General features: G+C 56.3%; 49 protein-coding genes and 1 pseudogene (1 of these 50 only partly in view). 9 read left to right on the top strand and 41 right to left on the bottom strand.

Features of this window, described 5'->3' with window-relative positions:
* Positions 1 to 161, top strand: partial view of a UvrD-helicase domain-containing protein gene (locus F1381_RS14625; protein ID WP_246188038.1) — the 3' end only. The gene continues 2,152 nt to the left of window position 1, outside the view; 161 of the gene's 2,313 nt are visible here — the last part of the coding sequence; the start codon falls outside the window, past its left edge; its stop codon occupies positions 159 to 161.
* A 92-nt stretch (positions 162 to 253) separates the two neighbouring features.
* Here F1381_RS14625 and F1381_RS14620 read toward each other — a convergent pair whose 3' ends face one another.
* The 9 genes from F1381_RS14620 to F1381_RS14580 all read right to left on the bottom strand — a co-directional run bounded on the left by F1381_RS14620 (position 254) and on the right by F1381_RS14580 (position 9,523).
* On the bottom strand, positions 254 to 490 hold the full coding sequence (locus tag F1381_RS14620; protein ID WP_151735776.1) for a DUF6953 family protein: 237 nt from the start codon (positions 488 to 490) through the stop codon (positions 254 to 256).
* A 112-nt stretch (positions 491 to 602) separates the two neighbouring features.
* Positions 603 to 1,382 (bottom strand): ABC transporter permease, encoded by a 780-nt coding sequence (locus tag F1381_RS14615; protein WP_151735590.1) that lies wholly within the window; start codon positions 1,380 to 1,382, stop codon positions 603 to 605.
* A gap of 10 nt (positions 1,383 to 1,392) precedes the next feature.
* Positions 1,393 to 2,172 carry an ABC transporter ATP-binding protein gene (locus F1381_RS14610; RefSeq protein WP_151735589.1) on the bottom strand — a complete coding sequence of 260 codons (780 nt, stop codon included), beginning with the start codon at positions 2,170 to 2,172 and terminating at the stop codon, positions 1,393 to 1,395.
* 93 nt (positions 2,173 to 2,265) lie between these two features.
* A complete protein-coding gene (locus F1381_RS14605; protein ID WP_425495277.1) occupies positions 2,266 to 3,297 on the bottom strand; it encodes an ABC transporter substrate-binding protein in 1,032 nt (343 codons plus the stop codon).
* A gap of 32 nt (positions 3,298 to 3,329) precedes the next feature.
* Complete coding sequence (locus F1381_RS14600) at positions 3,330 to 4,781, bottom strand: aryl-sulfate sulfotransferase (RefSeq protein WP_151735587.1); 1,452 nt, start codon at positions 4,779 to 4,781, stop codon at positions 3,330 to 3,332.
* 563 nt (positions 4,782 to 5,344) lie between these two features.
* Positions 5,345 to 5,887: a MarR family winged helix-turn-helix transcriptional regulator gene (locus F1381_RS14595; RefSeq protein ID WP_151735775.1), complete on the bottom strand. Its 543-nt coding sequence runs from the start codon at positions 5,885 to 5,887 to the stop codon at positions 5,345 to 5,347.
* A 257-nt stretch (positions 5,888 to 6,144) separates the two neighbouring features.
* Entirely contained in the window at positions 6,145 to 7,263 is a 1,119-nt protein-coding gene (locus F1381_RS14590; protein ID WP_151735586.1) for a PD40 domain-containing protein, read from the bottom strand.
* A gap of 101 nt (positions 7,264 to 7,364) precedes the next feature.
* Positions 7,365 to 8,831, bottom strand: coding sequence for a sensor histidine kinase (locus tag F1381_RS14585; protein ID WP_151735585.1), 1,467 nt, complete (start codon positions 8,829 to 8,831; stop codon positions 7,365 to 7,367).
* On the bottom strand, positions 8,828 to 9,523 hold the full coding sequence (locus F1381_RS14580) for a response regulator transcription factor (protein ID WP_151735584.1): 696 nt from the start codon (positions 9,521 to 9,523) through the stop codon (positions 8,828 to 8,830). Before F1381_RS14580 ends, F1381_RS14585 begins: the two co-directional genes overlap by 4 nt.
* A gap of 317 nt (positions 9,524 to 9,840) precedes the next feature.
* On the opposite strand from F1381_RS14580, the gene F1381_RS14575 reads away from it, so the two are divergent.
* Positions 9,841 to 10,233, top strand: coding sequence for an SHOCT domain-containing protein (locus F1381_RS14575; RefSeq protein WP_151735583.1), 393 nt, complete (start codon positions 9,841 to 9,843; stop codon positions 10,231 to 10,233).
* 78 nt (positions 10,234 to 10,311) lie between these two features.
* Here the strand turns inward: F1381_RS14575 and F1381_RS14570 are convergent, their stop codons facing one another.
* The 11 genes from F1381_RS14570 to F1381_RS14520 all read right to left on the bottom strand — a co-directional run bounded on the left by F1381_RS14570 (position 10,312) and on the right by F1381_RS14520 (position 20,819).
* Positions 10,312 to 11,562 carry an alkyl sulfatase dimerization domain-containing protein gene (locus F1381_RS14570; protein ID WP_187355361.1) on the bottom strand — a complete coding sequence of 417 codons (1,251 nt, stop codon included), beginning with the start codon at positions 11,560 to 11,562 and terminating at the stop codon, positions 10,312 to 10,314.
* Positions 11,563 to 11,647: 85 nt separating this feature from the next.
* Complete coding sequence (locus tag F1381_RS14565; RefSeq protein WP_151735581.1) at positions 11,648 to 12,655, bottom strand: aliphatic sulfonate ABC transporter substrate-binding protein; 1,008 nt, start codon at positions 12,653 to 12,655, stop codon at positions 11,648 to 11,650.
* A 233-nt stretch (positions 12,656 to 12,888) separates the two neighbouring features.
* Positions 12,889 to 13,899, bottom strand: coding sequence for an AI-2E family transporter (locus F1381_RS14560; RefSeq protein WP_151735580.1), 1,011 nt, complete (start codon positions 13,897 to 13,899; stop codon positions 12,889 to 12,891).
* 203 nt (positions 13,900 to 14,102) lie between these two features.
* Positions 14,103 to 14,534, bottom strand: a complete 432-nt coding sequence (locus F1381_RS14555) for a hypothetical protein (RefSeq protein WP_151735579.1) — start codon at positions 14,532 to 14,534, stop codon at positions 14,103 to 14,105.
* Between the two features lie 59 nt (positions 14,535 to 14,593).
* The gene (locus tag F1381_RS14550; RefSeq protein ID WP_281349917.1) at positions 14,594 to 15,514 is read right to left on the bottom strand and encodes an ABC transporter ATP-binding protein; all 921 of its coding nucleotides are present in this window, start codon (positions 15,512 to 15,514) and stop codon (positions 14,594 to 14,596) included.
* Positions 15,511 to 16,524, bottom strand: coding sequence for an ABC transporter ATP-binding protein (locus tag F1381_RS14545; RefSeq protein WP_151735578.1), 1,014 nt, complete (start codon positions 16,522 to 16,524; stop codon positions 15,511 to 15,513). The genes F1381_RS14550 and F1381_RS14545 overlap by 4 nt, the downstream gene beginning before the upstream one ends.
* Positions 16,525 to 16,536: 12 nt before the next feature.
* Positions 16,537 to 17,382 carry an ABC transporter permease gene (locus tag F1381_RS14540; protein WP_151735577.1) on the bottom strand — a complete coding sequence of 282 codons (846 nt, stop codon included), beginning with the start codon at positions 17,380 to 17,382 and terminating at the stop codon, positions 16,537 to 16,539.
* A gap of 4 nt (positions 17,383 to 17,386) precedes the next feature.
* Positions 17,387 to 18,337, bottom strand: a complete 951-nt coding sequence (locus F1381_RS14535; protein ID WP_151735576.1) for an ABC transporter permease — start codon at positions 18,335 to 18,337, stop codon at positions 17,387 to 17,389.
* An 84-nt stretch (positions 18,338 to 18,421) separates the two neighbouring features.
* Positions 18,422 to 20,038: an ABC transporter substrate-binding protein gene (locus F1381_RS14530; protein WP_151735575.1), complete on the bottom strand. Its 1,617-nt coding sequence runs from the start codon at positions 20,036 to 20,038 to the stop codon at positions 18,422 to 18,424.
* Between the two features lie 122 nt (positions 20,039 to 20,160).
* Complete coding sequence (locus F1381_RS14525) at positions 20,161 to 20,604, bottom strand: peptidylprolyl isomerase (RefSeq protein WP_151735574.1); 444 nt, start codon at positions 20,602 to 20,604, stop codon at positions 20,161 to 20,163.
* Positions 20,601 to 20,819 carry a hypothetical protein gene (locus F1381_RS14520; protein ID WP_151735573.1) on the bottom strand — a complete coding sequence of 73 codons (219 nt, stop codon included), beginning with the start codon at positions 20,817 to 20,819 and terminating at the stop codon, positions 20,601 to 20,603. Before F1381_RS14520 ends, F1381_RS14525 begins: the two co-directional genes overlap by 4 nt.
* Before the next feature lie 223 nt (positions 20,820 to 21,042).
* Between F1381_RS14520 and F1381_RS28875 the strand changes: the two genes are divergently transcribed.
* Positions 21,043 to 22,830 (top strand): glycosyltransferase family 2 protein, encoded by a 1,788-nt coding sequence (locus tag F1381_RS28875; protein WP_246188036.1) that lies wholly within the window; start codon positions 21,043 to 21,045, stop codon positions 22,828 to 22,830.
* Between the two features lie 158 nt (positions 22,831 to 22,988).
* Here F1381_RS28875 and F1381_RS14510 read toward each other — a convergent pair whose 3' ends face one another.
* The 6 genes from F1381_RS14510 to F1381_RS14485 form a co-directional block, all read right to left on the bottom strand.
* On the bottom strand, positions 22,989 to 23,903 hold the full coding sequence (locus tag F1381_RS14510; RefSeq protein WP_151735572.1) for a sensor histidine kinase: 915 nt from the start codon (positions 23,901 to 23,903) through the stop codon (positions 22,989 to 22,991).
* 18 nt (positions 23,904 to 23,921) lie between these two features.
* Positions 23,922 to 24,683, bottom strand: coding sequence for an ABC transporter permease (locus tag F1381_RS14505; protein WP_151735571.1), 762 nt, complete (start codon positions 24,681 to 24,683; stop codon positions 23,922 to 23,924).
* Positions 24,676 to 25,599 carry an ABC transporter ATP-binding protein gene (locus F1381_RS14500; protein WP_151735570.1) on the bottom strand — a complete coding sequence of 308 codons (924 nt, stop codon included), beginning with the start codon at positions 25,597 to 25,599 and terminating at the stop codon, positions 24,676 to 24,678. Before F1381_RS14500 ends, F1381_RS14505 begins: the two co-directional genes overlap by 8 nt.
* An 83-nt stretch (positions 25,600 to 25,682) precedes the next feature.
* Entirely contained in the window at positions 25,683 to 26,375 is a 693-nt protein-coding gene (locus F1381_RS14495) for a response regulator transcription factor (RefSeq protein ID WP_151735569.1), read from the bottom strand.
* A 348-nt stretch (positions 26,376 to 26,723) separates the two neighbouring features.
* The gene (locus F1381_RS14490) at positions 26,724 to 27,191 is read right to left on the bottom strand and encodes an Hsp20/alpha crystallin family protein (protein ID WP_151735568.1); all 468 of its coding nucleotides are present in this window, start codon (positions 27,189 to 27,191) and stop codon (positions 26,724 to 26,726) included.
* Between the two features lie 177 nt (positions 27,192 to 27,368).
* Complete coding sequence (locus F1381_RS14485; protein ID WP_187355360.1) at positions 27,369 to 27,929, bottom strand: GNAT family N-acetyltransferase; 561 nt, start codon at positions 27,927 to 27,929, stop codon at positions 27,369 to 27,371.
* A 176-nt stretch (positions 27,930 to 28,105) separates the two neighbouring features.
* Between F1381_RS14485 and F1381_RS14480 the strand changes: the two genes are divergently transcribed.
* Positions 28,106 to 28,552 (top strand): hypothetical protein, encoded by a 447-nt coding sequence (locus F1381_RS14480; RefSeq protein ID WP_187355359.1) that lies wholly within the window; start codon positions 28,106 to 28,108, stop codon positions 28,550 to 28,552.
* A 176-nt stretch (positions 28,553 to 28,728) separates the two neighbouring features.
* Here the strand turns inward: F1381_RS14480 and F1381_RS14470 are convergent, their stop codons facing one another.
* A complete protein-coding gene (locus F1381_RS14470; protein WP_151735565.1) occupies positions 28,729 to 29,688 on the bottom strand; it encodes a helix-turn-helix transcriptional regulator in 960 nt (319 codons plus the stop codon).
* Positions 29,689 to 29,812: 124 nt separating this feature from the next.
* On the opposite strand from F1381_RS14470, the gene F1381_RS14465 reads away from it, so the two are divergent.
* The gene (locus tag F1381_RS14465) at positions 29,813 to 30,238 is read left to right on the top strand and encodes a VOC family protein (RefSeq protein ID WP_151735564.1); all 426 of its coding nucleotides are present in this window, start codon (positions 29,813 to 29,815) and stop codon (positions 30,236 to 30,238) included.
* Between the two features lie 140 nt (positions 30,239 to 30,378).
* Here F1381_RS14465 and F1381_RS14460 read toward each other — a convergent pair whose 3' ends face one another.
* Together F1381_RS14460 and F1381_RS14455 are read right to left on the bottom strand one after the other, a co-directional pair.
* Complete coding sequence (locus F1381_RS14460) at positions 30,379 to 30,885, bottom strand: hypothetical protein (RefSeq protein ID WP_151735563.1); 507 nt, start codon at positions 30,883 to 30,885, stop codon at positions 30,379 to 30,381.
* A gap of 113 nt (positions 30,886 to 30,998) precedes the next feature.
* Complete coding sequence (locus F1381_RS14455) at positions 30,999 to 32,705, bottom strand: stalk domain-containing protein (RefSeq protein ID WP_187355358.1); 1,707 nt, start codon at positions 32,703 to 32,705, stop codon at positions 30,999 to 31,001.
* A gap of 166 nt (positions 32,706 to 32,871) precedes the next feature.
* On the opposite strand from F1381_RS14455, the gene F1381_RS14450 reads away from it, so the two are divergent.
* Entirely contained in the window at positions 32,872 to 33,609 is a 738-nt protein-coding gene (locus F1381_RS14450) for a helix-turn-helix domain-containing protein (RefSeq protein ID WP_151735561.1), read from the top strand.
* A gap of 199 nt (positions 33,610 to 33,808) precedes the next feature.
* Here F1381_RS14450 and F1381_RS14445 read toward each other — a convergent pair whose 3' ends face one another.
* The 3 genes from F1381_RS14445 to F1381_RS14435 are packed head-to-tail and all read right to left on the bottom strand — an operon-like array spanning position 33,809 to position 35,818.
* On the bottom strand, positions 33,809 to 34,714 hold the full coding sequence (locus F1381_RS14445; RefSeq protein ID WP_151735560.1) for a DNA-3-methyladenine glycosylase family protein: 906 nt from the start codon (positions 34,712 to 34,714) through the stop codon (positions 33,809 to 33,811).
* Complete coding sequence (locus F1381_RS14440; protein WP_151735559.1) at positions 34,695 to 35,249, bottom strand: methylated-DNA--[protein]-cysteine S-methyltransferase; 555 nt, start codon at positions 35,247 to 35,249, stop codon at positions 34,695 to 34,697. The genes F1381_RS14445 and F1381_RS14440 overlap by 20 nt, the downstream gene beginning before the upstream one ends.
* On the bottom strand, positions 35,246 to 35,818 hold the full coding sequence (locus tag F1381_RS14435) for a bifunctional transcriptional activator/DNA repair enzyme AdaA (RefSeq protein WP_151735558.1): 573 nt from the start codon (positions 35,816 to 35,818) through the stop codon (positions 35,246 to 35,248). Before F1381_RS14435 ends, F1381_RS14440 begins: the two co-directional genes overlap by 4 nt.
* A gap of 193 nt (positions 35,819 to 36,011) precedes the next feature.
* Here F1381_RS14435 and F1381_RS14430 point away from each other — a divergent pair, with 193 nt between their 5' ends.
* Both F1381_RS14430 and F1381_RS14425 read left to right on the top strand, forming a co-directional pair.
* Positions 36,012 to 37,661 (top strand): SWIM zinc finger family protein, encoded by a 1,650-nt coding sequence (locus F1381_RS14430; protein WP_187355357.1) that lies wholly within the window; start codon positions 36,012 to 36,014, stop codon positions 37,659 to 37,661.
* A complete protein-coding gene (locus F1381_RS14425) occupies positions 37,658 to 40,654 on the top strand; it encodes a DEAD/DEAH box helicase (protein ID WP_151735556.1) in 2,997 nt (998 codons plus the stop codon). Before F1381_RS14430 ends, F1381_RS14425 begins: the two co-directional genes overlap by 4 nt.
* Before the next feature lie 123 nt (positions 40,655 to 40,777).
* Here F1381_RS14425 and F1381_RS14420 read toward each other — a convergent pair whose 3' ends face one another.
* A complete protein-coding gene (locus tag F1381_RS14420) occupies positions 40,778 to 41,572 on the bottom strand; it encodes a hypothetical protein (protein WP_151735555.1) in 795 nt (264 codons plus the stop codon).
* Positions 41,573 to 42,103: 531 nt separating this feature from the next.
* Between F1381_RS14420 and hflX the strand changes: the two genes are divergently transcribed.
* Complete coding sequence (gene hflX / locus F1381_RS14415; RefSeq protein ID WP_151735554.1) at positions 42,104 to 43,393, top strand: GTPase HflX; 1,290 nt, start codon at positions 42,104 to 42,106, stop codon at positions 43,391 to 43,393.
* A gap of 98 nt (positions 43,394 to 43,491) precedes the next feature.
* On the opposite strand, the gene F1381_RS14410 is transcribed toward hflX, so the two are convergent.
* The 8 genes and pseudogenes from F1381_RS14410 to F1381_RS28870 form a co-directional block, all read right to left on the bottom strand.
* A complete protein-coding gene (locus tag F1381_RS14410; protein WP_151735553.1) occupies positions 43,492 to 45,210 on the bottom strand; it encodes a hypothetical protein in 1,719 nt (572 codons plus the stop codon).
* A 38-nt stretch (positions 45,211 to 45,248) separates the two neighbouring features.
* Positions 45,249 to 46,301 (bottom strand): glycoside hydrolase family 88 protein, encoded by a 1,053-nt coding sequence (locus F1381_RS14405; RefSeq protein ID WP_246188035.1) that lies wholly within the window; start codon positions 46,299 to 46,301, stop codon positions 45,249 to 45,251.
* Positions 46,282 to 48,012: a glycoside hydrolase family 3 protein gene (locus F1381_RS14400; RefSeq protein WP_151735552.1), complete on the bottom strand. Its 1,731-nt coding sequence runs from the start codon at positions 48,010 to 48,012 to the stop codon at positions 46,282 to 46,284. Before F1381_RS14400 ends, F1381_RS14405 begins: the two co-directional genes overlap by 20 nt.
* Before the next feature lie 805 nt (positions 48,013 to 48,817).
* On the bottom strand, positions 48,818 to 52,321 hold the full coding sequence (locus F1381_RS14395; protein WP_151735551.1) for a carbohydrate-binding domain-containing protein: 3,504 nt from the start codon (positions 52,319 to 52,321) through the stop codon (positions 48,818 to 48,820).
* Positions 52,322 to 52,476: 155 nt separating this feature from the next.
* Entirely contained in the window at positions 52,477 to 54,042 is a 1,566-nt protein-coding gene (locus F1381_RS14390) for an ABC transporter substrate-binding protein (RefSeq protein WP_151735550.1), read from the bottom strand.
* Between the two features lie 55 nt (positions 54,043 to 54,097).
* Positions 54,098 to 54,991, bottom strand: coding sequence for a carbohydrate ABC transporter permease (locus tag F1381_RS14385; RefSeq protein ID WP_151735549.1), 894 nt, complete (start codon positions 54,989 to 54,991; stop codon positions 54,098 to 54,100).
* 32 nt (positions 54,992 to 55,023) lie between these two features.
* The gene (locus F1381_RS14380; RefSeq protein WP_151735548.1) at positions 55,024 to 56,010 is read right to left on the bottom strand and encodes an ABC transporter permease; all 987 of its coding nucleotides are present in this window, start codon (positions 56,008 to 56,010) and stop codon (positions 55,024 to 55,026) included.
* Between the two features lie 293 nt (positions 56,011 to 56,303).
* Positions 56,304 to 57,671 (bottom strand): annotated as a pseudogene (locus F1381_RS28870) (collagen-like protein); the annotation flags it as partial.

The following is a 57,671-nucleotide window of genomic DNA, read 5'->3' as shown; positions in this document are numbered from 1 at the left end:
CGGTTAAGACCCACTCCGTCAACATCTGGAAATGTACTGCCAGCGCCTGCAAAGGCTGGACGCGGCGGAAAGCGGACGGCTCCGAGGAACAGCTGTCCGCCAAAGCCTGTCCGCTCTGCAAGGCGGCTATGGAAAAAGGCACCCGCGAGGTGCCGGTATAGAAGCTGGAAGCCCTTATTTTACGGAACTCCAACGGGTATATCCCGATAAAACAAAAAAGTGACCTTTGCCTTTAGAGCAAGGGTCACTTTTGTTAGGTCCAGGCCCACATGAACAAGTCGCGGTCCCAGGCAATTCTGCCGCCGTGCAGCTTGCGGAACGCCTTCTTCACTTCTTTATCCAGCGATTCATTGCCGTTCTCGTTGCGAAACACAAATTGCTCGCCGAAATTCGCCTTCACATATTCAATCGCGGCGGCCTGGTACAGATTGCCGGTGAACTTGATTTCCTTAACCATCCATTCCGCAACTTCCTGCGCCGTTGCTTCCATAAAGGTACTGCCCCTTTCCAGGATCATGCTGTAATTCTTCTTTATTATAGCATGTATCCCCATTGCAGCGGACGGCGCCCGTGTTACGCATGACTTACCGGAGTTACCAGCTTTACCGTCTCCGCGGTGCAGAAGTTACCACGCCGTAACGGTACAGCACCTTGCGGCCGAACCAGCCAAAGAGGCGGTCGGTGAAGAAGCCCATGAACCCGAGGCAGAACAGTCCGACGAAGATCCAGTCCGTGCGGAAGAACAGCCGCGAATTCCAGATCAGGTAGCCCACACCTTCGTTCGAGGCAATCATTTCCGCGCCGATAATCGCCATGTAGGAAGTACCCATGGCCAGCCGTATCCCGGTAAAAATATACGGCGTGGTGGCCGGCACAATTACATGCAGCAGAATCTGCCACTCCCCTGCCCCCATGCTGCGGGCCGAGCGGATTTTATCCTCCTCCACTGCAAGCACGCCGGTCAGCGTGTTCAGCACCACGATAAAGAAGGTCGCGTACATAATCAGCGCGATCTTCGACTGCTCACCGATGCCGAACCAGACCAGAAACAGTGTGATGAAGGCAATCGGCGGAATGAAGCGGATAAAGTTCAGGAACGGTTCGGCAAAGATGCGGATGATCTGAACCTTGCCGATCGCAAGCCCTACGGGGATCGCCAGCAGGCTGCCCAGCACCCAGCCGATCAGCACGCGGTAAAAGCTGATCCCGATATACTGCATCAGGGTTCCGTCCGCGATCAGCTCCTGTCCGCCCTTAATCGTCGCCCAAGGACCGGGAACCACATCGGGTCCGTACACCAGGGCGCCGAGCTGCCAGATGACCAGCGCACCGAGCCATAGCAGCGAGACGGAGACCCCTTTTTTCTCCAGCCATTTCATCATGGTCCCCACCCTACTCCTCTTCAAAATGAGCCTGAATCCGGTTGTACAGCGAATAGAACTCCGGCGCCGCCACGTCACGCGGATAAGGCAAGGTATTATCATAGATATCCGTAATGTTGGAGGAAGGGCCTACAGACATAATCCCGATCCGCTCGCCGAGCAGCAGCGCCTCCTGAATATCATGGGTTACGAAAATGACGGTCTTGTGCGTCTCGCGCCAGATATTAACCAGCTCCTTCTGCATCGTCCGGCGGGTCATCGCATCCAGCGCGCCGAACGGCTCATCCATCAGCAGGATCGCCGGATCGTTGGCCAGCACCCGGGCGAGCTGGACGCGCTGCTTCATTCCGCCCGACAGCTCCTTCGGAAACTTCGCTTCATGTCCGCTTAGTCCGACCAGCCGGATGTAACGGTCGGAGATTTCCCGGCGCTCGGCCTTTGGCGTCTTCTTCATCCGCAAGCCGAACTCGACATTCTCCCGCACGGTCAGCCACGGAAAAAGCGAGGAATCCGCCTGCTGGAAGACGACCGCCCGGTCGCTGCCGGGCCGCTGCACCTCGACATTGTCGACCCGCAGATTGCCGCCCGATTTGGAGACAAATCCGGCAATCATATTCAGCAGTGTCGATTTGCCGCAGCCGCTCGGGCCAAGCAGCACGAAGAATTCGCCGCCCTTGATCACCAGATTCACATCTTTGATAATGTAGTGGACATCCCCGGCCGTATGCTCATTGTAGCTCTTGCGGAGCTGTTCGATATGGATGGTATTCTGCTGTGCAGGCAATGACATGTCAGGCACCTCCTGAGTATTGGATTCCCGCGCCGCCGGGAGCACCGGGCGCAAGGCTCAAGGCCCGGGCATCAGTGCTCCCATTCCGCGTGGTTATGGCTTTACGTAAGTCACTTTATCCGGCAGCACGCCTTGGAGCGGCTCCAGGTTCAATTTACTGGCCAGATCAAAATCCTTCTCGATGATTCCGGTATCGACCATGTACTTCTTCTGCCCCGCAAGGCTGTCGTAAGCCGCCTGGGTAAATCCGACGATCCATGGATTGATCGGCAGGTCCTTCAGCGTATTCTCCTTCGGCTGCTTCACTTCTTCATACATCAGGTCCGCCACTTCCTCCGGGTGCTCCTGGACATAAGCTGCAGCCTCATCCACCGCCGCCAGGAACCCGCCGACCGCATCGGGGTTGGCCTTAATGAACTCGTCGCCGGCCACAATACCCATCCCCAGACGGACTGAGGTTTTCGACATATCACTGAGTTCATGCACGCCTTCAAGTGCAGCCAGCTTGTCAAACAGCGCCGAGCCGGTGAACCAGGCAGCGTCAATATCACCCTGCTTCAGCGCAATATAGGCTTCATCAAAACCGCCCTGCCCGGTAAGTGTGACATCGCTCAGTGCAACACCCTGCTCCTTCAAATACACATCCCACAGATAAGGGACAAAGGTACCGCGCGAAAAGCTCAAATTCTTGCCTTTTAAGTCAGCTCCTGACTGAATATCTTCCCTTACAAAGAGCTTCCAGCCGGCGGCAGCCTGATCCGTCGCCTGGCCGGCGGAGGCAATAATGGAATAGTCGCCCTTGGACACGGCATTCAGCACCGGAAAGTCAGCGCCGAAGGCGATATCCACCTGTTTGATGAAGAGGGCGTTCACCCCTTCAGCCGGAGTGGCGAAGTTGTTAATTTCGGCATCGATGCCGTGATTCTTAAAGAAGCCTTTCGCCTTGGCCACCCGAAATACCGGATTCGAGTTGATGTCGGCAATTCGAATCTTTATGGTCTCCCCCTTGCTTCCCGCTGTGGAATCCGAAGCTGCCGCGTCGCCTTTGGAGCTGCAGCCGGAGAGAACGACGGTAAGCGAGAGAGATAAGAGCAGGATCGCGGAGCTTAACCAGGATTTCTTCACCATTACACACCTCTTCGTTTATATAATTCAGGCTATGAGTTCTGCAGGGCCTCTTCGTCCGAGGTGGCGACGCAGGCGGCACCCGCAACGAACGGCAAGGTCTGCGCTACTTCGACGACGGAATCGGAGCCTTTCGGCGCAGCGCCCGGCACACGGAAATTCGTTACATCAATCGGGTCAATCGCCGTCTCCTGCGGCTTCTCCAGCTGCGGTACCCAGGAATAGGGTACGCGGTAAGAGCGGTACACCATGTTGGTATTCCGGCGGTCCTTAAACGGCGAGACATATTCCCAGACAATTTCGTACTCGGCTGTCACCTCGAACAATCGGCCGTTTGAGCCTTCTGTAATCAGTGTGTTCCCGTTCGGCAGGCGCTGGGCCGAGCTGATGTACGGGCTATAGAATTTATAAGAATCCGTCGGCACCGAGAAGCCCGCTTCGGCCGAGGTATATTGCCAGACGATTTCAAGCGTAACGGGATCAATCTCCAGAATCCGGGAGTGGTCGCGCACCGCATTCTTCTGGCCGAACGGCGATTGCGGATTCGGCAGACCGTAGCCGCCCCAGCCGCCGTTGTCGAATACAAGCAGGTTGCCTTCGCCGGGCAGACCCTGCGGAATGATATGGGCGTGATGCTGCCCGATAATCCAGCCGATATGCCGGAGTTCCGGCAAGGAATAGTCCGGGCCGAGCCGCCAGACAATATTGCCGGTTTGTCTATCGGTAATGGCGATGATGTTCGCCTCCCGGGCGTCCCAAATGATATTATCCGGGTGAAAGCGTTCGTCTCCGGCATCATAGAACCGGTTGGGACCGACATAAGAGGCGGAATTGATATGCAGCCAGTCGCCTACGCCGCCGCCGAGATGACCGAAGGAGCGGGTGTTGGGATCGCGGAACAGCACGTTGCGCGCAGCTTCGTCGAAGCCCAGTTCGGCAAAATGGTCGCTGGCCGCCCATTCCCACACAATGTTCCCCTCCCAGTCCACTTCCAGAATCGTATCGTCCAGCAGCTCCTTATTGGAGATCTCCTCGTTGCGGACGTTCTTGTGAGCCAGAATCAGCGTCTTACCGCTGCCGATCTTCGGCGCGAGCCCCGGCGCGTAATAGCCGACCGGATTGCCCTCGCGCTGGTAATCGTGATGCTGCCGGGCGTACCACAGCGGCTCATAGCCGGGGTCCTCGATATATTCGTAGCTGTTGTATCTCCAGACCACATTGCCGTCCCAGTCGACCTGCACCAGATCGACGTTGTCCTGGATGCCGAACTTAGGATGTCTTACACCTGTGCTGCCAAGCACATAGCCGCCGGGCAGAATCTTGGCCGGAAAGCCGACCAGGCCTTTCCACAGGTGAACCTCCTTGCCGTTCATGTCGATGAGCACGACGCCTTCCTCACCCGCCTGAAACACCGTATAGCCGCTCCACGCCTTGGCCGGGTTATAGACCGTTGCTCCTGTCGGGTAAATAGTTGAGTGTCCCATGATTATCTCTCCTTAAAGTTTTTTGTAATGAGTTAACATCCTGATTGGGCTTCGCAAAAAACTGGCTTCGGAAGCTTACGCTTAGTTTTGTTTAGTGAGTAGTCCTCCTGCGTTGCTTCAAACAAAACTGGCTGTGGAAGCATACGCTTAGTTTTTTGTAATGAGTTAGCTTCCTGATTGGGCTTCGCAAAAAACTAACTTCGGAAGCATACGCTTAGTTTTTTGTAATGAGTTACTTCCTGATTGGGCTTCGCAAAAAACTGGCTGTGGAAGCACCCGCTTAGTTTTGTTTAGTGAACAGGCTGCTTGCATACAGTCCATGAATTAGTGGAAAAACCTTCCTATATTTCTCAGATTCCTTGTCGCTCCGTAAACTAAAGGTAAAATCTACCTCTAATCTTGAGGATAACGCCCAATTCCGCCTTATCTTCAAGATTAGTGGCCTGAAATGCCACTAATCTCAAGAAAACAGCTTGTTTTGCGGATTTAGAGGCAGAAAATGCCCTTATTTCCGTCATCGCCTAACTGGCAGGGTGCCCTGGCCTGCGCCGCGGACAGTACAGCTAATAGCTCAAATACTTGCTGGTATTCGTTGGCTTCTGTTCAAGGGCGGCCGGAGCGGAGCCTAGCGCCTGCGCATGCTCCTTCGCCAGTGTCAGCAGCTCATCCGAGAATCCCTCCAGATTCGCGATAATCCGCTCAAAGTAGCGGCTCTGCTGCTCCAGCTCTTCCGCCGTAAAGCCCTCGAACAGAAGCGTAATACATCGTTCACCGATGCCGGCGTAGCGGTTATGCAGCTGCCGGCCCTTGGCCGTGATGTCGAGGAGCACGGTACGCCGGTCGTCCTCCTTGCGCCGGCGGATCGTGTACCCTCCGGCATCCAGCTTGTCACTAATCGCCGTTATGGCGCCGGAAGTGAAATCCAGCTGCTCAGCGAGATCGCCGAGCCGCTGTTCGCCCTCGCGGATGATTTTGTGCAGAATCAGCATGCCCGGCAGTGTAATGCCCTCGATGCTGATACGGTCACGCTCCTTGACGAATCTCCGCACCATTTTGCGGAAGAGGTAATCGGCTTCCTCCAGTTGCTCCCACTGCTCGCTGTTCATGGTTCCCCGGCTTTCTCCGCTTCGGCCCAGCAAAAAAGGCCCCCGGCACACTCCTCCCAAGGGGAGAAGCAGCGGGAGCCTTTGGCGGTCCAATCGGCTCAAATAATATTTCACTGTTCATTTAATTAGTGGTGAAAGATTGATTGGTGTTATCATAAACCCCTTTAAACCCACCTGTCAAGTATGATTTTAAAAAATGCCGTCACCTCCACTAAAAAAGCCCCTGCCATACCGGGCAAGGGCTGCTGCGGACCGTATTAATTCAACCTGATTACGTAGCTCACAAAAGTATTGGCCCCTTCCTGCATCACCGTCGATGAAGCAAGCAGCGCGTTGCCCGAAGGGCTCCAGCGGAGCTGGTTGGAGATTCCAATATCTGCCAGGACCGGCGTCTGCTCACCCGACTCCACTTCAGTAATGAAGACGCCGCTGGGATCTGATCCTGAATTCTCCGGGATTAGCGAATAGGCAAGCTTGCTGCCGTCAGGCGACCAGCTGGCGCCGAATACCTGCTGGCCCGAAGCCAGCCTGGCCTGCTCGTTGCCGGCCGCATCGCACAGCGTCAGCACCATCTCGCCCGGACGGGTGCGTTCCACCAGCGCCAGCCTGCTGCCGTCGGGTGAAGGAATGACCCAGACCACGCTTTTTTTCAGCACCGCTGTCTCCTTCGATCCGGTATTGTAGACGCTAAGCTGCATATCTTCGCCGGTGACATAGTAGAGCGTATCCCCGGATTGCACCACCTCATGCACATACGGCACACCCGGTTTCACTACAATTTCACTGCTTCCGTCCACAGCGGTCCTCCGGATATTGCCCTCCATGTCGGGGAAGACGATATGCCGGTCATCCGCCCATTCCCCTTCCTCGCTGCTGAACGGCGCATCGCTTACTTTTACCGATTGTCCGGTTTCCAGATTCATGATATGGCCGTCGGCGATGAAATCGTCGATCTGCCGGTACAGCATATACTGATGGTCCGGCGACATCAGGGCTGCCCCGTAATCGTTCTCCCCCTCCAGCAGCGGCGTTTGTGTTCCGTCAGCCAGACTGTGCGTATATAGATTCACCGGGTACCTCTCCACCCCCTCCACCGTTTCCGGCTTCAGGGTCCGGTTCTCCCGGCTGACCAGCAGCGCCTCCCCGCTGATCCAGTCGAGCGCACGGACACCGTCGATCCGGTCGATGCCCTCCAGCCTCAGCTTCGTATATACCGACTCGCTGGTGTCATCCAGCACGGTAATCCGGGCGCCGGATTCCCTGACTACGGTATGGCCGTGCGGCTGTCCGGCATCGCAGGCTGCTGCAGCCAGCAGCGCCGCTGTACACAGCACGATGAGAATCAGCCGGCCCTTGCCACGGTATTGGACAAGCATCGTGTCACTTCCCTTCGTAAGAGTTCGCCTCCTGTGGCGATGCTCTAAGCCTACCGGAACAATGTTTCCAAAGATTCGCCGAATGTATCGAACTTGTATATTTAGACGGCCGGGAACGTCAGCTGAAACATCGCCCCCTGATCTGCGGAATCCAGCAGGACAATCCTCCCTTTATGCTTCTCCACCAAATTACGGACCAACGGCAGGCCCAGGCCGGTGCCGCCGGATTGCCGCGAACGGTCCGGGTTGACGGTATAGAACGGCTCAAAGATTTTCTCCCGCGCTTCTGCCGGAACGCCGATGCCGGAATCGGCCACCGTAATCCTGACCTCATGCTCTACGGTCTCGCAGCGCAGCTGGATGATTCCGCCCGGAATATTGTATTTAATGGCATTGTCCAGCAGGTTGATGAAGATATGCATAAAGCTCTCCGGGTCCATCCAGATCCGGGACGGTTCAGCTTCGAGGGTAATGGTAAGCCCGAAGCGTTCCGCCTTGCCGCGCATCCTCCCGCATACATCCCGCAATGCTGCGGGCACCTCCAACAGCTCTGCCCGGGACTCAAAATCATATTTCTCCAAAGCTGTCAGCTGCAGCACCTTCTCCACCATCTGGTACAGCCGCTCCGTCTCCTTGGCGATATTCTGCTTGGCGTCCCTCAGCAGCTCCGGATCGTCATCATACATATCCAGCAGGTCTACATAGGCTTTGATCGAAGTCAGCGGCGTCTTGAATTCATGGCTGATGTTCCCGATATACTGCTTCTGCTGCTGCTCCAGCGCCTGCAGCTTGTTCACGGCCAGCTGCAGCTTGCGCTGCTCCTCGTCCTTGGCGGCAATGCTGGATTCAATTTCCCGGCTCATATAGAAAATGCCCTCCGCCAGCTCGCCCAGCTCATCCCTGCGCTTTACCGGCGGCGCAGCGATATATTCGGCGCGGCGGATCGACTCCGCCGCTGTCTTCAGGCGGCGGATCGCCGCCGCCGCGCGGTTGAAGTACAGGTAGCCGAGCAGGCAGCTCAGCACCAGTACGGCGGCTCCGGTCGTCAGGAACAGATTCAGCAGCGTGCGCTGAAAGCTCTGTTCCCGCCCCAGCGGATACCGCAGCTGGACGACGCCCATCTGTTCGTCCGGCCCCTGCAGCGGGGCAAGGTACAGAAGCGCGCCGCCCGCGCGCTGATAGGCAATCTTGCCTTCCAGCGCGTAGGCCAGTGCTGCGGACACATCCGGCGTCCGTTCCGGTGCGGGTCCCTCCCCCACCGAAGTACCCGCCGCCCTGCCATCGGCAGCGTACAGGGTGACATCCAGCCCGGTGAACCCGGCCAGCTCCCCCGCCAGCGTACGGCCGCGCTGCTGCAGGAACGCCTGCGGCTCCAGCCTTGTCCCCGTATAATACGTCTGCTTCACCCGCAGGTTGACCGTCTTCACATGCTGGGCCAGATAGATTTCGGTCTGGGCGATCTGGTTCCGTTCCACCCCGCGAAGCACCAGGAAGCTCAGCACCCCCAGCGCCAGTGTAAGCAGCAGCGCCAGAAACAGGCTGAATTTCAGCTTGATGCTGAATCTCATCGGTAGTTCCCCGCCGGCACGGCTTTATAGCCGACGCCGTAGACGGTCTGCAGCAGCTGCTGATAGGGCTCGCCGAGCTTCTTGCGCAACCGCTGGATATGGATGTCCACGGTGCGCGTACCGCCCGCGTAATCCATCTCCCACACCTGCTCCAGCAGCTCTTCGCGCATATATACGCGCTGGGGATGCGAGAGCAGGAGCAGCAGCAGATCGAACTCCTTCGGCGTCAGCTCCAGCAGTTGCCCGTCAAGCTCAGCGGTCCGCCGGTCCGGGTATACACTGAGGCCGCCGTAGACGATCGCCCCGCCTTTAACCTCGCCCGTGCTCTTCTCCAGCCGGCGCAGCAGCGCCTTGACGCGGGCCAGCAGCTCGCGGATCTCGAATGGCTTGGTCATATAATCGTCTGCGCCAAGCTCCAGTCCGACGATTTTATCCACAATATCATTCTTGACGGTAAGCAGAATAATTCCGATATCATCACGGTCCTCCAGCCTGCGGCAGACGTCATAACCGCTCAGCTTCGGCATCATCACGTCCAGCACCAGCACATTCGGATGGAAGACGCCCACCTTGGCCAGCGCCTCCTCGCCGTCGGCCGCGGTATCCACCTCGTATCCTTCACGGCGCAGCGCATAGGCGATTGCACTTACAATGCCCGGTTCATCGTCGACGACCAGCACTCTTTTCTCCATCTCCGGCTCATCCTTTGCTTCAGGTATTGGCTGACCATGGATTGTCTCCCCATCGTTCACTTTCCACTTCTGTAGTATACCTTCAATAAGCCTGTCGACCAAACTGCCGGCAAGTCCGGAATCTTTTCAAAAAAACGGTTACCTCGGCATTCTTATCCCGTATATACCGGATGAAGACGGATCTTTACACGTTCTTTAGAGTAACTTAAGCTTCATTTCAGCTTTGCGGGGTACAATACAAGTAGGCCAAATTCACAGCAACCGTAAATACTGAACTTTAACCGTGACAAAATATATCGAAATGAGGATGAACAGAAATGAACATCAAGCGAGTGATGATCGTCGGGACGATGGTAGTAGCCATGTCTTTTGGAGGAACCGCCTGGGCCAGGACCGTTGTATTGGCCGCCCCGGTAGCCAAATGGTCGATCAGCAGCGTAGACGGCAGCGACGCGCTGCTCGCCGCCCTGAAGCAGCGCTCGGATGAAGAGCTTTATGAAGCCTTGTATGACGGAAAGTCACTGAAGGAGATCGCCGAAGAGAACGGCGGAGATATTGAGAGCGTGATCAATCTGCAGACAGCAGAGTTACAGGAGCAGCTGGATGAGCGTTTGGCCAGCGGAAGTATTTCGCAACAGCAATATGAAGCGCAAAGAGCTGAGCTGCGCGAGATCGTCGCCGCCAGTGTGCATACATCATTCAGCGTATAACAGCTACATAGCAGCACAAAGAGGCCGTCCCGACATTCCCCCGTGTCGTGGCGGCCTCTTGCATTTATAAGGTCCGTGTTATTCCGCTCCGCCGCCGCGCAGTTCAGCGGCGCTTACCGTGTAGAAATTGTGGTAGAACAGATTGGATGAGCCCTCAGCCAGCTTGAGCAGCGTCTCCGCTTTGAAGGCCTCGGCTGCTGCGGTATACTCCGTATCGCCGATTAACAGATCGGCCACATGCAGCGAAAGCTGCAGCTCTCCGGCCGCTGAAAGCTCCCTCGCCTTGTCCAGCACCTTCTCTTTGGCACCGATCAGCTCTAAGGTTGTCTGTCTGACCTGCTCCTTGGGCGACGGAGCCAGATGTGTCGGGTTTCCGTTGTACCATCCGGTATACCGGTGATAAATGCCCCGGATCACAAATTCCCTGGTCCCGTATACAGGAACGATATAAGGACTTCGCAGCAGATGCTCCGGCAAAGCGATGCCCAGCACCGCCTCCTCCACGGATTTGCCCTGGTTGATATACTCCACCGTTTCCCGGTGCAGCAGCTTCAATACTTCCGATGTATCGCCCAGCGCCCCCCGGATGGCCTCCGGAGTAAGCAAGCTGGGGCCATGGCCGGGAGCGACGGCTCTCGGTTGCCAGGACAAGACCCGGTCCAGCATCTCATACCATTCCCGCTCATAGCGGATCACCTTATTCGGATTGCCGACATTCGGGAACGTCCAGATGATAAAATCCCCGATGTAGACAATCCGGTCTTCCGGAATATAGACGACCGTCGCATCGTCGGTTTCGCCCTTGCCGTGAATCAGCCGGAACGTCCGTCCGCCGAGCTCGAATACATACTCCGTATCGTACTCAATATCCGGATAGACGAGGGACGGCTCCGCCGCCAGCAAGCCCGTATTGCGGAATTGCACCGAGTTGATGGCCAGATGATGCTCCCACAGCTTCGTATAACGGTCAAACCGCTGACGGACATTCCGGTGCCCGATTACGGCGGCCCCTTCCCGCTGGAACACGGCCGCTCCGCCCACGTGGTCGAAATGGCCATGGGTATAGATCAAATACTTGACCGGAAGATCGGTCAGCCTGCGGATTTCCGCCAATACCGCTTCTGCGCCAGCAGGGGAAACGGTAGAATCGATGACTACCACGCCTTCATCTGTAATGACGAAGCCGATGTTCCCCAGCCCGAAGTTGATGCCCGAATAATAGCCCTCCGCCAGCTCAATAAGCCGCGATTCGCTGCCGGGAGCCGAATTCACCTCTCCTCTTGCGGCACTCTTGATTGTTCCACCCTCAGCAATGGTTGTTTCAGACATGTCGGTTATCCTCCTTGGTATGTGATATATCCGGCAGCCGGACCAGGCCGTCTGCATAAACGTTCTCTCATCCACCTGCTCACTTTCACTTCGCCTTCAGTACACCTTCAATCAGGCTGTTGTCGACGTAATCCGTATATTGGATCTCCTTCTTGATTAATTGGGATTCATACAGGAAGTCTGCCGATTGCTGCTGGGCCGCCGCAATATCCTCCGTAATCGGGGAGAAGGTCAGCTGCAGATTGGCGTTGATGCCCTTAATCAAGCCGACATCCAAGTTCTTCAGGCTTGCGAACAGCTCCGCCGCATCCTCCGGATTGGCATTCTGCCATTCAACGGTCTGCCCGATAGCCTCCAGCACCGTCTTCACAATTTCGGGATGCTCCTTCAGAAATCCGCTGCGCACCACCAGCGTAACCGGTGCTTTGACTGCCTCCTTCGGGGTGAGCATTACAGCCTGCTTCTGCCCTAAAAGCTGCGTCTTATACGGATCAATGATCGATAGCGCGTCTACCTTCCCGCTCTGAAAGGCAGAGGCGGCTTCGGCATGCTGCAGATTAATAATGCTGACATCGGACTCCGTGAGGCCGTACTGCCCGAGCAGCTTCACAAAATACACATGGCTGGTTGTTCCCTTAGGCAGCGCAACCGTCTTGCCCTTCAGGTCGCTTACCTCCTGAATTCCGCTGTCCGGCCGCACGAGAAGTGAATTCAGCTTGGCGCCTTCACTAAGCAGCCCGATATTTACAAACGGCAGCCCCGCCGCCTGGCCCTGCAGCGCAGCTCCGTCGCCAAGGAAGGAAATATCGGTCCGCTTGGCCGCAATGGACTCCAGCAGTGCTGGTCCGCCGGCGACTTCGCTCCATGAAGCCTTGGCATTGACCTCTGCCAGCAGGCCGTCCAGCTTGCCCTGTTCCTTAAGAATACTGAAGGTGCTGAGCCCGCTGTTGATGGCCAGATTCACCGTTACCGGTTCTCCGGCACCCGCCGGTTCAGCCGCTCCGTTGCCTCCCTGCCACAGCCAAATGCCCCCGGTCAGCAGCAGCGCAGCTGCGAGAACACCGGTGATCCAATACCCTTTTTGCTTAGACATGCTCCCATCTCCCCATCTCCATTTAATCAACACAAAAACAGCTGAAGCCCTGCGTTCTCCTCACGGAAAAAGCGGCTCTCCAGCTGTCTGGTCGAGACTAATTAAATTATTTATATGGATTAACTAGGAATTAAATTCACAAAATGATTACTAGATCACTTTGTAGATTGAACTAATACTACAATCGATACGGCTAAGTGTCAAGCATAACCTTATAAAACAAAAAAGCCGGGTTATGGACCCGGCTCCTCACGTACTTCCAAGATATCGAGAAAGAAAGCAAAGATCGGAATGCCGAGGATGAGGCCCCAGACACCGATGTAATGCTCGGCGAACAGCAGCACGATCAAGGTGTAGAACATTGGCATATTCATTTTGGAGGACATCAGCTTCGGATTCAGGAAGTAACCCTCGATGAAATGCAGCACCAGAATCATGGCCAGCACATAGATGGTCATTTCCAGTCCGCCGACATTATAACCGATGATGCAGAGGGGAACCAGCGACACGACAAAGCCTGCCACCGGAATCAGACTGAGTAGGAAGATCATAATCGACAGGGCGAACAGATACGGGAAGTTGAAGATCCAGAGTCCGATGACCGTGAAGAACGTATTGAACAGCGCGATCAGAATCTGCGCCTCAATCACCTTGCCGAAGGAAGACACAAATTTGCGGCCGAAATACTCCAGCTCCACGTAGAACCACGATATTTTGCTGTTGCGCATCCGGGAGGTGAAAGCAACGATCCGGGTCTTCTCCAGAATAAACACTAAGCTTAAGATGGTGGACAGGACGAATGTGGTGCCCCAATTGCTGATCTTGAAGACGTAATTGATTCCGTCCTGAAGGTAATCCTCATAATTCAGATCCTTGAGCGTATCGTACACGTAAAGTGCGATCTCGTTCTGGGGGATATCTTCGCGGGTCAGATTGGTCAAGAAGGAGGTGAGCTGCTGGATTTGCGTAAATATTCTCGGCAGGTACTTCACCAGGGACAACACGATAACACTGATTAAAGCGAGGTACAAAACAATGATGATCACCTTGCTGTTGACTTTGACAAATTTGCCGATCTGCTTCGAGACCAGCACCTGTACGCTGTTCATGACATAGGCGATCAGAAATGTCAGCAGCACCAGATTGAGCATGTCACGGATACCGTAAAGCAGCAGCCCGATCAGCGCCAGAATCAGAAAGCGGCGGGCCGTCAAACTTGCGTAAAAACGCTTGAATACTTCCATTGTTCCTCTCCAATCGCTTGCATTTAACCGACTCTTATAGTCTACCGTAATAATTTCATTTATAGCAACTGGAACAGTCATTATGCCATGAAAATGCGATTTAATGTGAACACGCTCTGAATTACAAATAAGAGTGGCGTTGCTTCCCTAACAGGAATAACGCCACTCTGCTCATGTCACCGGAAACGGTGCAGCTTCCGTTCCTAATTGCGGACCGGCTCAATCCGGCTGACGCCGCCTGCTGCGGGAACCAGCCGCCAGCCGATGGACAGTACCCCTTGAAGACGCTGCTGCTCGGCTTCCGTCAGCGCAATTTCTACCGCTTCCTTGCCTTCTTCCCGCTCCACCTGCGGTTCCCGGCCGAAAGCGACCAGGATCCAGCTGCGGATACCGCCGATCGTGTTGTACTTGATCTGATAGCCCTGTGTTACAGCCTGCCGGTAAATTGCCGGCTGTTCTGCAGCGAGCGCTGCAAGCTGGCTGTAATCAAAATGAAAATCACTGTCGTCGGCCGGCAGCTCGCCGGCTGCGGCGATGTTCAGCAGCGCTTCGTCAGTCCATCCTAATCCCCGCAGGGATTCCAGGAGCAGCGCATCCCACTGCGAGAGCTTAACCTTGTCTACTGCTTCCGTCATGATTTCTGGCCTCCTCTACCCGTAATGATCAATATGTCGATTGTAGCATAATTCCGCAACTATTCCGTAAAGTCGTATGCCACATAGTGGCCCGGGCTTACCTCCCGCAGCGGAGCGGCCTCGCCTTCCCCGCGCGAGACGGAGAAGCCGTCCAAGGCAATCCGCTCGCCGGCTTTGCGCGGATCGGTCTCCAGAATGGAGGAGAGCAGCGCCTTCGTATACGGATGGAGCGGGTTGTCGTACAGCTCGTCGCTCTCCGCCACCTCCACCAGCCTTCCGCCGTACATGACGCCGATCCGGTCGGAAATGTGGCGCACCATGGACAGATCATGGGCGATGAACAGATACGTCAGGCCGAACTCCGCCTGCAGATCCTCCAGCATGTTGACCACCTGGGCCTGGATGGACACATCGAGCGCCGATATCGGCTCGTCGCAGACGACGAATTCCGGGCGTACCGACAGCGCGCGGGCGATCGAAATCCGCTGCCGCTGCCCGCCGCTGAATTCATGCGGGTAGCGGTACAGATGCTCCGGCTTCAGCCCTACCTTGGTCAGCAGCTCCAGGACCGCCTCCTTCCGCTCAGAGCCCCGGTGCAGCCCGTGAATCTTCATCGGCTCGCTGATCAGCTCCAGCACATTCAGGCTCGGATTGAGCGAGGAATACGGGTCCTGGAAGATAGACTGTATCCGTCTGCGGAACGGCTTGAGCTGCTTCTCGCCCAGTCCGCCGAGCGGCTGGCCGGCGAAGCGGACCTCGCCGTCCGTGTAATCATACAGCCGCAGCAGGCAGCGGCCCACCGTCGACTTGCCGCTCCCGGATTCGCCCACCAGTCCGAAGGTCTCTCCCTTCCGGATCTGGAAGCTGACACCGTCCACCGCCTTCAGCAGGGAGGTATCACGGCCGCGCATATCCTTGCCCTTGGAGAAATGCTTTTTGAGATTCTCTACTTCAACAAGCACATTGTTGGTGTCGCTCACTCTGCGTTCCCCCCTTCACTGCCGGCGGCAGCCTTCTCTTGCTGCTCCACCGCCAGCCAGCACATGGTGCGGTGACCCGGCGCAAGCTCGGTCACGGGAGGCAGCGAGGCGCAGCGCGCATGCGCATGCGGGCAGCGCTCCATGAACGGGCAGCCCGGCGGCGGGTTCAGCAGATCGGGCGGCGTACCTTCGATCGGCACGAGCCGCTCGCGCGACCCGCCTCCGCGCTTCGGCAACGAGCGCAGCAGGCCGATCGTGTACGGATGCTGAGGGCGGTAGAAGATATCCTCTACCGTCCCCTCTTCCATAATCAGCCCGCCGTACATCACAATTACACGGGTGCAGACCTGGGCGACTACGCCGAGATCGTGGGTGATAAGCGCAACGGCCGTCTGCGTGTTCGCCTTCAGGTCCTTGAACAGGTCCAGAATCTGCGCCTGAATCGTCGCATCCAGCGCCGTTGTCGGTTCGTCGGCAAGCAGCAGCTCCGGCTTGCAGGACAACGCCATGGCGATCATGACGCGCTGGCGCATCCCGCCGCTGAATTCATGGGGATACTGCTTCAGCCGCTGCTCGGGGTCGCGGATGCCGACCTGGCGCAGCAGCTCAGCGGCCTCGGCATAGGCCGCGTCCTTCTTCAGCCCGCGGTGCCGGCGGATCACCTCCGTCAGCTGCTGGCCGATCGTCTTCACCGGATTAAGCGAGGTCATCGGGTCCTGGAAGACCATCGCGATCCGGTTGCCGCGCAGGCGCCGCCATTCCTTCTCGGACAGGCCGGTCAGGCTGGTGCCGCCCAAGGTGATCTCTCCGGAAGTAATGCGGCCCGGAGGCGCAATCAAGGACATGATCGCTTTGGCCGTGACGCTCTTGCCGCTGCCGGACTCGCCGACAATGCCCAGCGTCTCTCCGGCATCAATATGAAAGCTGACTCCGCGTACGGCCTGGTTCTCGCCTTCGCGGGCAGCGAATGAAACTTTAAGGTTATCAACGGTCAGCAGCCGCTGTGTCATGATGTCACACTCCTATCTCCGGTTCAGCTTCGGTTCAAAGCCGACCCGCAAAATATCGCCCAGGACGTTGAAGCTCAGCACGGTCAGCAGAATAAGCAGACCCGGGAAGAGCGCCAGATAAGGCGCCTGGGCGATGTAGCCCTGGGCGCTGTTCAGCATGCTGCCCCAGGTGGCGTTCGGCGGCTGTACCCCGAAGCCGAGAAAGCTTAGCGACGATTCCATCATAATCGCCGAGGCGATGTTGTTCGTTGCTCCGACGATGATGGTCGGCACAAGGCCGGGCAGAATATGCCGCCAGATGATGCCGCGGGCGCTCTGGCCCGAGGCCTTGGCGTACAGCACATATTCGCGCTCCTTCAGCGTCAGCGTCTCCGCCCGGATAATACGGGCGATGTTCATCCACATCAGGAGCGCGATGATCAATATAATGTTGCCGACGCTCGGCTTCAGGAACACGCTGAGCAGCAGCAGAATCAGAAAGGAGGGAATCGAGGTGATGACGTCAATCATCCGCATCAGCAGGCTGTCCAGCCAGCCGCCAAAATAGCCGCTAACCACACCGATCAGCACCCCGATGCCGGTGGCGATAATCATCGAGGCGAAGCCGACAAGCAGCGAGACGCGCCCGCCGTACAGCGCCCGGGTCAGATAGTCCCGGCCGTAATCATCCGTACCGAACCAATGGGCGGCGCCCGGCGGGGTCAGCCGCACCATGGCGTCCATAGTGTTCGGATCACGCCCGGTCAGAAAAGCGAATATGGCCCCCAGTGTAAACACGGTCAGGATTACGAGGGCGGCGACGCCCATGCCGCTTGCAAACAGCTCGCTCCGTACATTTATCCATTTACTGCGATTCATGAGTTCACCCCTTCAGTTTAATCCGCGGGTCTACAAAGCTGTAGAGAATATCCGCAATCAGATTGCCCAGAATCAGCATCAGCGAAGAGAACAGCGTAATGCCCATAATGAGCGGATAGTCCATACCTTTAACGGCCGTCATCCCGAGCGAGCCGATCCCCGGCCAGGAGAAGACGGTCTCTGTGACAATTGCCCCAGCCACCAGATCGCCCATGGACATGCCTAGCAGCGTGATGACCGGCAGCAGCACATGCTTCAGGACATGACGGAACAGAATCGTCGATTTCTTGGAGCCGAAGGCGTACTGAATCTGAACGTATTCCTCCTTCAGCTGCCCGATGGTGCTGGAACGGATATACCGCACATAGCTGGCCAGAAAGCCGAACGCCAGCACCATACACGGCAGAATGCCGTGCTTCACGACATCCCACGCCGACTCTACGCCGATCGTGCGCATGCCCATGCTCGGCAGCAGATGCAGTTTGATCGCGAACAGATACATCAGCAGAATGGCCAGCCAGAACAGCGGAACCGATATGCCGATGTAAGCGACCAGATTAATTAATTTATCCGCCCAGCGGTTGCGGTTGGCGCCGGCAATGAGACCCAGCGGAATCGCAAGCAGAACGGCGAGCGCAATCGCGCTGCCCATCAGCCCGGCGGTCGCCGGCAGACGGTCCAGGATCTGGCCCAGCACCGGCTGGTGATTGACGAGGGAATACCCGAAATCCCCCTGCACAATCTCTTTCAGCCACAGGAAATACTGCACATAGGCAGGTTTGTCGAGGCCTAGGTTATGACGGATCCGTTCGATATCGTCGGCATGCATATTGGGCGTCACGAAAGAGAGCACCGGATCACCCGGAGCCAGCTTGATCATGGCAAAGCAGACGACCGATACGAAGAACAGCATCGGCACCGTCTGCAGCAATCTTCGAACGATGAGTTGTCTCATACGCGGATTCTCCCAGCTTCTTGATCAGGCAAAAATAAGCTGGACCCGCCAGCTTATCTTTGCCGTGCTTATTTGGTTTAACAATTATTTCAGATAGATCTTGGACAGGTCCTCGAAGATGACGACCGGCTTCAGCACGGCTTCGTCAATACCGCCGTATTGCTTGGATACCGCTACGACTGTCTTGGTGTAGGCAATCGGATAGATCGGTGCATCCTCGGCAATGATCTGCTGCGCCTTAGTATAAATTTCGGCACGCTTGGCCGGATCGGCTTCGCCTGCACCGTCGTTCAGCAGCTGATCCACTTCGCTGTTCGAGTAGCGGGTGTAGTTGGAGGACGCTCCGGTTGTGAACAGAATGCGGTAAGCATCCGGGTCATAGCCCATGATGTAACCGGTCAGTGCCAGTTCATAGTCGCTTGCGTTCAGGTCGATGAACTTCTGCACCCATGCGGAGGAGTCCATGCTCTGCAGTTCTACTTCCACGCCGATTTCCTTCAGCTTCTGCTGAACATACAGCGAGATGGCTTCCTGCGCTTTATTGCCGCTCTGTACAATAAATCTCAGCTTCAGGTTGCTTACGCCTGCGGCTGCCAGCATTTCCTTGGCTTTGGCCGGGTCGTTGTCGAAGCTGGTTACATCATTCGTATGATACAGCGCATCCGGAGTCAGGAAGGACTTGGCCGGATCAGCATATTCGGTTGAAGTGTAAGCCGTCTGAATGATCTCGTCGCGGCTCAGCGCCAGGGACAGCGCTTGGCGGACTTCCTTCTTGGCAAGGGCGCCGGTGTCGCTGCCTGCATTAAACATCAGGTAAGACAGACGGCCTTCGCTGTACGGCAGAATTTCAAAATTATTCGTGGCTTCAATGGTTGCCACATCCTTCGGATCCAGATACTGCACATTGATTTCACCGTTCTGCAGGGCGAGGTTTGCTGCGTTAGTATCCTTGGCGATCCGGTAAGTCACGGAGTCCAAGTACGGCTTGCCGCCAAAGTAGTTGTCAAAGCGTTCCAGCGTCAAATATTCGCCCGCTTTGTACTCTTTGAACTTGAACGGACCGGAGCCTACAGGAGCAGCGTTCTTGGTGCTTTTCTCAATGTCGGCTTCGTTCTCAAAGATATGCTTCGGAATCGGGGACACCTGCACCAGAGTCGCTTCAAAGGCCGGCGCCACCTGCGGGAGCTTGAATTCTACGGTCAGATCGTCAACCTTCGTTGCTGTAATCGGCTTGTCGCCAATCAGGAAATTCGCTCTCAGGAAGCTGTTCTGCTTCTCGTCGAGAATGCTGTCGATCGTGAATACCACGTCGTCGGCCGTCAGCTTCTCGCCGTCATGCCAGGTAAGCCCATCCTTCAGCTTCAATGTATAAGTCAGGTTATCTTCAGACGGAGTCAGGCTTTCCGCCAGATAGTATGTTTTCTCCCCATTGTTCACCTGGAACAGCGGCGCATACAGCGCCTGGTCAATCGTCAGGCTGACGCGGTCGCCGGCATAGTTCGGATTCAGGAGCACGGGATCACTGGCCACGCCGATGATCAGATTCCCTCCGTCCTTCGGCCCTTCGCTTGCAGCAGGCTGCTGCGATTCCGCCGGAGATTCACTTGTATTCGGTGCACTTGCATTGTTGTTGCCGGAGCAAGCGCTAATCATTACCGCTAACAATAATAACATGACTACCCCTGAAAACCCTTTGCGCATGTCTCTCTCTCCTTTATGACTGTATATGTGAGTTTTATCACTGTTTCTGAATTATATATCGGAATACTAGGAATTACAAGGCATTGTTTTAAAAATAATGAAACTTGCAGGAAACGATGTTTTCAGACTACCACAGGCTGGTCCCATACCTTTACTTCCTTTATAATATCGCCGCGCCTAAGCGCGTCCACCTGCTCCATACCTTCCGTCACCCGTCCGAATACTGTATGCCACCCGTCCAAATACTCAAAGGTATCGTAACAGATGAAGAATTGGCAGCTGCCGGTATTCGGGCCGAAATGCGCCATCGACAAGGCCCCGCGCACATGCTTGTGCGGGTTATTCTGCGTCTCGCAGGGGATCTTCGCGGTGCCGCCGCGCCCGTTGCCGTCAGGGCAGCCGCCCTGGGCCACGAACCCGCGTACCACACGCTGGAATTTCAGACCGTTGTAGAAGCCGCTGTTCGCCAAGCTTTCGAAGTTGGCCACGGTGCCGGGAGCGTCAAGCCCGTAAAGTTCAAGCCGGATCTCTTGGCCTTGGGCCAGAGTAATGGAAGCAAGCTTCATCTCTCCGCCTCCCTTATCGCTTCAGGCCGGGCCGGCCCTCCGATCTGTACTGCTGTCTTGGCAGCCTGCTGCGGCGCATAGACCTCCTCGATATCCTCGTCTCCCAGCGGCCGGTATGCCCCGGCTTCCGTATCGAACCAGCTCACTTCAGCGCGCGGATTCATCGCCAGCAGGATATCGATCAGCTGCTGTACTGTCAGCGGAGATTGTTCCATGGGGCCGCTCCTCTCTCTCTATGGTGTAATGGTTTTCCTGATAGCGGTATTGTACACCACTGTCCCTTCCGGAGACCAACCCATAAATTCCCTTTCCCATAACAAAAAATAAGGTTTAGTCTAGTACCTCTCAAAATATATTGAATACATATAATTCATATCCGTAATTGTGAATCCGAGGGGATGTTCTATTCATGTTGACCCTGCAAGGAAGTGAGAAGCGGTGAGGAGAACGCCGAAACGGGTGCTGCTGGGCAGTCCGATTCACCAAAAGCCGCAAATCCTGGAGCAATTCCTGGCTTCGCTGCGGCGGCTGCACCGCGATAACTTCACGCTTGATTTCTATTTCATTGATGATAATGACGATGAGGCTTCCAGCCGGCTGCTCCGGGAGTTCGCGGACCAGGAGCCGTCCGTCTTTCTTCAATCCTCCGGCGTGCGTGACGCGTATATCCGCAATGACACCACCCACTACTGGAATTCGGCACTGATCTGGAAGGTCGCCGGCTTTAAGAACCTGATGATCCGCCGGGCCGAAGTGTTTGAGTACGACTACCTGTTCCTGATCGATTCCGACTTGCTGCTACACCCCGGTACGGTGAGTCATCTGATCCGCATGGACAGGGATATCGTCTCGGAAATTTTCTGGACCCAGTGGCAGCCGGACACCATGCTTCAGCCGCAGGTGTGGATGCATGACGAGTACAACCAATGGGAGGCGCTTCCCGGCGAGCAGCTCGGCCAGGAGGAAATCAACCGCAGATTTCATGATTTTCTGAATAAGCTGCAGCACCCCGGCGTATATGAGGTCGGCGGCCTGGGCGCCTGTACCCTGATCAGCCGCCGGGCCATTCTCTCCGGGGTCAGCTTCGACCCCATTAAGAATATTTCTTACTGGGGCGAGGACCGGCACTTCTGCATCCGCGCCGCCGCGCTCGGTATCCCGCTCTATGTCGATACCCATTATCCGGCGCTGCACCTGTACCGGGACAGCGACCTGGCCAAGGTCGGCGATTATCTGCGGCTGACCTCGCCGCAGGCGCGGAGCGAGGGCGTTGCCTGGGCTGCGGGCGAAGACTCGGCAGGGGCAGGCAGCCCTCCTGCTGCGGACGACAGCGCTGCTCCGCCGGTAGCATCCGGAGCGCCGGAGCGGGATGACGAAGTGCTCTCCTCTGATTCGTCCTCTAAGCCGTCCGGCTATGCAGACGATTCTATTCAGCCGCAAGGGACCCCGGCGGTTCCCTTCGAGGCTGCCGTTCAGCCGCAGGGCGAACCAAGCTTCACACAGGCTGCAAGCGCAGACGCACACCGCAAGCGCCCTAAGCTTACGCTGAGCATGGTCGTCAAGAACGAAGGCGGGCGATTTCTGCGGCAGGTACTGCGCGAGCACCGCAACTATATCGATGAAGCGGTCATTATCGACGACGGGAGCACCGATGACACGGTGGCCATCTGCCGCGCGGAGCTGGAGGGCATCCCGCTGCGGCTGGTGCAGAACACCGTCTCGAAATTCAGCAACGAAGCCGAGCTGCGCAAGCAGCAGTGGGAAGAGACAGTGAAGAGTAATCCCGAGTGGATTCTCAGTCTTGATGCCGACGAGCTGTTCGAGCAGAGCTTTGCTTCGGAGGTTGAGACCCTGCTGCGCGAAGAATCCTGTGACTTGTTCTGCTTCCGGCTGTACGATTTCTGGGACGACAATCAATACCGGGAGGACGCCTACTGGCGCGCCCATCAGAGCTACCGCCCGTTTCTGATCCGCTACCGCGAGCATTTCCCTTATACGTGGAACAACCTGCCCCAGCATTGCGGACGGCTGCCGGAAAATATTTTTGAGTTGCCGCATCAGCTCAGCAACCTGCGCATCAAGCATCTCGGCTGGTCGCGGCCGGAGTACCGGCTGGACAAATATCTGCGCTACATGCTGCTAGACCCCGATGCGCAATATGGCTGGAAGGAGCAGTACGAATCCATCCTCGACCAGAATCCCCATCTGGTGCCTTGGGTAGAGTGACTCCTGCGCCGGACTCCCCGGCCCTGACCTCACCCGCTATGCCAAACAAGCGTCCTGTGCCTGCCGGCCCGGACGCTTGTTGTGTGTCTCAGCTCTGAAACTGCATATTTAAGGATCCGCTGACCAGCTTCGGTGGAGGCTGGGCACCTGTCCGCACGCTAGGCAGGCCCCCCGCTTCCCGCCTTCCACCGGCAGACCATCGTCAGCCGCTCCCCGTCCAGTTCCGCCGTTAGCGCGCCCTCCATCTTGATCATCAGGCTTTTGGCGATGGAGAGGCCGAGCCCCGAGGACTGGGCGGACCGGGTGCGGTCTGCGGTATAGAACCGGTCAAACAAGAGGCTGACATCGCTTCCCGCCAATGCCTTGGCATCGTTTGCGATCGTCAATTCAGCAGCCTCCCCCTGCGCGGTAAAACATATCTCTACCCCTCCTCCCGCATGCTTGAGGGTGTTGACCAGCAGATTCTCGACCACTCTGCGCACCGCCGATTCGTCGGCGTAAATGTACACATGGTCCCCCGGCAACCGGATGTCAGGCGTAATGCCCTGTTCATTGAACGAATCGTACAAGCCCACCAGAATGTCGGAGAGCAGTGCGGTCATGTTCAGCTTCTCGGTTTGCAGGGGATAATCGAGCGATTCAATGACAGAAAGCTCGAAGAAATCGCCCAGAAGCGATTGGAGCCGTTTCGTCCGGTTCTTGGCATAAGCGACATATTCGCGCTTCTCCTCCGGCGTAATGGATTCCGGCTCCAGCAGCTGAATATAGCCGAGAATAGAGGTCAGCGGAGTACGGATATCATGGGAAATGTTCGCCACCGCCTGCCGGAATTCATGCTCAACCCGTCTGCGGCGGGCTTCCGCTTCAACAAATAAGCCGGATTGGCGGTTAATTTGTTCCGCAAGCGCTTCAAGCCGCCGGTCGAATAAGGCGACGTCGATTTTTTTGCCGGTTGCCCGGTCGTTGTATAGACGCAATTGCTCGGTCATCCGCCTCATTTCACGCCTTAAGCTCCATATCCGGGCAAGCAGGAGGACCACGGCCGCAGCCAAAAGAATCATCAGGACCAGCATCTCCCGCCCTCCCGTCTGTTATTTAATTTCTTTTCTGCGGAACGCCAGAATGCCCAGCACTGCCGACAGAGCCATCGTCAGCAAAGGCACCAGCACAAGTGCCGGCCAGTCCCCGCTGTCAATCACGGGCTTGCCGATCTCCACCGACAGCTTGAAGATCGAATAATCGTGCAAATCCGCAACTATCGCGATCTTGGTGCCTAAGGCGATCCAGAGTGTATCCATCAGCATAAAAAAGACCAGCAGCACACTGACCGTCTTGTCGCTGTCGGTCAGGAGCACGGCGAACATCGCCCCCATCGCTGCAAAGGCGGCCGAATATAACAGCGTTAATCCCAGTGCCCGGGGGATCAGAGAAGCGGCGCTGCCCTCCGGCAGATGCCCGAAGCCCGACAGCAGCGTGACTTCTGCGGTACCTACGACCGGAAAGACCAGCGAAGCCGCCATCGCTCCGGCGGCAAATACAATCAGCTTCGCTGTGAACAGCCGCCACCTTGTATTCCCGGATGAGGCGATGGTCTTCATGACACCCGAGGAATATTCGGTGCAGATGAAGAAGCCGGCCAGAATCGCCACGCCGAATTTGATCACATGGGCGTTGCTCGCTGTGAAAGTGATGAAGAATTCAGCACCCGTCATCTGCGGTTCGCCGTTTGACTTGTGATCAAAATAATTCAGCAGAGGGTACGCGAGCGAGAGAAGAAACAGGGTGCTGAGCAGCGTCCAGAACGCTCCGTTCTTGCGCAGCTTGAACAGTTCGGCCCGGATTAAATTATACATGCGGATGCCCTCCGATCCGCTTCGTATAGTAACTTTCCAGGTCTTCGCCCATGGGCATAAACTTCTCGATTACAAGCCCCGCCGAGAACAGCGCGGCCGATACCTTGCCCGGCTCTTCCATGCAGCTGAACAGCTTGATGCTTCCGTCCTGCATCACTTCAAAGTCCGCCGTACCCAGTTTGTTCTGAAGGACGGCAGCCGCCCGTTCCGGATGGTCCGCCTTGATGAGCAGATAGTGCTGGCATTTCGCAAGCAATTCTCCGGCCGTAAGCTGCTCCAGCAGCCGGCCGCGGTGGATAATGCCGTAATGGCTGGCCACCAGATGGAGCTCGCTTAAGATATGGCTGGAGATCAGGATCGTAATGCCCAGCTCGCGGTTCAGCCGTCTGAGCAGCTCGCGCATTTCGACGACGCCGGTCGGGTCCAGCCCGTTGATCGGTTCGTCCAGCAGCAGGAATTCCGGATCGCCGAGCAGCGCAATGGCCAGGCCCAGACGTTGTTTCATGCCGAGGGAGAAATTTCTGGCCTTTTTTCTGCCCGTTCCCTCTAAGCCTACCTGCTTCAGCATCCGGGCCACGCATTCCTTGCCGGGAATCCCGCGCAGAAGGCGGTTCGCCTCCAAATTCTCGGCGGCGGTCATATGCGGAAACAGGGCCGGCCCTTCGATCATCGAGCCAATTCGCTTCCGGGCCTCGGTCAACGCCTGCTCCCCGCTTTCCCCGAACAGCTCAATCGTTCCTCCGGTCGGAAAGGCAAGGCCGGTCACCGTGCGGATCAGCGTCGATTTACCGGCGCCGTTCTGTCCGATAAAACCGTAAATGGCGCCTTTGCGGATCTCCATATTCACTTTGTTGAGCGCCGCCTGGCCTTTGAAATCCTTGGTCAGTTGATTTGTCCTTAATACATATTCATGCATTGCCGTCTTGGCCTCCTTCACGTGATAGACCAAGTATAGGAAATAAAGGATAAGTTGGGCTAAAGATAAACCTTAAGAATGTCTTAAGGCTTGAGCCGGTAACCCATGCCCCAGACCGTCTCGATAAATTCGCTGCCGGGAGCAGCCTTAGCCAGCTTGCCGCGCAGATTGCTCATATGAACGTTGACCGTGTTGTCGTCTCCGTAGAACGGCTCGCCCCATATGTTCTCGTATAAATTAGCTTTCGTGAACACCTTGCTCGGGGCCGACAGCAGCAGCGAGAGAATGTCAAACTCCCGGACGGTAAGTGTGAGCTCCGTCCCGTCTGCCGTAACCGTCATCGTGTCCCGGTTAAGCACCAGTCCCTTGTGCTGCAGCACAACGGGCATTGCCGGCCGGGCAATCCGGGCATAGAGGCGCAGATGGGCGTCGATCCGCGCCGAGACCTCCTCGACATCAAACGGCTTCGTGATGTAATCATCCGCGCCGCCGCGCAGGGCGGACACCTTGGTCTGCGGCTCGCCCTTGGCCGATATGATGAGAATGGGCAGATTCTCCCGCCCGTCTATCTTCTGCAGCAGCTCCTCGCCCGTCATTCCGGGCAGCATCAGATCGAGCAGCAGCATGCTCCAAGGGCGCTGCTCCAGATATAACAGCGCCTCCGTTCCCGAATAGGCGGGCTGGGGAATGTAACCGCTTTTCCTGATAATGCTGCACAGCAGCCGGCTGATATCACTGTCGTCTTCGGCGACGAGAATATGTACAGGGTTATTCATTGCCTCTCCTTTGAAAATTCCACAGAGTTTACCGTTATTTGGATTACAGCAACTCTATCATAGCAGGTTTTAGGAGCGGCATCGAGGCAGGTTCGGGAAAGACGGCCGTTTCCTCCTTCCCGGGGCCGCCCGCCCCAGATGCTTATTCGCAAAAAGGCGCATCATAGCGTGAGAATCCACTACAATGCGCCTTATATGAAAAGTCCGGCAAATCCGCCGTATGACAGGAATCGAAAAGGCCGCAGGCTTGAAAGCTAAGCCGTAAAGCCGCGATTCCCCGGTTCAAGCGAACCGTCCGGACTTGAAAATCACCCCCGGAGAAGCGCCGCCCTGCCCAAGGCGCCTTAATTACTGCTGCCCGCCGGCCGCTCCCCCGTCTTCAATCTCAATCCGCTTGCCCTGCGGCTTAGTCCGCTTCGGCACTTCAAGCTTCAGCAGCCCATCCTTCAGCGAAGCGCGGATGCCCTCCTCGGCAATGTCCTGCACATAGAAGCGGCGTACATATTCGCCGTAGCGGCGTTCTTTGCGCACCACCTGCTGCTTGTCATTCTCCTCGCTCTTCTCCTCATTCCGCACAGCTTTTATGGTCAGATAAGGAGCATTATAATCGATGTCGATCTCGTCTTTGCGGAAGCCCGGAAGCTCAGCTTCAATTAAGTAAGCCTGCTCGCTTTCATGAACATCTGTCCGGAAGGACTGAACTCCGCTCTTGATCGGTGCGAAGAAATCGTCATTAAACATATCATTGAAGGATTTCGCCAGCAGACTGAAAGCATCTTCTCTGTTACGTTTACCAAAAGGAACCAAATAAAACATGTTGCATTCTCCTCTCTTTGACTTTGACTATATTTGACTTATGGCTTTATTATAGTCCCCGCCCGTCAGGATGACAAAACCTGTATAAGCCGAAAAACCGGGAAAATCCGGCGTTTCGGCTAAAAATAATTAACATATTTTGACGTTTCAAGTTTTTTGACCTTTTTTGACCTTTGTTTAACCTTTCGGCAGGTAGCGTTCCCGGTACTCATGCTCCAGCATGCTCATGGTGATACAGTCATGATATTCATGATTGTAGTAGAGCGTGTGGCGCCGTACCCCCTCTTTTACAAATCCGACGCTCTCATAGACATGCAAAGCACGCTTGTTATAGGTATACACCTCCAGCTCAATCCGGTGCAGATTCAGAATCCCGAAGCCGTAATCCAGCATCAGCACAAGCGCCTCCCGGCCGTAGCCTCTGCCCTGATGCCGCCCGTCCCCGATAGCAATCCGGAGGTTTGCCGTACGGTTATTCCGGTCCATATCCTGAATGGCAATGTCGCCGATCACCTCATCGCCCTCACGCAGCGCGATCAGCAGCAGCACCGAGCTATCGTCCCCGGCCTTGCGCGCGATGTAACCGGCAATCTGATCCTTGGTCAAATGCTTTTGCGTACCGGTCAGCCTGCGTGTCTCCGGTTCGTAGAACATATGGTAGTAAAGCTCGGCGTCGTCTTCGTTCAGCGGGCGCAGGTACACCTGTTCGCCGGTTAATAAAGCCGAATGTCTGTTCATCATGATCTCTCCTGTCTTTGTCATACTGGTTGGCTCTTCTTGGTAAGCTATATTTACGGATGGAGAAAGTATCTGATCTTTTTATAAAGGGAATGAATATAATGCACTGTACAATCCGCGCTATCCGTACAATTTGTACAAATAAATGTATTGTAGGAGGTGAGGAGGGGATGACCATGTTTAAAGAGTTAAAATTCAGTGAGGCCCGTGCAGGTTTGACTAACGTTCTCGACCGTGTTCAGAGCGATTTTCCGATCGCCATAGCACCACGCAAGCAATCAGAAGAACATACGCTTCTTATTAATTATTCTTTTATGCACGACGTCCTAAACGGATACAAGTTTTCGATTACGGAAACCAGAGAAGAAGATGGTTCATTTAGCTATTGGATGGAGACTTTTGATGAATACGGTTATGGAGAGACTGAAGACGAAGCTATGAACATGCTCGTTAATCACGCCATTCTGTATGCTGAGGAATATCGTGATAACACTAAACGTTACTACAACGCACCCAACAGACGCCACCATTTACCGTATGTGATGCGTATTTTAATGTGTTCCAGTTTCGAAGAAGTAAAGTCACTTATCCTCGCAGATGCCACCACGCTTTCGCGAACTTAAATCTTATTGTACGAGAAGACGCTGCCTAATGGGGACGTTTTGAGAACAAAAGTTAGCCACGCAGTACAGAAAGAAATCCCTCCCGGGGTTTGGCAAAACATCCTGAAAAAACAGTTGAAGACGACACTCGAAGAATTTTATGGCACGCTTATCTTCAGGCACCAACCGCCGCCGGCTTAACTGTATTTCGACATCAGTCCGGCGAGTATCCTCCTAATCTCCTCCACCAGCTCCGGAGGCTCCTGCACAACAGCCTCATGGCAGAGGCCAATGATATACTGGGCAAAAAAATGCAGGTCCCTCCGGGCAATTCCGCCTTCCAGCCGGCCCGCCCCGTCCGGGACGCGGACAAGCAGTCTGGCCGCCCACGGCTCCCCTTCACACCGCTGCGCACCCTCTGCAGTGAGCATCACTTTGAGGTGCAGCTCCGCTTGCTCAGGCCCGCCGCTTAGGCGGCCTTCATCCCTCAGCGTCTCCAGATGGATTCCGCTTAAGTCGAGCGGCAACGGAGCATCCGCCCTGTATTCAGCCGACATCATCCGGTCGCAGCGGAACACCCGAATGCCTTCGCGCAGGAAGCAATATGCCGGGCAATACCATATGCCGTCCGAGGCGTACAGGCCGATGGGCTGGATATACCGTTTCGTCTCGCCCCCCTTGGAGCGGTAGGAGATCCTTATGACCCGGGAGCCGGTTGCCGCTTCCAGCAGGATGGACAAGTAGGGGAATTCACCCTGCCTTGCCGGGGTAACGAAATCTATCCGGTGTTTCATCTCGTCGATGCGGTCACGGATATCTCCCGACATGCAGTTATAAAATTTGTGCTGGGCCGATAAGGAGGCTTCCTTGAACGGGAGATACTGATAGTGGCGCAGCGCATGGCTGGCAAAAAATATCGCCACCGCCTCCTCCTCCGTAAACGCGATCGGCGGCAATATCCGTTCGTTCAGCACCTGATATCCCCCATGCGGCCCCACTTCGGAATACAGCGGCACCCCCAGTTCCCCAAGCTCCTGCAAATCGCGGAGAATGGTACGCGCAGAAACACCGAATTCATCGGCCAGTTCCCGGACCGTAAATTTCCGCTTGCGGTTGACGGTCATCATCAGATCGAGCAGCCGTTTGGATTTGGACATCACTATTTCCCCAACTTTCCCGTTTAACTATGACAATAGTTGTCACCATTATAACTTACAATACAGTTATAGCCCAATTAGTTACTGTATTAGGGGCAAATCCATTCCCAAGGAGGACTATCCAATGTCCATTGAACTGAAACCTTTTATTATGCTGGACGGCCATGCCCGGGAGGCCATTGCTTTCTATCAGGCGAGCTTAGGCGCACAGCTGATGTTCATCCAGACCGCAGGCGAAGCTCCCCAGCAGCCTGACACTTCGAAATCGGCAGCGGAGCAGGCGCTCATTGCCCATTCCGTGCTGCGGATCGGCGAAAGCACCCTATTCGTCTCCGATAGTGAGCCGGGACAGCGGCTGCACCAGGGCAACGCCGTCAACATCTGCATCTCTGTGGACAATACCGGCTCCGCCGAGCAATTGTTTCATGCCCTGAAAGAGGGCGGAGAGGTCGCCATGGACCTTGCACCCACCTATTTCAGCCCGGCTTACGGTATGCTCACCGATAAATATGGCGTCACGTTTCAGATTTTTACGAAGCGGCCGGGCTGAGTAGGGACTGAAGATAATAATAAGGCCGTGATTCCTTAAGTTCAGGGAAACACGACCTTATTAATTTTTTTTGAAAATAACCAGATATCAGCAAATATGATTACAGGAAATCATCCATTCTGTACTTGTTCTGAACTTAATTACACATTTCGTTCAACAAGATAATAATAGTTCTTTAGTTTATTAGTTTCGAGAAGCGCTGCAAATTCAAGTGCAAGATCTTCTTGACGAGCCTTCATTAAGTGCTGTACCCATCCCCCAAAATTGGGACACTCATACTGTACAAGATAAACATGAATATTAGTATTGCTTTCTAATACACATACTGTATGTTCATAAATAACATTATTTTTATCCACCGTAACCTTTCGGTTGTAAAATGTAATTCTTAATCCTGGAATTTCCCTTTTGGTATCGTATTTATATATATTCTCATTCAATGCCCTGTTAACAAGTTGCTCTGATACATTCGAGAATGTAACACCCGTTAATTCAGTAATCAAATGTGTAAAAGCTTCTTGCCTAGCCAATTTATAATAATTTTCATCATATATGTTTGTATCTAAGTAAGGGACAATTCCACACTTTGCATAGCCCCCTTGCAGTTCAGTTCTCGCTTCAACAATGATTGCACCATTCTCGTACATTCTCTAAATCCCCCATTATAGTTTATTGATCTACTTATTAAGTATCGATTTCGATAACACGTTGTTATCAGCATTCAAGATATGGTCTTTATACTAGTCGTATAAGTTTCTTATTATTGCTTCAGACTGATTGTTATAATTTTCGTTTTTTCGTCCCACTCTACGTTTGCTCCGAACGATTCGCTGATAACCCGCAGAGGTACCATTGTGGTTCCATTCCGCAAACTGGGGGCAACAGATAGTTCGATTGACTTTCTACCTATCTTGATTACAGGATTGTTTACTTGCATTGATACTTGAATTCCCTCGGACAACTTACTTGCATAAATTGTTTTAGTGCTTGTATCAAATTCAACTTCAGCTCCAAGAGATTCAAATATTTGACGCATAGGAACCATTGTATTTCCCTGTTCAATATAAGGAAACTCCTCAAAATTTAAGGTTGTCCCATTTAATATGACCTTCACTCCATCAATCTGCGTGAAATCCACCTTTATAGGTACACTATTTAGCTGCAGTTTATTGCTAGTGATAAAACTTTCCTCTCCCCAAGTCCAAACACTATAATCATCCATCAATGCCAAAATGCTTTTACCGTAATAATCTATAATTTTGAGAGGCACTTTATTAGAAGCAACCTGTACCAGCAAGGGCTTCATTTCATAAATGGTTTGTTTACTATTCGGTTTAAGGTTTGATTGATACGTTAAAGCGGCCTGATTACCAAATTGTCCGTATTCATAACGTAATCCCCACCCCCACAATGTTCCATTCTCTTTGAGTAAAAAAGTATTAGCGTTGGTAGCAAACATACTCTTTACTCCATCCATTATTTTAATAGGCTCAAGACTTGACCACTGTTGTGTCCAATCTGTCATTACCTGTTCTGAATATGGACGAGAAATTGTTCCCCAGAACCATAGAGTGCCATCCTTTTTTTTCACAAGAGTATAATCTTGACCTGCATAAAAGTCACTTACTCCTTGAAAATCAACCAACTCTGGATTTATTGTAATTTCTTTGGTGTTTTCATCCAAATAGGCATCACCATCAACCCTGAATTTCCAGAGTACACCATTCCTATCTAAAGCTAGCGAGTCATTATACATAGAAACTGCAGATACTTTTACAATGTTATCAAGTCCTTTGATTTGAATATCCGTTGCTAATAGACCTCTTGGTGAATAACGATTTTCAGGACTTACAACAGATATCGTGCCATTCTTTTTAAGTAGAGTCATAGGATAACCGCTAACTAATTCCTGCACACCATCGGCAACATTATAATAATAACTGCCGATATTATATACATTTCCATCGTCCTCTAAAGCCAGAACACTCTGCCCCTGACCACTAAGTTGTATAGTGTTCTCAAAAACACCGATATCCCGTGCTTGAGTCCAATCTTCCGCTCTATAAAAATCACCAAACATGTAATCCCACGTTTTCCCTTTAATTAATATATGCCCGTCATCCTTTAATGCAAATACTGCCTCATCACCGAAGGCGATATCGACTATTTTTGAAGAAACTTGAGCAGTATTAGAGTAAGCTGCTGCATTTATTGATTTTACCGGAAAGGTCAATATACCTGTAGATAAAGTTAATACTATAGCTAATATCAACAAACCTTGATTTTTCTTATAACTATAACCCTTTGTTTTGAAACTCACATCGTTCACCACTTTACAATTTAAATGTATCTCATCTACCATAAAAGCCAACCTAAAATGAGTTTGAATAGAGTTACTTAAATACCAATATTTTGTATTAGAATCATTGATCCTGCGATAATTTTTTATTTGACCATCTATCACCACCTTCGTACTATTTAGCGTTAATGACAACATCCTGAGCTTTCATGCAGGTTAATGGCTAATCCCTTCTACAAGTCTATTCAATAGTACCTTCAATCTCTACGGACTATGAGTAACATATTTCCACAAGATGTGACAATATCTATAACTAGAGAATCACGGAGCCGATATGATAAAGGAAGTATATTTTTCTCTTTTTTTGGGGGGGATAATTCTGAGTATTCAAACTGCATTTGGAATGAGAATACGTGAACTTCGTGCACGAAGTGGAATGTCGCAAGAACAATTGGCTTATCGAGCAGAGCTAGATCGGTCTTATATAAGCGGTGTTGAATGTGGTTCACGAAATGTGAGTCTGATAAATATTGAAAAGATTGCAAAAGCATTAAATATCTCTATAGAATATTTATTTACGAACGAAAAATTATCAACAAATTCAGCTTATCTGCAACAGGATTTTAAGATTCCTTTCTTGAAACGCTTTTCCTATCAATTGGATAAAGAACAGAGAATATTATCATTTAAAGTAGAGGGGCTGCTCACCAGCAAAGACGTAGACTATATGACCGCTACTTTGGCGAGTATCTCTTCCTCTTTTAAAAAAGGTGAATTAAGTGTATTCGTCGACCACAGAGAGATGAAAGCAGCCGATGGTATACCAGCAGTTTACTCTCCTGAAGTAGCAGACAGAGCCGTAATATTTCAACAAAAAGTAATATCTTGCAGCAAACAAGTTGTGGTGCTATGCAATTCTCATTTTATGGTAAATCAAATGGATTTTGTAACTCAGACAAGCGGAATTCGAGAAAAGGCTACTCATCTGTATGGAAAAGATAGAGATATGATAGGACAAGCTTACCAATTACTTGACATTCATGGAAACGAGCTCATAAAAGCTGCAAAATGAAACCATCGGGTGCAACTTGAGATTTTCTGTTTACAGGCTAGTTAATCAGTCTTCCAATAGTTTTTGTTCCTTGTAAATCTGGCTTTCCCCTCTCCGTTGCTTCCAGCGGTTTTTTGCCGGAAGCAACAACACGGGTCCTAAAGACTGTTTATGCTAAAAAAGAGCATCCCCGTTATGTCGGAGTTGATGTCGTTCCTTCTTAATATAATGCCCGCCATAGGTAAAAGGTGGCATACGCCTCCCAGCCGCGCCAGCGTGCGGACAAGTCTACGAGCTCGGCCGGTGTAGGCTTGCGGTCCATGCCGGTGAGGAACTTGACCGCATTCTGCAGTCCGACGTCCCCGGCCGGGAAAGAGGTGGCGTCGCGCAGGCAGCGCATCCGCACATATTGCGAGGTCCAGGGGCCGATGCCGCGGATCTGCAGCAGCCGCTGTTCGGCCGCTTCCGGTGCGGGCAGCGCCAGAAGCTCGTCGCGGCTGAGTAATCCGCCCCCAATCAGCCCCGCCACCTCCAGCACTGTGCGCGCTTTGTTCCGGGTTAGCTGAAGCGCACACAATTCTTCAACGGTTACCTCCCGGAAGACCTCCGGCACTGGGAAGCTGTAGTAGGTGTACCCCTGCCATTCCAGCGACTGCCCGTACCTGGCTGTAAGCTGCTGCTTCAGCTTGTAGGCAAAGGCCAGATTAACCTGCTGGCCGAGGATCGCCCAGCATAACGCCTCGAACAGGTCGGGAATACCGATAATCCGCAGTCCGTCATTGGCCGCCAGCAGCGGAGCGAGCAGCTCATCCTCCCGGGCCATCCGGTAGAACGGGGCCAGATCGCGGTCCAGGTCAAACCACTCCACGATGTAGCGGACAAGCCCCGCCAGCGCCGCATCCTCCGGCACGCTGCCGTAGAGCAGCGAAGCACGCAGACGCCGCGGCGGGTCCCCGGGCATTGTCAGCCGGATCAAGAGCGGCTCGCCTTCGATCATGAACAATCGCTCCACCCCTTCCGCGTCCGGGCGGAACAGGCATTCCAGCGGCGAACGGTTCATGTATTCCAGGCATGCCGCAAGCTCAAAATGCGCCGGCACCGCAAGCTCAAAAAGCAAATCGTTCATGTCCCGCAGCCCCCACGTCCGTAATGCCCTCCAGCGCCAGAAGCTCCTGCTTCAGCATGAGTCCGCCCCGGTATCCGGTCAGGGTCCCGTTCGCCCCGATCACGCGGTGGCAGGGCAGAATGACCGGCAGCGGGTTCTGACCGTTGGCCGCGCCTACAGCCCGCACAGCCTGCGGTCTGCCGATACGCGCCGCCAGCTCTTTATAGGTGATGATTTCGCCGTGGGCAATCTGCGCCAGCCCTCGCCATACCCCGCATTGAAATGGCGTCCCCCATAAATCCAGCGGCAATCCTTCAAAGCTGACCGGCTTGCCGCTGAAATATTCCTGCAGCAGCTCTACAACACCGATGTGTCTGAACAGCGCCGCATCCTCCCGCAATTCGCTTCCGGGGGCATAGGTTCTCAGCCAGGCTTCCGGCAAGCGCCCCTGATCCTGCTCATAGGAGAGGCGGATCAACCCGCGGTCCGTAGCCCACAAAGTCCACCCCCTGCCTCCGAGGGTCAGGGTATGATGATAGATTACTGTCTTGTTCATAACGGATCCCTCCCTTGTTGCTCGTCCCTATACTCCGTCGGTGTCATACCGGTCTTCCGTGCAAACCATGAAGTGAAATGTGAAGGGCCGGACACTCCGGTCTGCCGGGCAATTTCGGCAACGGGGACCCGGGTCCCTTCCAGCATCTGACGGGCGCGCTCCAGCCGCAGCTCCTCCAGCCTGGCGGCGGGGGACAAGCCCCGTACCTGCTTGTAGGTCCGCTGCAGATGGAAAGGGCTCACTTTGAGCTGCTCTGCCAGCGTACGCAGCGTCAATTTCTCCCCCAGCCCCGTCTCCAGCAGCTCATCCGTCTGCGCCGCCAGCAGCGCATCGGGACGGAGTGCGCCGCCTTCCTCCGGCCTGCACCGTTTGCAGGGACGGAAGCCCGCCTGCAGCGCCTCCTCCAGCGAGGTGTAGAATATGACATTACTTGCCTTCGGCGTCCGCGCCCGGCAGGAAGGCCGGCAGACAATGCGCGTCGTCAGCACACCGGTATAATAGATACCGTCATACGTAGGTTCACGCCGCACCACCGAATTGTAGACATGCTCGAACAGCATCTGCTCCATCGGAAATCACCTCTTACCGCCAGTATAAACGATTGCTTCCTCCCGAGGCAGTCTTGCGGGATAGGAGAGCAAGATTACGACAGCGGCCGCTGCCGAAATAAGGGAAGTTTGCCGGGAATGCAGGATAGCTGTGCCGAAAGTGATATAATAAAGAAATGGATTTTAAGAAACTATGTACAGGAGCACGATAGTGATGCAGCCAAACTATGCCATGGACGATGCCGGGTGGGATAAGCTCGTTGCGGACGTGGCCTATCTTTTTGATGATCTGACCCTCAAACGGGGATTCCAATACTACAAGCAGCAACGGGTACATGCCCCCAATATGTTTTCTCCGGTCAAAATGATGGCGCTGGTCGAAGGCCGGGAGGATTATGCCGTGGTCCTGGAGCTGGACCATCTGTCCCGGAGCCGCTGCGACTGTCCGATGCAGGGCCCGTGCAAGCATATGGCCGCAGCGCTCATGGCTTATGCCGAAAAGCAGGAGCGTTCGGTTCACCTGATCGCCAACGCCAAAGCGGTCCTGACCCGGGCCAAGGCTCCGGCTTTCGCCCCTCCCTCCGCAGCCGGCGCCCGCGTGCTCCGGCAGGAGCGGCTGAATGAACTGTCCGGCCGCATCGCTGAAGGCAGCGTGGCCGACTGGCGGGAATGCCTGGCCCAGCTGACGGCGCCGCTGGCCCACACCGTACGTAACCCGGCCTATACGGAAAGAGCACTGGCGGCTGTTGCCGAAGCGGAGCCGCAGCTCGCTCCCGCCGCCCGGCAGCTGTTTCAGCTCCACGCCCGGCTGTTCATCTTGGAAGGGCTGCTGCGGCCCGGCGGTCTTCATGTCGCGGGCACTGCTTCCCCCCTCAGCTACTCGTCACTCGGATACTATACTTCACTTGCGGTTTCCGAGCTGCAGGAGACCATTACCGGCCTGCTGCAGCAGCCGCTGCCGCTGGCGGAGGAGCCGGAGGCATGGCCGCGCCTGATGGACACCCTGGACCTGCTGCGCCGGGAGATGCTGACCGAATCCCGCGACCGTTCGCGGGAGCAGCCTTATTTCTCCGTATGCTACGACCAGCTGTGGCGCGGCTGGATTTCTCCGAATACAAGCACGCCGCAGCTATATCTAGAGGAGCTCGACAGGCTCCGGGAGGCCGGAAGCCAGCTGGGCGCTTCACTGTCCCGCCCTTCCCTGCTGCTGGCGGAAGCCCGGATGCATGCTCTGCTCGGCGAGGACCGCGCAGCCTGGGAACGCCTGGGAGTGGCCGCCGAGCGGCCCGGCCTGTATCCGGCCGAGCTGATCAGCTTCCTCGCCCCGCTCTCCGAAGCCGGGGAGTGGCCACGCCTCGTGGAATGGCTTGCGGAGATTGGGCCGCTGTTTACCAGCCGCATCTACAATCTGCGCGAATATGCGGCCTATTGGCAGGATGCCGTCCGCCGCGAGCCTGCGGCCGAGCCCCGCATGTGGGACACGCTGGCCGGCATGCTGCCGCTGTCGCGGGAAATCTATGAGGATTTACTGCTGGAATACGGCAAATGGCGCGAATGGATGGATTACCAGCTTGCCGCCGGCCGGCGGCCCGGCGATTTCCGGGTCAGCGACCTGGCGCCGCTGGAGAAGAACGCTCCCGAGCTGCTGCTGCCGTTCTACCATCAGGCCGTGGAACGCCTGGTGCTGGAGAAGAACAGAAGCAGCTACAAAGCGGCGGTGAAGCTGCTGAAACGGCTCGCCAAGCTGTACAAGAAGCTGAAGCGCACGGAGCGCTGGGAGGAGTATCTGGAGCTGTTCGCCGGCCGGCATAGCCGGCTGAGGGCGTTCCAGGAAGAACTGCGGAAAGGAAATCTGCTGCCATGAGCATGTATGTACACAATGTTACTATCCAGCTGGCTTTGAGCGAGTTCGGCGATGCCCTGATCTACGGCGTGGATGACCGGAATGACTATGTCCCCGGGATGGAACTCAAGCACAAGCTGTTCTCCTGGCATGAGGAATCCTTCTACGGAACCGAGCTGACGCTGCAGAACGCTGATGGCGTCGATCTGGTGGTGCTCCCCGCCGAGCAGGTGGTTCCTTTCTTCGCCGGGCTGCATCTCTTGCACCATATCGGCTGGAGCTGGCAGGGCGATGCCGCGCTTCTGGCCTCGCTGGCGCCAACGCTGGCCGGGCTGCTGGATGCGAAGCAATATGCGCCCGGCCTTGCCGCCTTCCGCGAGGGCCAGCTGCAGTGGAGCTGGGACCGCAAAGCCCTCGAAGCCGCTGTACAGCCGCAGGAGGAGGCGGCAGCCGCACTCCGGGCGCTGCAGGAGCGGCCCGGCTTCGCCAAAGGGCTGGCGTCCGCCTTCTCGGCGGCGGTCTTCCAGCGGTTCTACGGCACGGAGGCCGAAGCCGCCGACCTGCGCAGCGAATTTCCGCTGCTGTTCAGCCGCAGCGGGGAATCGGCAGCCGGCATGGACGAAGAGAGCTGGCTGATGTCCATCGGCTGGAAGGCCGACACCGCGCCGTTCCGTCCCGTGCTGCAGCTCCAGGAGCCGGATGAGGACCGGCCCTTCTGGCGGCTGCAGCTGCTTCTGCAGGACAAGCGAGACGAAGCCGCGCTTGTCCCGGCCACGCTCGCGGCGGGCGGCGAGCCGTACGGGCGCTGGCCGGACGCGTGGGCGCCGTACGTCCTGGACCGCGCGGACGGTTGGCTCTCGCGGCTGCGCGAGAGCCTGCCGGCAGGCCACATCGGCTCCGGCGCCGATGTGCTGGCGAATCCGCTGGAGGGCGATGCCGCCTGGCGGTTCCTGACCGAAGACAGCCGGCGCCTGCTGGATGCCGGCTGGCAGGTGCTGCTGCCGGCCTGGTGGGAAGCGGCCCGGCGCCGCAAGCCCCGCCTGCGCGCCAAGCTCGGCACCGGCGAAGGCACGCGCGGCGGCCGCTCGCTGTTCGGACTGGATGCGCTGATCGATTTCGACTGGCGCATCTCCATCGGCGATGCCGACCTCAGCGAGGAGGAATTCGCCGAGCTGGCCGCGCGCGGGCAGCGGCTGGTGGAGTTCCGCGGCCAATGGGTCGCGCTCGACCCTGCGCTGATGGCCCAGATTCAGCGGGCCATGGCCGGGATGGACAAGTCGCAGGGCTTGTCCTTCCAGGATATCCTGCAGTTGCATCTGCTGGGCGGCGGCGAAGAAGCCGAAGGGGAAGCCGCAGCGCTGCAGGCTGAGGAGGAGGCTGCCCGCATCCGGCTTGAAGTCGAGCTGAACGAGCATCTGCTTGGACTGATCGGGCAGCTCGGGCGGGAAGGCCAGCTGCCGAAGCTGCCGCCGCCCGCCGGGCTGCGCGCCGAGCTGCGCAGCTACCAGCAGGAAGGCTTCGCCTGGCTCGCCTTCCTGCGCCGCCTCGGCCTCGGCGCCTGTCTGGCCGACGACATGGGCCTCGGCAAGACGGTGCAGCTGATCTCCTATCTGCTGCACGTCAAGGAGCTGGAGGCTGCCGGGGAGCTGCAGCCGCAGGCCGATCCGCCGGGCTGGCCTACGCTGATCATCTGCCCGACCTCGGTGCTGGGGAACTGGCAGAAGGAGCTGCAGCGCTTCGCGCCCTCCCTGAACGTCATGCTTCATTACGGCAGCCGGCGGCTGGATGCCGGATATTTCTACGGCGCGGCATCGCAGGCCGATGTAGTGCTGACCTCTTATGCCACTGCCGCGCTGGACCAGGAGCTGCTGAAGCAGTTCACCTGGTCGGCGATTTGCCTGGACGAGGCGCAGAATATCAAGAATGCCGGCACGAAGCAGTCCGCCGCCGTGCGCAGCTTCCCGGCCCTTCACCGAATCGCCTTGACCGGGACGCCGATCGAGAATAAGCTGTCCGAGCTGTGGTCGATATACGACTTCATCACCCCCGGTTATCTCGGCAGCGCCAAGTCGTTCCAGAACCGCTTCGCCAACGCGATTGAGAAGGAGCGCGACCCGGAGCGGACGGCCGACCTGCAGAAGCTGGTCAAGCCGTTCATGCTGCGCCGCAAGAAGAAGGACCCGGCCATCCAGCTTGATCTTCCCGACAAGAACGAGATGAAGACCTATGTCCACCTTACCGCCGAGCAGGCGGCCCTCTACGACCAGCATGTCAACGGGCTGCTGGAGCAGATGCAGAAGCTGGAGGGCATTGAGCGCAAGGGAGCGATCCTTGCGGCGCTGACCACTCTGAAGCAGCTGTGCGACCATCCTTCGCTGCTGACGAAGGATGCGGCGGCCGCTTCTGAGGCTGCGCCTGACCAGGGCCATACCGCCCTGGTCGAGCGCTCGGCGAAGCTGGAGCGGCTGCTGGCCATGGTCCGCGAGCTGCGCGAGGAGAACGAGCGCTGCCTGATCTTCACGCAGTACATCGGCATGGGCAATATGCTCAAGTCTGTGCTGGAGCAGGAGCTGGACGAACCGGTGCTCTACCTGAACGGCAGCACCAGCAAAAGCGTCCGCGACCGGATGATCGAGCGGTTCCAGACGCCCCTTCCGCCGGAAGGAACGCCGCCGGACCGCGAGCAGCCGAATGTGTTCATTCTCTCGCTTAAGGCTGGAGGCGTCGGCCTCAACCTGACGGCGGCCAATCATGTATTCCACTACGACCGCTGGTGGAACCCGGCCGTCGAGAATCAGGCCACGGACCGCGCTTACCGCATGGGCCAGACCCGGGATGTGCAGGTGCATAAGTTCATTTCGCTCGGCACACTGGAGGAGCGGATTGACGAAATGCTGGAGAGCAAGCAGCAGCTCAGCGACGATGTCATTTCCGGCTCCGAGAACTGGATTACCGAGCTGTCCAACGATGCGCTGAAGGATTTGTTCACGCTGCGGCGCGATTTCAGCGCGTAGCGGCCATGAACGTACGCGCCTTAACTCTAATTAAGCCACTGATGCCGTATGCGGCATTAGTGGCTTTTTGACGCTGCAACGCCTGAATGCTTGATGGATTCCAGCTCCTCTTACCGTAAGCTTCTACCACTCCTCCGTGATGCGGAAGGCGGCGGCGATATTGTCCTCTCCGGCCAGCGAACTGATCACCAGCGTAACCGGCTCTTCCTGAAGGTCATAGAGCAGCATCTGCGCAATCAGGTTTACCGCAACGCTTTGGTAAGCGCCGGACAGCCCCGAGCCGAGACCCTGGGTAATCACTCTGCCTCCGGTAACCGTAGTACAGGTGTTATTGACCTGCAGTGCGGTATCATTTGCCGGAATCGGCGTTGTTGCCGTCGGAAAATTAACAAAGCTCCCGTTAAGGGTGCCCCCGGCCACAATCATGTAGCGGATCGGCGTAGAAGCCAGAATCTCGAAGCCATCCGGCCGGATTTCGGCGGCGACCGCCTCGGGAACACTGACTCCAGGATTACGGCGGAAGCTGATAGCTGCAAAGTTAGCCGCCGTCACCGTCATATTATCGCGGAATTCGGAAGTGATCCGTTTGACGCCAATGGGCTGCAGCCTTACAGGACTCCATACTCCGGCGGCATCGACAAGAAAAATTTGCACCCGCAGCTGCTCCTGGGAGGCTACTACATTAAATTGAAAATAGGTCTGGGTGATATTATAGGTCAGACTCACCACTTCCTGATAGTCCACCTCAAAGAGCCCCTGGGCAAAAAGAGTCTGCGAGCTGCCATCATTGTTGAGCCCGGTTAGATACACTACGGCTTTGGCGGGTCCGTTATTGGTAACCTTGACCACCGCCTGGCTGATGGCGGCCAGTCCATCCGTGGGTTGCCTTGTCAACGTGTTCGTGGTCAGCACAGACACAGCTTATCCCTCCTCTACTAAAGGCAGTTCATATAGGATATGCATAGAATGTTGGAAGTTTCGGGATAAATAACGCCGCCGTTTGCCAGAAAGTGCCTGATGTGCTAAACTCAATGTAACTTTTAGGAACGGAGGGTTGCCGTGTGATAGATTTTATCCGGATTCGTACTTTAGGCTAATGATTATGAATAGCGCTAAAGCTCTGCTCTGTGTGCAGAGGACTCAGGATAGGTCTGTCCATTAACAAGGCAACCCGCTTCAATCTGCAAGCGAACAGCCCCAGTATGGCTTTTGTTCGCTGATGCCTTATGGAATTGTATCCGCAGCTTCATTCTTCCGTTTGATTAGCCAAGCGGCACACTCTTGTGCTGCCATTAATCATCCGGCAAATTGTGTGCGGGTGCACCCGGAATCCCGGCTTCTATATGCCAAGTGTTCCGGGCCTATTCTGCGGTCCTCATAGGAAGCTGCTGACACAGGTGGAAAGCCTGTGTTTTGTTGTGTTTATGAACCTGAGGAGGTACTGACTATATGGAACATACGTTAAAAGAGCCCGCCATTATCGTCGGGGTTCAGCTGCAAAACGATCCGCATTTCGACTATTCGATGGATGAACTGCGCAATCTGGCCGATGCCTGCAATCTGGAGGTGGTGGGAGAGCTTACCCAGAAGGCAGCCAAGATCAACTCCGCCCACTACATCGGCTCCGGCAAAATCGCCGAGCTGGCACAGCTCGCGGAAACGGCCGATGATGCGGTGATTATTTTCAATGATGAGCTGACGCCCTCGCAGATCCGCAATCTGGAATCGTCGCTGGACCGGACGGTGATCGACCGGACCATTCTGATTCTGAATATATTCGCCGAGCGGGCCCAGACCAAGGAAGCCCAGCTTCAGGTGGAGGTCGCACGCCTGCAGTATATGCTGCCCCGGCTGAGCGGCATGCGCGAATCGCTGGGTCGGCAAGGCGGGGGATCGGGGCTGAAGAACCGCGGTGCCGGGGAAACGAAGCTGGAGCTCGACCGCAGAAGAATTGAGGAACGCATCTCCGCGCTGCAGACCGAACTGCAGTCCATGGTGGCCCGGCGGCAAATTCAGCGCAAGCAGCGGCATAAGAATGAGGTGCCGGTCATATGCCTGGTCGGCTACACGAATAGCGGTAAATCGAGCCTGATGAACGTCATGATCGAGACCTATCACCCCGGCTCTGGCAAGCAGGTATTCGCCAAGGATATGCTGTTCGCCACGCTGGAGACCTCGGTGCGGAGCATCCGGCTGCCCGACCAGAAGAGCTTCCTGCTGACCGATACGGTCGGCTTCGTCAGCCAGCTGCCCCATCACCTCGTGAAGGCCTTCCGCTCCACACTGGAGGAAGTGACCGAGGCCGATCTGCTGATTCATGTGGTCGATGTATCCGATCCGCAGCATGAGCAGCATATGGAGGTAACCCGGGAGACGCTCAAGGCGCTTGGCGCCGACGGGATCAAGACCATCTACGCCTATAACAAAGCGGATCTGACGGAGCTTGACTATCCCGACGTTCAGGAACATGCCGTCCGGCTCTCCGCCAAGCAAGGCAAAGGCATCGCCGAGCTGACCGCGCTGATCCGTAAAAGCCTATTCAATGACTACGTGCAGCGGGAAATCCTTGTCCCCTATGACCGGGGCGCCGTGGTCTCTTACTTCAACGAGCATGCCAACGTGCAAAGCGTCAGCTATGAAGAGGCAGGCACGCGGCTGACGCTGGAGTGCCGGCTGGCCGATTATGAGCGGTTCCGGGACGATTTTGTGGATGTGACCTCTGAGGGCGAACGTGCCTGAATGATCTGTAAAATAGAGCCGGCTTCCTGGTCCAATGGCCAGGAAGCCGGCTCTTGCTCTGTTTGGACTGCCGGGACCGGCTTTAGGATACAGCGGGCTTAGGCCGGACCAGGCACCAGGCTTAGGGAGAAGGCCTGGTGTCTATCCGGACTGCCGCTCACCCGCAACATGCCGTCGCCGGCCCATTCCACGACGGGCTTCTTCCCGGCCGGAGGCCCCTGAAAGTCCAGGGAGCAGACAACAGCTGCCTGCCGCAGCGCGGCCAGATGAATAGCGGTGCGCGGACCGGAATACAAAATCATATCGAGCACAAGGCCTTGATCGCTCCGGCCGTTCTCCCATTGCAGGCTGCGCGCCGGATCCGGGCAGGCACTGAAAGCTGCGAACCAGGTAGTGAGAACCACCTTTGTCTCTGCAATAACCAGCGCTGCCCCGTCTTCTGCACTCTGTACAGAAACTCCCTCCAGGACTCCTCCGATTTCCAGCCGCAGCCGCAAATCCTCTGCTTCGATGACGCCTCCGGTCGGATCAAGGTTCGGATGCGTGTCGCCGCCGTTTGTTATAAAGTCGATACCCAGCAGCACTTCACCCTGCTGCTGCTCCGCCTTGAAGCGGGCCGAGCAGAAATCGTAGCCGTCATGGAGACAGCGGAGCCGGAGATATGCCGGAGCTCCCTGATTATCGATATACGCCAGCAGCGGCCTTCTTTGATTCCAGAAATCGCTCCGGCTGAAGGAGCCGATGCTGTACTGCGGCGTAATGAACGTTACGGCGAACCGACCGGTGTCATTCTTCCCGTCTCCTTCGTACAGCTGCCTTACCTCTTTCACAGCCGGATCGGTGAAGTTATCCAGATAAGCCGGCGGGCATGCGAAGCCGCTCTTATACCACTCTTCTTCATACGGCAGCTCCGTCCAGGCGAAGAATTGTACAGCCCCCCGGGTGGCCAGCTGCAGGAAAGCCTTGCTCTGACCGTTCAGCAGCGTCTCATAGCAGCGGGCATGCGGACCGGACCATTGTCCGGTGGCCGGATGGTAATGGCCGGCGACGGTCCCCCAGGTCAGCTCCAGCAGCTCATTGCACAGCTCTTTGACTGCCGGGTCCGCCGTCTCGGCGCGCAGCTTGGACAGCTCCAGAATGGCAATGTAGGTATAGACCGGGCTGTTATACTCCTGAAAAGCCCCGCGCTCCCGCGTATAATCGTACAGCCGCTGCAGGCGCTGCAGCCCATACGCCGCGAAATCCTCGCGCCCCAGCTGCTCGCCGGCGATCCGAGTCACCAGTGCCCCGATGATGGCAATGTTGGTGTAATCCGGGCCAACGTTGCGCTTGATAATCGCTTCGCAGGCGTTGTCGACCACCTGAATGACAGCCTCGCGCAGCGGCTCCGGCAGGCGTTGCCCGTGCCGGGCGAGCGCCTGGACAAGCCGGCTGCCGCAGAAATCGGCCCAGTTCCAGTCCGGCGGCGACATTTGAGCCAGCGGCTCTTCATAGAACCAGGACCAGATGCCGAACGTATCGTGGCTGCGGTCGGTATCCTGCAAAGAAACAACCTTGGCAATTACATCAAAAGCCCGCTGTTCATAGCACGCCAGCCCGGTGTCCAGCAGACCGAGCGCATAAGAGAGCGAATCGCGCGTGGAATGGATGAATTCCGCCTCCCGGATCGTGGTATGGTATCCCGGACTGCTGAACGGCGAGCGCAACAGGTGGAGCTCCGGGTTATAGCGTGCTTCATAGGCTTCCATTTTGCGGATCAGCATAGCCCGCTCATCCAGGCTTGCGGCACCGCTTTGAGGTGCGGCTGCTTCTTTCATCGTTTGCTTCCTCCTTTTTCCGGCAAAATGACGTATAGTCAGTCATACAGGCTGAGCGCCTGTGACAGCAGCTGCAGCGTTAATCCCTGGCCGTACAGCGTCGGGTAGACTGGAATTCGATTGTACGCCTCCACCGACGGCATCACCGGCGTTCCGCCCGACACACCCTGTACCTCCCCGTCCTGCGTAATGAGCGGAAGGATGCCTGATACAGCCAGCTTGGCGCTGTCCAAATAAAAGGCGTCCAGCAGCCCTTCCCTGACTCCCAGGAGAAAACCGCAGGCGATGCCGGCGCTTGCCGAGGTCTCCGTCACCGTGTCTGCCCGGTTCAGCACCGTATGCCACAATCCGCCCTTGTTCTGTATGGACCGCAGCCCGGCGGCCAGCGCTGTGTACCTGCTGTACAGCTCATCCGGAATGGCGGCGATGTCGCGGATCTCCGCCACAATCTGCGGCACCGCCAGGATAATCCACGCATTGGCCCGGGCCCACCGCACAGCGGACATATGGCTGGCTTCCCGGGAGTTCCAGCCGTGGAATAAGAGCCCGCTCTGCGTATCCTGCAGCAGCCGCAGATGCAGCAGCGTCTGCTCCGCCGCCGCTTCCGCATACGGCCGCGAGCCCGTCCCGCCGGCCAGCCGGGCCAGAAATAGTACGGCCATGTATACGGTGTCGGCCCATACCTGTTCGGGGAAGGCGGCATCCTCGGTGACGGTATGCTCCAGCGCCCCTTCGCGGGTGCGCGGCGCTTCGGCGAGCAGCCAGGCCGCCGCCTCTTCCGCTTCATGCAGAAGCCGCTCCTCTCCGGTCAACCGGTATAATCCCGGGTAGATCGCGTAAGGAGCGAACGCATTGATGACACGCGCGTCCTTGGCCTTGTGCCGGTTAAGGTTCACCCACTGCAGGCAGTAGCTGACAGCCTCCGGAGCCCCCGCTGCGATTCCATATTCCCATAGCGAACCGACTCCGACGCCGGGAACCCAGTCCCAGTGATGAATATCCATTCCCCAGTTGCCGCTGTGCCGTTCGTCGGTCATGTAGCGGAACAGGACAGCCGCCGTTTTTTGCAGCCTATGCTTGTTGATTAGCACTGTTTACGCCCCCCGGTTCATCTTTAAGCTGGACCTCTTCCGCCTGGACCGGCGAGAGCCCGCGGAAGGGCAGCTCTCCGAAGAGTGCCGAGATTAACACTTCCATAGTATCCTCATGCAGCGAATAGGCATTGATGAGCGCATCCAGAAACGGGATGTCCCGCAGCAAATAAGGGGTGGCAAACGAAATGCCGATGGGCCGGATCGTCTCTGCATGCTGCATCGCCCAGACGGCTTTGGCTGCCTCGCCCACAGGGCGGGCCGTATTCATCATCCCGTGCAGCGGCATAAAAAACGGCGCAAAAGCCGCATCCCAGCGCGCCCCCGCCTGCTCCCATTTCCACACCGTATTCAGCGGCTCGAATTCGTCGAGAATATCGACGGTGATCCCGCGCGCCTGCAGCAGCGCAATGAACCGGTCCATCCGGTCATACCGGCGGCCTTCGGTCACCTTGTTCAGCTTGATGACCAGCACCCTCCGGGTCTTCTGCGGGTCCAGCGGCAGCAAATTCCCCCGGTTGCGGACCAGCGTGACGCACCGCTCCGCCAGTATGCGGCTTAAGGTCCGCGCCTGCGCATCCTGCTCCGGCAAGAGCCGGTCATTGCTGAGCAAGGCGGCCTGCGGGTCGCGCCCGCCCTCATCCAGATGCTGCAGGCCAAGCCCCGCCTTCAGCCGGAGCACGCGCCGCACGCTGTCGTCCAGCCGCTCCATGGTAACGCTCCCATCCCGAAGCGCGCGCTCCATGGTGCCAAAGTAACGCACCCCCGGCCACAGCAGCACATCCGTACCGGCATTGAAGCAGTCAATGATCCGCCGCTCATAGTCGCCCCACATCAGAAAGCCGCCCATATCCAGCGCGTCGGAAAGCACCACGCCCCCGAAGCCCAGCTTTGTCCGCAGCAGCTCCGTAGTGATCCGCTGCGATACCGTCGCCGGTACAGGACGTCCCTCCTCCGGCCCTTCGATCCATGGCAGGGCGATATGGCCGGTCATGATGGTCCATACGCCCCGTTCAATCAAACTTCTGGTAACTTGACCGTAAGTGGCCAGCCATTCTTCTTCGGACAGGCTGTTGACCGTGGTCACAATATGCTGATCCCGGCAATCGACACCGTCTCCGGGAAAATGCTTGGCGCAGGCCGCCAGCCCATGCTCCTGCATCCCCCGTACCACAGCCGCAGCAAGGCGTGCGGCGCGCTCCGGGTCATCGCCGAGGCAGCGCGTCGTAATGACCGGATTCATCCAGTTCAGCAGCAGGTCGGTTCCCGGCGCCAGCGCCCAGGTAAAGCCGGCGGCACGGCCCTCGATGGCCGTAAACTTGCCGTATTCATAAGCAAGCTGTTCGTCATCGGCGGCGGCCAGCGCGAGCAGCGGCGGAAGATCGGTGAGGCTCCTTACGGCCGAGCCGGCCCCGAATTCGAGATCGCCCGAGAATAGCAGCGGTATTCTGCTGAGGCGCTGCAGCAGCTCTGCCCATTCCCGGTAATCCCCGGCCTTGCCCGCCGCTCTCTGAATCACCTCGCCGCCAATAAAAAAGCTCCCTACCGGATATTGCTCCAGGTAAGCTTTAAGACCGTCCTCATCCCGCCCGCCGACCGGCAGCCGTCCCGCATGGTCCTGCATCGTCTGGCCGATTTTCTCGCGCAAGCTCATTGAGGCCAGCGTGTCCTCCACCCACTGCTGCGCTTCCTTGCTTAATTGCCATGGCATAGTCGCAATTCCTCCCGCCGTTTGCTATCTCCAGTTTAGCGAAACCGCCAGAGCCGCTAAATAAAGGCAACTACGAATTTAGTATAAAATTCTACGGCATTTCTGCCGGCTGTAATTTGATAAGGTCAAGCTGCCAGTTGGCTGTTCGCCAGTTCGTTTCTGACAGTTGGATTTCCGTCAGTTAAGTTTCCGACAGTTGGACTTCCGCTAGTTGGCTTTCCGCCACTTATTTTCCGCTTACCATGCTATTTTCCGAATCTAGTTGGATTTTCGCCATCTAATCCACCAAAAATCTCCTTTGTCCGGCGAATTCACTATTATTAAATTGCGATTATCGAACTAAACTGTGCTGACCAGCATAAATGAGCTATCTAAATGGCGATTATCCAACTAAAATTTTTCCCGTTCCTCCATTCACGCCTCCGAGAAACCACATGCCTAACGCCCATTACAAAAAGAGCCCCGCCGCCTGATATTCAGACGAATACGGGGCAATGATTCCGACTTCCAGTGGGCTTGACTGTTGACCAGAGACTTCCTCCACGTCTAGGACCTAATCACTGAACGCCTCTGCTGTCCTGTGGACCTGATCACTGATCCCGCACAGATTTCCTTGCCGTCTAGTGGACCTGATCACTGACCCCGCACAGAACCCGTCGTCCAGCGGGCAGCGTCAGCGCCCGGTCCGGGGGATTCTTCGCACCCCGGCAAGCCGGGCTGGCTGCGGAACTTACCGGCCCTCCACGGACGAACGGCGGGCCGGAACAGTGCCGACTTCAGCAACGCTTCAAAGCTTCCTGTACCCTCAAGGCAAAGGCACGTTCAGCGTAACTGTAAGCTTGTTATTCTCCTTGTTCATCTCGCCGTAGCGCCAGATATCGTTCACGAAGAAGGTGATCTGATAGTCACCGATCGTCGGAATGGTCCAGCGCGGTGTACCTTGGGCGCTGCTGTTGGCCGTCAGGATCACCTCCTCGCCCGGCTGGATGACGCCGGTATGCGTATCTGTCCAGGAGACGGTTCCGCCATCCACCGAGAAGACGCCGCCGGTAATCATTCCGGCTCCGGTGGAGCTGTTCAGCGGCGTCGGACGGACGCCGACGTTCTTCACCTTGGCCCAGAAGATCAGCGAATCGCCGAGCTGCGGCGTGGTATGGGCGGATGGGCTGCCGTCCGCGTTCACTATATTCCAGCCGATATCGGTAACAATCATATCGGGCCCCGGAACCGGAAGTGTAGCTTCATAGCCTTCAAACTCGAAGCCGTGGACTACCACCCTTCCGGAGGTGTTGCGGATGTCGATCCGGTGCAGGCCATATTCCAGTCCGGTCAGCTCATAGACCACCTTATCGTCGCCCTCTAGCCCGGCCTGAGGGATAACGATGGTCTGCCGGTATGCGCCGTCCACGTACACCTCAGCACTGCCCATATCGCTCTTGATATCCGACCGCCAGCGGATGCCGGTGCCGGTGAAATGGAACACCGCCGACGCCTCCGGCGCGTACGTCACATGGGAGACTCCGCTCGGCGCAGTCTCGAAGCCGGTATAGTCAATGTAAGCATTATTGTGCTCTACCGGGTACCAGGAAGCCACCGGGACATATGCGCCTTCGTCCAGCCGGAAATAGTCCAGATTGGCGCCGTTGCCGCCCGAGGTGAAGCTGATCGTGTTGTACCCCGGCTGCAGTGTAATGCCGTATTGACGGGCGGTAATGTTTGCGGTCCAGCTGCCTGTAGACGGCAGGGTAACCGTGGATTGCTTCACCCCGTTGACATAGATGTTCTTCTTCGACTCCTGGCTGGATGCATAGGCTATGCTCAGCGTATAGCTTCCGCCCGTCGCCGAATGGAAGCCCTCGATGGCGATCGGACCGGCATGGGTCTGCTCCACCACCTTGCCGCCCGAAGCACCGCTGTTGTTGCCGATCTTTAGCGGCAGGGCGAACGTAGCTGCCTCGGCCTCGAATTTACCCGGATCGCCGTAGACATGCGGGGTTACGGTGATGGCCGGTGTGGTGGCGGAAGCCGCCGGACTAAGCAGGGACACATTGCCGGAATCGTCGACGGCCTGCACGGTGTAGCTGTAGGCCGTACTTGGCGCCACCGTATAATCGCTCCAGAAGGTAATCCGCCCCGGTACAGTAACCACCGGCGCAGTCCCGCCGTTGCGGTAGACACTATAGCTGACCACGGCATCATTGTCCGCCGCAGCCGTCCAGGCCAGCCTGATCTGCTCATGGCTGAGCGCCTGCGCCGTCAGGCCCGCTGGAGCGGTTGGCGCAACCTGCTCCGGCTGCTCCAGGATATACTGCACGGTCTCCCCTGCGCCGAGCGTCACCGTCAGCGTCAGGTCCGGTGCCGCCGTGAGCTGTACGCCCGAATAAGCAGCGGCATACGTGCTGCCAGCCCCGTACCTATCTCCGGCGTATACGCCGCTATCTGGCATCGTTACCCTCACCTGCATCGTAAGCGGCTCCCGCTCGAAGTTCACGAAATTTAGCAGAATTTTGTCCGCCGCAGCGCCAACCGCCGATGGCTCCAGCGCCGAGGTATCCACCGCGCGGAAATACGCCTTCTTGCCGGTCAGGGCGGAAGCATTCAGCAGCTCATAGCTTAAGGGACTGCCATGCGTAGCATAGGCCGCCGCCAGCCGCCGGAAGGTCTTGAGCCGCGTCTCGCCCGCCTCGCCGCCGCGGGCCGGAACCGCCTCTGTCTCTTCAAACCGGTGGGTGTTCCAGTTGATATCCGACCGGAACAGCCCGAATTCTGTTCCGTCATTGAAGAAAGCGGCATGCTGCATAATATGGTCGGCATAGCCGATGTCGGCACGCAGCTCGCGGTCGAAGGCCGAGGCGAACCGGTAGGCGTAGGTGCCGTACTTCGTGTTGTCCGTATGATTGTCGTTGGCTCCCGTCTCGCTCATCGCCATCTCTTTGCCGAAGCCCTCCTCCGCCCCGGCGTAGACGCGCAGGTTCTCATAGAGCGCGGCGCCGGGCAGCGGCTGCACTCCGGTGCCGCCGTAGCTGTGCCCGTTGGTGATGTCGGATAGCTCCTCAATGGGACGGCGCGCTTCGGCATCGCGTTCCCAGCCGTCGGGGATGCCGTTGTACGGCCAGTAAGCCCAGCCGGGGGCCACAATCTTCAGATAAGGCTGGCTGTTCAATTGCCGCTGTTCATCCATCAGCTCATGGATGGCCAGTACAGCCTGCTGCGACCAGCCGAATAGCCCCGGCTCGTTGCCGGTCTCGGCATACTCGTACAAATCGCCGTACTTGGCTACGAAATTGGCATAATAGGTCCGGAGCGCCGCAGGGGTTGTTCCGGCAGCCAGCTCGGTGTTGCCCTTCCAGTTCGCCCCGATAATATTGACCATCGGCGCCAGATTGAGGTCACGCAGCGTAGCCAGGTAGTTCCGGCCCTGCGGGTCCCAGCCGGTGCTCGTGTCCGACCAGAAGGAGGCGCGCATCCAGTTGCCGCTGTAGGCGATGCCCAGCCACTTGGCCATCGGACCCAGATGCCGGATGGCATGCTCGTCATACCTGAAGGTGGAAGCGGCCAGTGTGGTGCCCAGATGAACATAACGCCCATGGATCGGCTCTTCCGCTGCTCGTGATAGCGCTTCCAGTTTCAGGTAGTCCCATTCGAACCACAAATATTGATCCCCGGTATAACCGGCAGCCTGCGGATCGGCATACAGGCCGGGGTCCAGCGAGAGCTCCAGCACATTGCTGCCTGCCTGCAGCTGCTCTTTGGGGATGTAAAGCTCATACGTTTCTCTCCAGGTATTCACCGGAACCGTCTCGCCGTTGTTCAGCCCGGAGATCTGCAGCAGCCCGCTCAGCTGCCCGTTCGTAAAAACTGCCAGCTGGGGAATGGCTGTGCTGGCATCCAGGACCTTAAGGCTGAGCTGAACGCCGTAGACCGGTACCGCCGGCAAAGCAAAGGACAGGCTCATCGTACCGTTAACATCGGCCTTCATTCCGCGGGGCAGCTGCTCCAGGGTACCGGGGCCGAGCGGCAGGGACAGCTCGCTGTAAACGTCGTTATACACAGTAAATTCCGTGGATCTGTTGTCGGCAATCCCTACCTGCCACAGCATGGTCCTTGACCCGTATACATCTTCAGCGACAGAAGGTCCATAAGCGGACCCGATAACAGTGGATTCGGCGGATACAGGTGCAGTCCAAGTAGCCTCCGGCACCGCTGTCCCTGCCCGGGACAAGGCGGCCGAAGGTACTGCCGGCGCAAGAAAGGTTATCAGCAGAAGCAACAGAATGAGCAGTGAAGCCGTTTTTCTCTGAATTCGCACAATGAACACCCTCTCTACAAAATGTAAGATAAGGGCAACCAATAGGCTGGCTTGGCGAATGGGAATACCCGGTACCTTTGGGACAAGGGCCATTCAAGATCAGGAATGACTCCGTTTGCCCTGCAAATACCGGGTCTGCTGCTGACGGTTACTGCTTATTTTTTGGCTGCCAGAAATGCATCCATCTGCGCCTGCAGCTCGTTAATCACAGCGTCGATCCCCGCCGCTTTGAACTTGGCGTTCATTTCCTTCAGTACCGGCTCAGGGTCCTTCTCACCGGAGAAGAGCGTATTCTTGTATTGCTTGGTGATGTTGATCAGCGCGCCGATCTGCGATTGCACCTTGGTGGAGTCAAAGACAAAGCCGATGACCGGCGATACCTTGGAGTTCTTGTTCCATTCCGTATAAAGCTCGACACGGCGCGGATCTTCGTCCTTGTTAAGGTAGTTGAGCAGCACATTGCCGATCATCCAGGAGGATACGGAGTTATAACCGCTGTCCGGAATGAACTCCACCGTATTCTCGGCGACCTTCTTATAGTGCTTGCCTTCAATGCCGAAGGTAAGCAGGTTATACAGCACCGGGTCGGTGTGGATCAGGTTCATAAACATCATGGCCCGTTCGGGATTCTTCGAGGTGCGGGAGATGGCGAGCATCGAGCCCTGCAGACTCTTCGTGCTGACCTGCACCGGCAGCAGGGTCTTGATCAGCATCGGCTTCTCGGCCAGACGGGTCCAGTCATTGGTGGACGTAGGATTCATATTGCCGTAGACGAACCACGATTTACCGCTCTTCACCGCATCCTTCAGCTCGGTCTTGTCGGTGGCACCGTTCTTGTTGATATAGCCCGCTTCATACCACTTGCGGATCAGCTTCAGCCGCTCCAGCATTTCCGGGGTGTCGTATTCGTTGAACACCTTCATCGTTTTGTAATCCAGCAGCGTCGGGATTTCGTTGCTTCCGTCGAGGTCTTCACTTTCCGGATACGCGGTGAACCAGTGCAGACTGTCCGTGTGATTCATGAACAGCGGGGTGATTCCCGGCTCTTTCTCCTTGATCGTCTGCAGCATCGGCTCGATATCCTCCAGCTTCTGAATGCTGTTCACATCGAAGCCGTACTTGTCGACAATCGCCTGGTCAAAAGCGAACCCGACCGATTGCCCCAGCTCTTTTTCCGTTGGAATCGCATACAAATGTCCGTTTACGGTAGCCGCCTGCAAATAAGCGGGATTAATCTGGGCTTTCGTTTCCTTGGCATACTGCTCCAGCAGCTCCTCCAGCGGCAGATACGCGCCTTTGGCTGCATTCGTCATGAAGTTCCAGGTATAGACCATATCGAAGACTTCGCCGGACTGGATCATCAGGTTGACCTTATCCGCCGGTTTATCCCAGCTCAGCTGGTTGATTTTGATGGTGGCGTTGATCTTGTCCTTGAGATAATCGTTGATCGCCTGTTCCACGGAAGCTACATCTTTATCGGGCCCGCCCGGCAGGTAAAGGGACAATTCCACCTGCTCCAGCTCCGCAGAATCCTCCGGTTCTTCCTTGTTACCCGAAGTTTCGGGCGCTGCCGTTGTCTCTGTACTTTCGGCACTCTTGACAGGCGCTGCCGCATTGCCGGAATTGCCATTGTTACCGTTGTTGCCGCCGCACCCGCTGAGCGTAAGCCCGATCATCAGCACCAGTGACAGCAGGAGACCTGTGCCTTTTTTGCTAGCCATCCATTTTCCTCCCCTTCTAAAAGAACAAATATATGCTAACCGGCTTGAACCGGGTTTAGCCTTTGATGGAGCCAAGCGTCAAGCCTTTGATAAAATAGCGCTGGAAGAACGGATACGCCAGCACAATCGGACCGATGCCGATCAGCGCCATGGCCATCCGGATCGTTTCTCCCGGCAATTTGGCCAGCTCGGTAGCCGAGCCTTGAATGAGTGCTCCATTGCGGCTCAGGTAGTCCGCCTGGGAGATCATTTTGTACATCAGATATTGCAGGGAATATAGATCGGTGTCGGTCACGAAGATCATACTGTTGAACCAGTCGTTCCAGTAATGCAGCGTGTTGAACAGCCCGATGGTGGCGAATACCGGCAGGGACAGCGGAAAAACAATCCGGAAGAAGGTCCGCAGCTCGCCCGCCCCGTCAATCTTCGATGCTTCAATCAGCGCCGCCGGCACGCTCATCTGGAAGTAGGTCTTCATAATCAGCACATTAAACGGCGACAGCAGCATCGGGACGATCAGCGCCCAGATGGTGTTCTTGAGATCCAGCGCCTGTGTGTAGACCATATACCAGGGCACCAATCCGCCGCCGAACAGCATGGTGAAGAAGATCAGAAAGGCGAAAATGCCGCGGTAGCGGAAGTCGGCGCGTGAGATCGGATAGGCGTACAGCGACGTCATCAGCACACTGAGCAGGGTTCCGGTCACCGTTACGAAGATGGACACGCCGTACGCTTTTACAATGACGGAATAGTCCTTGAAAATATAGGTGTAAGCCTCCAGGCTAAGCTCCTTCGGAAAGAACTGGTAGCCGTTCAGTACAATCGAGTCATAATCGGTAATGGAAATCATAAAGACGAGGATGATCGGCAGCAGGCAGGCCAGCGTCATCAGAATAAAAACTACGTGCAGCACGATATTGGCTGTTCTTGATATCTCATTATTGGTCAATGCCCTTCCTCCTTTCCTAGAGGCCAGCTCGTTTAGAATACCGCCTGATCCTTGTCGATTCTCCGTACAATCCAGTTCGAGCCCAGCACCAGGAAAAAGCCGACGACCGACTGGTACAGTCCCGCCGCAGCGGACATGCCCAGGTTACCCATATTGATCAGCGCGTTGTAGACATACGTATCGATGACCAGCGTGGTCGGATACAGCGCGCCCGAATTGAGCGTGGTCTGGTAGAACAATCCGAAATCGGAGCGGAAGATGCCGCCGATGGCCAGGATGGTCGTGATGATAATAACCGGGCGGATCAGCGGAATGGTGATGTGGACAATCTGCTTCCATTTGCTTGCGCCGTCGATCAGGGCCGCCTCGTAATATTCGCTGTCGATGCCGATAATCGCCGCCAGGTAGATGACACACCCGTAGCCGACCCCCTTCCAGAGGTTGATCAGCGGCAGAATGAACGGCCAGTATTTCGGCTCGGAGTACCAGTTCAGCTCGTTCAGGCCAAACAGGGACAGGACGCCTTTATTAATGAAACCGTATTCAACATTGAGAAAGGCGAATACCAGATAGCTGACGACGACCATGGACAGAAAGTACGGAAAGAACATGATGCTCTGATAGAATTTAGCCGCGAGCTTATTCTTCAGTTCATTCAGGGCAATCGCCACAGCCACCGCAATGACCAGGTTGAGCACGATAAACACAAAATTATAAAGCACAGTGTTGCGGGTAATAATCCAAGCGTCGGAGGTGGCGAACAGAAACTTGAAGTTGTCGAGTCCCACCCAAGGGCTGCCCAGGATTCCGTCCACGTAGTTGATATTCTTGAAAGCAATAATGATGCCGAACATCGGCAGATAGTTGTTGATGAGCAAAAAGACGACGCCCGGCAGCAGCATCAGCAGCAGCACCTTGTGCTTCCACAGATGCCTGAACACCGTGGATCTCTTTACTTGTCTGCGGACCGGCGGCTCCTGCGCGGCGCTTAACACACTCCTCTTCTCCTGAGCAATCATTCCCTACGCCTCCCGTTTCTTTAAGCATGGTCTCTCTTCCATGATCTTAGTGTAAGTAAAATCCGGCGGACGAGAAATAAGGCCATCTATAATAAAAGTTTGAATATCTACGGAGTTTGCCTGTGGAGAAATTTTAAAGGTCCATGTTGCAGCAGGCACAATAACAGACCACCCTCAGTATCTGCAGGCCTTCGGTCCGGAAGCTCTGAAAGGATCGCCAACGCGACAAAAAGCGGACCGCTGTCATCCAGCGGTCCGCCTTCTGCGGAACATGGGTTATCGGTATTCTGAAACTAGGAGAGTCTGTGCACCGACCATACAACCCCCGGCGAGCTTCCGCCGCTCAAGTCGATCGGAATCGTCAGGCCGTCAGCCTCGTAGAACAGGCCGATGACGTCCCCTGCATTCAGTTCAAATTCGCCGGTCAGGGTGACGGTGCCGTTGCCGAGGATGGCTCTCAGCGTAAGCACCAGCGCCACGTTGACGTTCAGCAGCGGGAACAGTCCGCTGACCAGCGTTGTCGCAGTCGGTGATGTTCTCTGTATGGTGAATGCCGGGTTTACTCCGGCTCCCAAAGAGATGGAGAGGGCTGCCGTAGTGGAATAATTGACGGTTGCCTCTATAGAATATCTGCCGGTTGCCGGCACGGTAAAATTCCCTGCTGTCGGATCAAAGCTGGCGCTCGGATAGAACGGCGAAGCTACCGTCCAGCCGGTAAGCTGTGTGCTGGCGGCAGTGGAGAACGTCGGCAGGAACGCGGAGAACCCTTCCGTAGCAACGTTCGGACCGGTGGCCCCGGTCGCCCCGGTTACGCCTACTCCTGTTGCCCCAGTGGCACCTGCTGTCCCGGTTTCACCTGTGGCTCCCGTTGCACCTGTGACACCTGCTGCACCAGTTTCACCTGTTGGCCCGGTTACGCCGGTCGCTCCCGTTACGCCTGCCACGCCGGTTGCACCTGTAGCACCTGCAGCTCCAGTCTCACCGGTGGCCCCAGTTGCACCTGTGATACCTGCTGCACCAGTCTCGCCGGTCGCTCCGGTAGCACCTGTCGCTCCTGTTACGCCTGCCACGCCGGTTGCACCTGTTGCACCTGCGGCTCCCGTCTCACCGGTGGCCCCGGTCACACCGGCTCCCGTTGCTCCAGTCGCTCCAGTTATGCCGGTTGCTCCTGTAGCACCTGCTATCCCGGTTTCCCCGGTGGCTCCGGTCGCTCCGGTGGCTCCAGTTACGCCGACTCCGGTCGCACCTGTTGCACCTGCGGCTCCGGTCTCCCCGGTGGCTCCGGTCGCACCGGTGGCTCCAGTTACGCCGACTCCGGTCGCACCTGTTGCACCTGCGGCTCCGGTCTCCCCGGTGGCTCCGGTAACGCCGGTCGCTCCAGTTGCACCAGCCACACCGGTCGCTCCGGTCACGCCCGCTGCTCCGGTCTCCCCGGTGGCCCCGGTCACTCCGGCTCCCGTTGCTCCGGTCGCACCTGTTGCACCTGCGGCACCTGTTGCCCCTGTTTCCCCGGTGGCTCCGGTCGCACCTGTTGCACCCGCGGCTCCGGTCTCCCCGGTTGCTCCGGTAACGCCGGTCGCTCCAGTTGCACCAGCCACACCGGTCGCTCCGGTCACGCCCGCTGCTCCGGTCTCCCCGGTGGCCCCGGTCACTCCGGCTCC

The organism is Paenibacillus tengchongensis, from assembly GCF_008973665.1.
Classification (GTDB): Bacteria; Bacillota; Bacilli; order Paenibacillales; family Paenibacillaceae; genus Paenibacillus_AQ; species Paenibacillus_AQ tengchongensis.
This window is presented reverse-complemented; position numbering and strand designations above follow the sequence as displayed.

What these genes read in the sequence shown, in the direction of transcription:
- F1381_RS14620 (WP_151735776.1), bottom strand. Translation starts at nt 490, where the DNA reads ATGGAAGCAACGGCGCAGGAAGTTGCGGAATGGATGGTTAAGGAAATC.
- F1381_RS14615 (WP_151735590.1), bottom strand. Translation starts at nt 1,382, where the DNA reads ATGATGAAATGGCTGGAGAAAAAAGGGGTCTCCGTCTCGCTGCTATGG.
- F1381_RS14610 (WP_151735589.1), bottom strand. Translation starts at nt 2,172, where the DNA reads ATGTCATTGCCTGCACAGCAGAATACCATCCATATCGAACAGCTCCGC.
- F1381_RS14600 (WP_151735587.1), bottom strand. Translation starts at nt 4,781, where the DNA reads ATGGGACACTCAACTATTTACCCGACAGGAGCAACGGTCTATAACCCG.
- F1381_RS14595 (WP_151735775.1), bottom strand. Translation starts at nt 5,887, where the DNA reads ATGAACAGCGAGCAGTGGGAGCAACTGGAGGAAGCCGATTACCTCTTC.
- F1381_RS14590 (WP_151735586.1), bottom strand. Translation starts at nt 7,263, where the DNA reads ATGCTTGTCCAATACCGTGGCAAGGGCCGGCTGATTCTCATCGTGCTG.
- F1381_RS14585 (WP_151735585.1), bottom strand. Translation starts at nt 8,831, where the DNA reads ATGAGATTCAGCATCAAGCTGAAATTCAGCCTGTTTCTGGCGCTGCTG.
- F1381_RS14580 (WP_151735584.1), bottom strand. Translation starts at nt 9,523, where the DNA reads ATGGAGAAAAGAGTGCTGGTCGTCGACGATGAACCGGGCATTGTAAGT.
- F1381_RS14575 (WP_151735583.1), top strand. Translation starts at nt 9,841, where the DNA reads ATGAACATCAAGCGAGTGATGATCGTCGGGACGATGGTAGTAGCCATG.
- F1381_RS14570 (WP_187355361.1), bottom strand. Translation starts at nt 11,562, where the DNA reads ATGTCTGAAACAACCATTGCTGAGGGTGGAACAATCAAGAGTGCCGCA.
- F1381_RS14565 (WP_151735581.1), bottom strand. Translation starts at nt 12,655, where the DNA reads ATGTCTAAGCAAAAAGGGTATTGGATCACCGGTGTTCTCGCAGCTGCG.
- F1381_RS14560 (WP_151735580.1), bottom strand. Translation starts at nt 13,899, where the DNA reads ATGGAAGTATTCAAGCGTTTTTACGCAAGTTTGACGGCCCGCCGCTTT.
- F1381_RS14555 (WP_151735579.1), bottom strand. Translation starts at nt 14,534, where the DNA reads ATGACGGAAGCAGTAGACAAGGTTAAGCTCTCGCAGTGGGATGCGCTG.
- F1381_RS14545 (WP_151735578.1), bottom strand. Translation starts at nt 16,524, where the DNA reads ATGACACAGCGGCTGCTGACCGTTGATAACCTTAAAGTTTCATTCGCT.
- F1381_RS14540 (WP_151735577.1), bottom strand. Translation starts at nt 17,382, where the DNA reads ATGAATCGCAGTAAATGGATAAATGTACGGAGCGAGCTGTTTGCAAGC.
- F1381_RS14535 (WP_151735576.1), bottom strand. Translation starts at nt 18,337, where the DNA reads ATGAGACAACTCATCGTTCGAAGATTGCTGCAGACGGTGCCGATGCTG.
- F1381_RS14530 (WP_151735575.1), bottom strand. Translation starts at nt 20,038, where the DNA reads ATGCGCAAAGGGTTTTCAGGGGTAGTCATGTTATTATTGTTAGCGGTA.
- F1381_RS14525 (WP_151735574.1), bottom strand. Translation starts at nt 20,604, where the DNA reads ATGAAGCTTGCTTCCATTACTCTGGCCCAAGGCCAAGAGATCCGGCTT.
- F1381_RS14520 (WP_151735573.1), bottom strand. Translation starts at nt 20,819, where the DNA reads ATGGAACAATCTCCGCTGACAGTACAGCAGCTGATCGATATCCTGCTG.
- F1381_RS14510 (WP_151735572.1), bottom strand. Translation starts at nt 23,903, where the DNA reads ATGCTGGTCCTGATGATTCTTTTGGCTGCGGCCGTGGTCCTCCTGCTT.
- F1381_RS14505 (WP_151735571.1), bottom strand. Translation starts at nt 24,683, where the DNA reads ATGTATAATTTAATCCGGGCCGAACTGTTCAAGCTGCGCAAGAACGGA.
- F1381_RS14500 (WP_151735570.1), bottom strand. Translation starts at nt 25,599, where the DNA reads ATGCATGAATATGTATTAAGGACAAATCAACTGACCAAGGATTTCAAA.
- F1381_RS14495 (WP_151735569.1), bottom strand. Translation starts at nt 26,375, where the DNA reads ATGAATAACCCTGTACATATTCTCGTCGCCGAAGACGACAGTGATATC.
- F1381_RS14490 (WP_151735568.1), bottom strand. Translation starts at nt 27,191, where the DNA reads ATGTTTTATTTGGTTCCTTTTGGTAAACGTAACAGAGAAGATGCTTTC.
- F1381_RS14485 (WP_187355360.1), bottom strand. Translation starts at nt 27,929, where the DNA reads ATGAACAGACATTCGGCTTTATTAACCGGCGAACAGGTGTACCTGCGC.
- F1381_RS14480 (WP_187355359.1), top strand. Translation starts at nt 28,106, where the DNA reads ATGTTTAAAGAGTTAAAATTCAGTGAGGCCCGTGCAGGTTTGACTAAC.
- F1381_RS14470 (WP_151735565.1), bottom strand. Translation starts at nt 29,688, where the DNA reads ATGTCCAAATCCAAACGGCTGCTCGATCTGATGATGACCGTCAACCGC.
- F1381_RS14465 (WP_151735564.1), top strand. Translation starts at nt 29,813, where the DNA reads ATGTCCATTGAACTGAAACCTTTTATTATGCTGGACGGCCATGCCCGG.
- F1381_RS14460 (WP_151735563.1), bottom strand. Translation starts at nt 30,885, where the DNA reads ATGTACGAGAATGGTGCAATCATTGTTGAAGCGAGAACTGAACTGCAA.
- F1381_RS14450 (WP_151735561.1), top strand. Translation starts at nt 32,872, where the DNA reads ATGATAAAGGAAGTATATTTTTCTCTTTTTTTGGGGGGGATAATTCTG.
- F1381_RS14445 (WP_151735560.1), bottom strand. Translation starts at nt 34,714, where the DNA reads ATGAACGATTTGCTTTTTGAGCTTGCGGTGCCGGCGCATTTTGAGCTT.
- F1381_RS14440 (WP_151735559.1), bottom strand. Translation starts at nt 35,249, where the DNA reads ATGAACAAGACAGTAATCTATCATCATACCCTGACCCTCGGAGGCAGG.
- F1381_RS14435 (WP_151735558.1), bottom strand. Translation starts at nt 35,818, where the DNA reads ATGGAGCAGATGCTGTTCGAGCATGTCTACAATTCGGTGGTGCGGCGT.
- F1381_RS14430 (WP_187355357.1), top strand. Translation starts at nt 36,012, where the DNA reads ATGCAGCCAAACTATGCCATGGACGATGCCGGGTGGGATAAGCTCGTT.
- F1381_RS14425 (WP_151735556.1), top strand. Translation starts at nt 37,658, where the DNA reads ATGAGCATGTATGTACACAATGTTACTATCCAGCTGGCTTTGAGCGAG.
- hflX (WP_151735554.1), top strand. Translation starts at nt 42,104, where the DNA reads ATGGAACATACGTTAAAAGAGCCCGCCATTATCGTCGGGGTTCAGCTG.
- F1381_RS14410 (WP_151735553.1), bottom strand. Translation starts at nt 45,210, where the DNA reads ATGAAAGAAGCAGCCGCACCTCAAAGCGGTGCCGCAAGCCTGGATGAG.
- F1381_RS14400 (WP_151735552.1), bottom strand. Translation starts at nt 48,012, where the DNA reads ATGCCATGGCAATTAAGCAAGGAAGCGCAGCAGTGGGTGGAGGACACG.
- F1381_RS14390 (WP_151735550.1), bottom strand. Translation starts at nt 54,042, where the DNA reads ATGGCTAGCAAAAAAGGCACAGGTCTCCTGCTGTCACTGGTGCTGATG.
- F1381_RS14380 (WP_151735548.1), bottom strand. Translation starts at nt 56,010, where the DNA reads ATGATTGCTCAGGAGAAGAGGAGTGTGTTAAGCGCCGCGCAGGAGCCG.